The organism is Streptomyces sp. NPDC006879 (assembly GCF_042869595.1).
Classification (GTDB): domain Bacteria; phylum Actinomycetota; class Actinomycetes; order Streptomycetales; family Streptomycetaceae; genus Streptomyces.
In genome coordinates this window covers 1-57671 of the sequence record NZ_JBIAGC010000020.1, presented here as the reverse complement: position 1 = coordinate 57671, position 57671 = coordinate 1, and the positions used below count along the sequence as shown (strand labels likewise).

The following is a 57671-nucleotide window of genomic DNA, read 5'->3' as shown; positions in this document are numbered from 1 at the left end:
CTCACCGGCCGCCCCTTCACGGCGAATCTGCCGGGCCATGACTCGGTGTACGACACCGTGCAGATCGGTGTCAGCGTGGGCCGACCCGAGCTCGACGAGCGCATCGCGGTGCGGGTGGACCGGATGTGGGAGGCGGGTCTGGTCGAGGAGGTGCGCGCCTTGGAGGCCCGGGGCCTACGCGAAGGCGTCACCGCGTCCCGCGCCCTCGGCTACCAGCAGGTGCTGGCCGCGCTCGCCGGTGACTGCACCGAGGAGGAGGCCCGCGCCGAGACTGTGCGCGCCACCAAGCGTTTCGCGCGTCGACAGGAGTCCTGGTTCCGACGCGACCCGCGTGTCCACTGGTTGAGTGGCGCCGCCTCAGAGCGGGCGGAACTCCGGCAGCTCGCCCGGTCGTTGGTCGAACGAGCGGTCACAGCCTGATCACGTGATGGCATCGGGACGCTCCGGGCGCACATGCTTGGCCCCGGGTCGTGCCATCATCAAGCTTCAATCGACATCAGCTTTCAGCTTCGACGTTCGCCGATCGACGAAGGAAGTCCGACTGGGGGAGGGCGCGTGGCGATGGATGCCGGCCCTCGTGACTCCGGGCGGGACGCACCGGAGACGACTTCCGGCGCACTGGGCGAATCCGCCCCCCGCTCCGGCTCCGAGACGGTCCCCACTGCTGGGTCCGGCCTGCCCGCCGAACCGGACCGCCTGAGCTCCGACGGGCCGGAGCACGAAGAGCCGGTTCCCGAGTACGAGGTGGAGCTCCGGCCTCGCCGGCGGCTGCGCCTGTGGCAGCTGGCTCCGATCGTCTCGCTCGCTGCGGCCGGTTCGCTGATGTTCGCCTTCCCGCTGGCCTTCGAGTTCGGCGACGGCGGTGCGGTGGTCGCCATGCTTGGCCTGTTGATCAGCTGCTGCGCCGCAGGCTGGGGAATGATGGCCGCCCGTCGGGTCGGGCACACCTGGCCGGGCCTGCCCGCCCGGGGCTCCGGTGGGCGCCCCAACTGGTGGGTGGTGGCCCTGTACGCGGGCATCGTCTTGACCCTCGCCGTGCTCGCCGTATGGCGGGTGGCCCGGCTCCGCTGAACCATGGCAGCCAGCTGACCAGCCGAGAGGCGCTCAGCCCGAACTTCGGCGACTTTGTACGATGGCTCGGTGACCGATACCACGCAGATCGCCTACCTCAAGGGCCACGGGACCGAGAACGACTTCGTCATCCTCCCCGACCCGGACAATGCGCTGGACCTGCCCGCGGAGCTCGTCGCACGACTGTGTGACCGCCGAGCCGGCCTCGGCGGCGACGGAGTCCTGCATGTGGTGAGGTCGGCGGCGCACCCGGAGGCTCGGGCGATGGCCGGCGACGCCCCGTGGTTCATGGACTACCGCAACAGCGACGGCTCGATCGCGGAGATGTGCGGCAACGGAGTACGTGTCTTCACGCGCTACCTCCAGCACGCCGGTTGGGTGTCGGCCGGAGAGCTCGCGGTGGCGACCCGTGGTGGGATCAAGCGTGTTCACCTGTCCAAGGACGGCGATGTCACCGTCTCGATGGGCCGCGCCAAGCTGCCCGCCGGTGAGGTCGCAGTCGCCGTGGGCGGGCGCAACTGGTCCGCGCGCAACGTCAACATGGGCAATCCGCACGCCGTGGTCTTCGTCGAGGACCTCGCGGAGGCCGGGGACCTCTTCGAGGCCCCTGCGGTGTCGCCGGCGGCTGCCTATCCCGAAGGCGTGAACGTCGAGTTCGTGGCCGATCGCGGTCCGCGGCACGTGGCGATGAGGGTCTACGAACGTGGTTCCGGTGAGACCCGGTCCTGCGGCACCGGTGCCTGCGCGGTCGCCGTTGCAGCCGCCCGCAGGGACGGAACGGACCCGGCGGTCACCGGCGAACCGGCCAGCTTCACCGTCGACGTACCCGGGGGCACCCTGGTGATCACCGAGCTGCCGGACGGCTCGATCGAGATGACCGGGCCCGCCGTGATCGTCGCCCAGGGGACCTTCGACCCCGACTGGCTCAGCCACTGATCAAAGGCTCCTCAAGAGCTGGTCATCGGTTGACCAAGGAGACTGGCCGCCCAGCTGGGGCTAAACCATTGAAAATTGGAAAATTCTTCCGATCTGAGCATCGCTCGAATGGGTGATCCGGTTCACGCTCAGCGAGAGCGGGACTGCGGCACGTGGTGGGCTCGGTAGCATCAAGCACCGGCCCGGCGGGTCACACCAGGCCCGCACACCGCCGGTCGACGCCGGAGGTGCCCATGAGTGCAGAGGCCACGAACCCCGACGCCTGTCCCGAGCAACGCCCGGCCCCCACCCCGGGCCGCCGTCGCGGGCGCACGCGCCTCGATCTGCGCCGGCTCGGGCGGGCTGCCCTGCTCGGCCCGGCGAGCCGCGACCGGCTGCCCGACGCGATCGGCCACGTCGTCGACGCGCATCGCGCCCACCACCCCGAGGCCGATCCCGGCGTCCTGCACCGCGCCTACGTGCTGGCCGAGTCCTCGCACCGCGGGCAGATGCGCAAGAGCGGGGAGCCCTACATCACCCATCCCCTGGCGGTCACCCTCATCCTCGCGCAACTCGGCGCCGAAACCACGACGCTGACGGCCTCGCTGCTGCACGACACCGTCGAGGACACCGAAGTGACCCTCGATCAGGTGCGGACGGAGTTCGGTGAGGAGGTCTGCTTCCTGGTCGACGGCGTCACCAAACTCGAAAAGGTCGACTACGGCGCCGCCGCGGAACCTGAGACCTTCCGCAAGATGCTCGTCGCCACCGGAAACGACGTCCGGGTGATGTCCATCAAGCTCGCCGACCGGCTCCACAACATGCGCACCCTCGGCGTGATGCGTCCGGAGAAGCAGGCTCGGATCGCCCGCGTCACCCGGGACGTGCTCATCCCGCTCGCCGAGAGGCTCGGCGTCCAAGCTCTCAAGACCGAGTTGGAGGACCTCGTCTTTCAGATCCTCCACCCCGAGGAGTGCGCGCGCATCCGCTCCCTGATCGCCACCCACACGGCGGACGGAGCCGATCCGTTGCCCACCATCGCCGAGGCGTTCCGCGCCGCGCTCAAGGAGGCGGGCATCCCCGCGGACGTCCAGGTACGCCCCCGGCACACCGTCTCCGTGCACCGCATCTCCCACAAACGCGGGACCTTGCGCGGACCCGACTTCGGCAGGCTGCTGGTCCTGGTGGGCGAGGACGCCGACTGCTACGGGGCGTTGGGGGAGTTGCACACCTGCTTCACCCCCGTCATCTCCGAGTTCAAGGACTTCATCGCGGTTCCCAAGTTCAACCTGTACCAATCACTGCACACAGCGGTCGCCACACCCGCCGGTGAGGTCGCCGAAGTCCTCATCCGTACGCGCCAGATGCACCGCGTGGCGGAGGCGGGCGTTATCGCTCTCGGCAACCCCTATCCGGCCGTCCCGGAGCCTGCCGAGCCCTCCGGGGCCGCCGAGGAGCGGGCCGACCCGACCCGCCCCGGCTGGCTCTCACGGCTCCTCGACTGGCAGCAGTCCGCCCCGGACCCCGACACCTTCTGGAGCTCCCTGCGCGAGGAACTCGCCCAGGACCGGGAGATCACCGTGTTCTGCTCCGACGGCGGAGCGCCCCGTGCCGTCAGCCTGCCCGCGGGGGCGAGCTGTGTGGACGCCGTCTACGCCCAGTACGGGGAGGCCGCCCACGCGTGCATCGGCGCGCGGATCAACGGCCGCCTCGCAGCTCTCGGCACCCTGCTGGTCGACGGTGACACCGTGCATCCGCTGCTCGCCCAGGACGCCTCTGCGGGGCCATCCCCGGAGTGGCTCGACCACGCGCGCACACCTGCCGCGCGGATCGCCATCAGCGGTTGGCTCCGGGCGCACCCCGGCGGCAGCCAGGTGCAGCCGGTCGCCCCGCGCGCCCCCCTCGCGGTCACCTCTGCCCGTGGGACCGGGGTGAACGCGGTCGCCGAACTACCCGACGCCACCGTGCGACTCGCCGGCTGCTGTACACCCGTCCCACCCGACAGGGTCACCGGATTCGTCGTACGAGGGGGCGTGGTGACCGTGCACCGGGTTCAGTGCGCGGCCGTGGAGCAGATGAGTTCCGTCGGTCGGACCCCGGTCACCGTGCACTGGCGGGCGACCGCGGACTGTCGGGTCACTCTGGTCGCCGAGTCCTTCGGTCGTCCCCATCTGCTCGCCGATCTCACCGAGGCGATCTCCCGGCAAGGGGCGGACATCGTGGCCGCCACCGTCGACCCACCCACCGCACAGCGAGTCCGCCACACATACACCCTCCAGCTGCCCGACGCGACCGGGTTGCCCGCCCTGATGCGGGCGATGCGCGAGGTGGCGGGGGTCTACGACGTGAGCCGGGCCCAGCAGCCAGCAACCGCCTGAGCCGCCGCGGCCCGGGGGCGTTCGGGGCCCCGACCCTTTCGGGTGGGGCTCGTGCGCGCCGCACCCGCCTCCTCCCCGGTCGCTGGTAGCGGTACACCATGCAGCTCACCTCCCGTCGCCTGCGCGCCGCCCTGCTCGCTGCGACTTCGCTCACCCTGGTCGCCGCCGTCCTCCCGCCGCCCGCCCCTCTCGGCATCGGCGACCCCCTCTTCCCCGCGCTCGGCAACCCGGGCTACGACGTGCTCGCCTACGACCTCTCGTTCACCTATCGCGGCAACAACCAAGAACCCCTCGACGCGGTGACGAAGATCGATGCCCGCGCTCTGGCTTCCCTGGAGCGCGTCAACCTCGACTTCACCCACGGCGAAGTCTCGTCCGTCGAGGTCAACGGGCTTCCCGCCGAGTTCGCCACGGCGGGCGAAGACCTCGTACTCACCCCCGCCCGAGCGGTCACCACCGGGTCTGCACTGCACATCACCGTCCGTCACACCAGTGATCCGCGAGGTCGGGCCGATGGCGGCTGGGTGCCCACCGAGGACGGGCTGGCCATGGCCAACCAGGCCGATGCCGCGCACCGCGTCTTCCCCTGCAACGACCACCCGGCGGACAAGGCCTACTTCACGATCAGCGTGACCGCTCCCGAGGAGCTGACCGCCGTCGCGGGCGGTCTGCCCGTCTCCCGGAGTCGATCCGGCACCTCCACCACGTGGACGTACCGGACCGCGCACCCGATGGCCACCGAACTCGCCCAGGTCTCCATCGGCCGTTCGACCGTGCTCCACCGGCAGGGGCCGCACGGTCTGCCGATCCGTGACGTGGTGCCCACCACGGAGCGGGGCCGCCTGGAACCCTGGCTCGCCAAGACCCCCACCCATCTGGAGTGGATGGAAGAGAGAGTGGGGCGCTATCCCTTCGAGAACTACGGGATCCTCGTCGCCCAGGCCACGACGGGCTTCGAGCTGGAGACACAGACCCTCTCACTCTTCGAGCACCGGCTGTTCACCGAGCCCGGCTATCCCGCCTGGTACGTGGAAGCGGTCATGGTCCATGAGCTCGCCCACCACTGGTTCGGCAACAGCGTCACCCCGCGCACCTGGTCGGACCTCTGGCTCAACGAAGGACACGCCACCTGGTACGAGGCGCTGTACGCGGACGGACTTGGAAAGTACTCGCTGGAGCGCCGCATGCGGGAGGCCTATCAGCGCTCTGACCAGTGGCGGGCCGCGGGTGGGCCGCCAGCGGCCCCCAAGGCCGCCGCACCGGGCCAGAAGATCGGCCTGTTCCGCCCCATCGTGTACGACGGCAGCGCCCTGGTGCTCTACGCGCTGCGCCAGGAAATGGGCAGCGCCGCCTTCGAACGGCTGGAGCGGCGCTGGGTGAGCGAGTTCCAGCACGGCACCGCCGGTACGGCGGACTTCATCCGCCTAGCCTCCCAGGAAGCGGGACGTGACCTCGCCGGCTTCCTCAAGGACTGGCTCTACGGCAGCACCACCCCGTCGATGCCCGGTCACCCGCAGTGGCGGTCCACCGAGCCGGCATCGTGAAACCCGCGTGACGGCCCCAGCTGGCCCGTGTCACTATCGACAGGTCGGTGACCACGCCGGGTGTACCCGAGGGGCCCGCGGGAACGTTCCACAGGAACCACTCCGCGGGAATCATCGGATCCCGTCACGCGTTGTCACCGACGTCAGGAGATTCCCAATCGACGTAAGGACCCAATGACCTCCTCTTCATCTTCTTCCCAGGAAGCGCTGGACGCGCAGAGCTTTACCGAGAGCCTTCGGGCCGATGCCCTGATGGAAGAGGACGTCGCCTGGAGCCACGCGATCGACGGAGAGCGGGACGGCGAACAGTTCGACCGCTCGGAGCGCGCCGCCCTCAGGCGGGTGGCCGGTCTCTCCACCGAGCTCGAAGACGTCACCGAAGTCGAGTACCGCCAGCTACGTCTGGAGCGCGTGGTTCTGGTCGGGGTCTGGACCTCGGGGACGGTGCAGGATGCGGACAACTCACTCGCCGAGCTCGCGGCGCTCGCCGAGACGGCGGGTGCCCTCGTACTCGACGGGGTGATCCAGCGCCGCGACAAGCCTGACCCGGCCACCTACATCGGCTCGGGCAAGGCGCAGGAGCTGCGCGACATCGTCCTTGAGACCGGGGCCGACACCGTCGTGTGCGACGGCGAGCTCAGCCCCGGACAGCTCATCCACCTCGAAGACGTGGTCAAGGTGAAGGTGGTCGACCGGACCGCCCTCATCCTGGACATCTTCGCCCAACACGCGAAGTCCCGAGAGGGCAAGGCGCAGGTCGCCCTCGCGCAGATGCAGTACATGCTGCCGCGGCTGCGTGGCTGGGGCCAGTCGCTGTCCCGGCAGATGGGTGGCGGCGGCGGTGGCGGCATGGCCACCCGAGGCCCCGGTGAGACCAAGATCGAGACCGACCGTCGTCGGATCCGCGAGAAGATGGCGAAGATGCGCCGGGAGATCGCGGAGATGAAGACCGGGCGGGACCTCAAACGGCAGGAGCGGCGCCGTAACAAGGTGCCCTCGGTCGCCATCGCCGGGTACACCAACGCGGGCAAGTCCTCACTCCTGAACCGTCTGACGGGGGCGGGCGTCCTGGTGGAGAACTCCCTGTTCGCCACCCTCGACCCGACCGTTCGGCGGGCCGAGACCCCCAGCGGGCGGCTCTACACTCTGGCTGACACGGTGGGCTTCGTGCGGCACCTGCCGCACCACCTTGTGGAGGCCTTCCGCTCCACGATGGAGGAGGTCGGTCAGTCCGACCTGATCCTGCACGTGGTCGACGGATCACATCCGGCCCCGGACGAGCAGTTGGCCGCGGTCCGCGAGGTCATCCGAGAGGTCGGAGCGGTGGATGTGCCGGAGATCGTCGTGATCAACAAGGCGGATGCCGCTGACCCCCTCGTGCTGCAACGACTGTTGCGCATCGAGCGACACTCGATCGCGGTGTCGGCCCGGACGGGCATGGGCATCGAAGAGCTGCTCGCACTCATCGACTCCGAACTGCCCCGTCCGCAGGTCGAGATCGAGGTCCTGGTGCCGTACACCCGCGGGGCGCTGGTGTCCAGGGCTCACGCCGAGGGCGAGGTGATCTCCGAGGAGCACACCCCGGAGGGCACGCTGCTGAAGGTGCGGGTGCACGAAGCGCTCGCCGCTGACCTCGCCGCACTGGTACCGGCGACGCACTGACGCCCCGGCCCCGGGCCCGACCTTCACCACGGGAGTGAAGGCATGGGCCCGGGGCGCTCGGTGCGGCCACTGCGGGCGCCAGCCCGGGTTGCGTCCCCCGCCAGCTGGACGGTCCTTGGCGTCAGTGAGGGTTCCTTCGGCTCATCGCCTGGAACACCGACCGGGCTGCCGCATCGAGCCGCGGACCCGCCAGCCAGCTCGCGTCCTCTGGACCTATCGAGGTGTTCGACACCAGGGCGGGGCGGCCATCGCGGCCCTGTGCCACCCAGCCGCCACCGGAGGAGCCACCAGTCATCGTGCATCCGATCCGGTACATCACCGGGTCGGTCGCGTTCAGTGAAAGCCGTCCCGGCCGGTCCGTGCACTGGAAGGCACGCTGGCCGTCGAACGGTTCCGCGGCCGGGTAGCCGATCGCCGTGATCCGCTCGATCGCCGCGGTGGGGAGCGCGTCGAATTCCACCGGCAAGGCCGAGCCGACGACCTCTTCCAACGAAGCGCCGTCGCCCTCCTCCGGCGTGACGTGGAGGACCGCGTAGTCGTACGGCGCCCCACCACCGCCCACCGGAGCCCCCTGAGTCAGCCACTGCGGTGAGGCCGAGGCCCAGTCGCTCCACCACACCCCGTGCGGCGCCACCTGCTCGCGGGATGCTCCCCGCAGCCCGTCAGCGAGCTTGCCCGCATCGTTGTAGGAGGGCACGAAGGCAATGTTCCGGTACCAGCCGCCTTCCTTGCCGGCGTGCACACAGTGGCCCGCCGTCCACACCAGGTTCGACCTGCCGGGTCGGGCGGGGTCCGCAACCACGGTGCCCGAGCACACCATGGAACCCTGCGGCCCGTCGAAGAAGACCTTTCCCGCTTCGGGGGCGCTCGCCCGGTACGGGGCGGGTAGTGGTCTGGCCCGCACCGGAACCGGGGCCGGGTCGCTGGCCGCCCGGCCGGCGAGGAGGTTCGCCTCACTGACGGGCTCGTCCGGCTCGATCGCCCGACGCATCCGGTCCGGGTCCCAGAGGTCCTCGATGATCGGGTTGATGTAGTCCTCGGCCTCGCGTAGCCAGTCCTTCTTGCTCCAGTCCCGCCAGGCGCCGTCCCGCCACTTCTCCCAGTCGAGGCCGTGCTCCTTCAGTTTCTCCCGCAGCTCGTCCGGAATCCTGATTCCGCCCGGTTCACCAACTCCCTGCGCCGGGCGGTCCGACGTGCTGCTGTCGGCGTCGGTGTTGCAGGCCGTGGCCGTCAGGACGAGGGCGGCACTCAGGCCAGTGGCCCCCAGCAGTCGTTGGACGGCGAGGGCTCGGCGTATCGGTCGCATGTCTTCAATCCCCCTGGGACTTCGAGGTGCGGAGGGTGCAACCCCCCACTATGCCGGTGAGGTTCGAGGCGCCACAGTGCCCTCCGGTAGTGCCTCGGCGCATGCCGGGCGCATCCGTCCTCTCGTCTGCCCGCGCACCGGAGCAAGCTCGCGCGCTGGGGCGTGCGCTCCGTTGCTGGTGGCTGACCGGACGCGACCTCGGATGCGTCAACCGCCCCCATGGGAAAGGAACTTCCGCCGTTGGCCGTGCTCTCCTGCCGGCACCGTCGTTGGTACGTCCAGGGGACCCAGGTCCCTTGTACGCGATCTTTGGAACCCTTACCCGGGAGGAGTCAACAGAGTTGGCCTTGAGCGAGCCCGCCGCTTCGCCGGCACCGAGTGCCGGACCTGAAGGCATCCTCCGTCGCCAGACGATGCGGGAATCCGCGGCCCGGACCTACGCACGGTCGTTGCCGATCGTCCCGGTCCGCGCACGGGGCCTGACCATCGAGGGCGCCGACGGCCGCCGCTACCTGGACTGCCTCTCGGGCGCGGGGTCCCTGGCGCTGGGGCACAACCACCCGGTGGTCCTGGAGGCCATCCGCGAGGTCCTCGACTCGGGTGCACCCCTCCACGTGCTGGACCTGGCCACGCCCGTCAAGGACGCCTTCACCACGGAGCTGTTCAAGACGCTGCCGACGGGCCTGGCCGATCAGGCCCGGGTGCAGTTCTGCGGCCCGGCCGGCACCGACGCGGTCGAGGCCGCACTGAAACTCACCCGCATCGCCACCGGACGGGCCGGCGTCCTGGCCTTCAGCGGCGCCTACCACGGTATGTCCGCAGGTTCCCTCGAAGCCTCCGGCGGAGCCCGGGAGAGCCGGGTCACCAGGCTCCCTTACCCACAGGACTACCGCTGCCCCTTCGGGACAGGGGGCGTGCACGGGGCCGAACTCGGTGCGCGCTGGACCGAGAGCCTGCTGGACGATCCCAAGGGCGGGGCCGCTGAGCCCGGTTGCATGATCCTGGAGCCGGTGCAGGGCGAAGGGGGCGTCCATCCAGCTCCTGACAGCTGGTTGCGTCGGATGCGAAAGATCACCGCCGACCGTGGGATCCCCTGATCGCAGATGAGGTCCAGACCGGCGTCGGACGAACCGGTCGCTTCTGGGGGGTCGACCACGCCGGGGTGGTTCCCGACGTGATGGTCCTGTCGAAAGCCATCGGTGGCAGTCTTCCGCTCGCCGTCATCGTCTACCGCGCGGAGCTCGACGCCTGGGGGCCGGGCACGCACGCCGGTACCTTCCGGGGTAACCAGTTGGCCATGGCGGCAGGAGCCGCCACCCTCGCCTTCGTCCGCGAGAACCAACTCGCCGACCGGGTTGCGGCGCTGGGAGCGCAGATGCTCGCCACCCTGCGCGGACTCGCGGCGGAGCACGCCTGCCTCGGGGACGTCCGGGGGCGTGGCCTGATGATCGGCCTGGAGATCGTGGACCCCGAAGCCCCCGCGCGATCGCGGCCGGACGACCTCCCCGAACCGCATTCCCGCGCAAACCGGGCCGGCTGGACGGCACCCGCGCCCGCGGACCCCCTCATGGCGGTGGCTGTGCAACAGGAATGCCTCCGACGGGGCCTCATCGTCGAACTCGGCGGGCGCCACTCCAGCGTGATCCGGTTGTTGCCGCCCCTGACCCTCACGGACGAGCAGGCCGCAGCCGTCCTCGACCGGCTCGCCGACGCCCTCACAGCAGCCGGCGACAACCGGCGTCGCTAGCCCGAAAACCGCCCCTAAGGAACCGCCGGTGAACTCCAGCCCTGGACCCGATCCCGCCGATGGCGCCCGACACCACAGCCCACAGGAAGAAGCGGCCACCGTGCCGCGGCAGGGCACCGCTGGTAGCCGTAGCCGTCCTGCCGCGGACCTCCGCCTCCGCCGGGACCTGCGGCCGGACCCGCTCGACGACCCTGATCCCGAAAGGGCTGCCGAAGCCGCCGGGGTGGAGAACCTGCTGCGGTGCTGGGTGCGCGAACGGAACCTGCCCCGACCGGCCGGACCCGTGCTCGACATCCCGCTACCCGCTTCCGCTTCCCTGCTGCGCGTTCCGGTGCGCTACTGGTCCCCCTGTGGCTGGCACCGCTTCGAGGCCCCGCGACTGGACGGCGCCTCCTGCCGAAGCCCTTCCCTCGATGCCGTGACCCTGGCCGCCCTGCTGGTGCGGGAGGGCGGATCGAGCAGCGGATCCGCCCTCGTGGGTCGGGTCGCCGACTCGGTGCGCCGGACCACGGAGTTCCTCGCGTTCAGGCGTGGCGAGGTCGAGCCCCGGCCCGGTGCCGACCCCTTCCTCCAGGCGGAGCAGTCCCTCCTGCTCGGCCACCCGCTCCAGCCCGACCCCAAGAGCCGGGAGGGGATCTCGGAGGCTGAATCCCGACTCTTCTCACCCGAGCTGTCCGGCTCCTTCCCGCTGCACTGGCTCGCAGTGGACCGTTCACTGCTCGCCACCGACTCCGCCTGGACCGAAGGCGGCCGTACCCTCCCAGCCGAACAACTCCTCACCCGCCTCGCAGGAGACCTCCGCCTTCCACCCGGTACCGTCCCCCTGCCCGTCCACCCCTGGCAGGACCACGACCTACCGCACCGACCACCCGTCAAGGCGCTCATGGACTCCGGTCTACTGCACCAGCTAGGTCCGCACGGTGAGTCCTGGCACCCCACGTCCTCCGTGCGCACGGTGTACCGCCCAGGCGCCGCCGCGATGCTCAAGCTCTCCCTAGGTGTGCGCATCACCAACTCCCGCCGGGAGAACCTCCGTAAGGAACTCCACCGGGGCGTGGAGGTCCACCGGCTGCTGCGCGCCGGACTCGCCGCGCAGTGGCGGGCCGCGCACCCCGCCTTCGACATCGTGCGGGATCCGGCCTGGGCCGCGGTCGACATCCCTGACGGAGGCCCGGCTCCGGGGCTGGACGTCGTCCTGCGGCACAATCCCTTCGGCCCGAAGGACGACGTCGCCTGCGTCGCCGCCCTCACCTCGCCCCGGCCAAGGCCCGGCGGCAACGGGATGGTCTCCCGGCTCGCCGAGATCGTTTCACGACTCGCGGCGGCGACCAGCCACACCGTCGAGGCCGTCGCCGCCGAGTGGTTCCTGCGCTACCTCGACCAGGTGGTGCTGCCGGTACTCGCCCTCGACGCGTTGGTCGGTGTCGCCCTCGAAGCCCACCAGCAGAACACCCTGGTCCTCCTCGACCGCCAGGGTTGGCCCGTCGGGGGCCGCTTCCGCGACAACCAGGGCTACTACTTCAGGGCTTCCCACCAGGCAACCCTCGAAAGCAGGCTCCCGGGGATCGGGGCGACCAGCGACACCTTCGTACCCGACGCCGTCGTGGACGAGCGTCTTGCCTACTACCTCGGGGTCAACAACCTGCTCGGCCTGATCGGAGCCTTCGGATCGCAGCGTCTCGCCGACGAGCAGATGCTCCTGGCCGCCCTGCGAGGCTTCCTCGCCAAGCACACCCGACTCGGGCCGCTAGCAACCCACCTACTCGACTCGCCGACCCTGCGCTGCAAGGCAAACCTCCTGACCCGACTGCACGGCCTCGACGAGCTTGTCGGTCCCGTGGCCACCCAGTCCATCTACGTGACTATCGCCAACCCCCTCCACGCGTGACCGAAGGACTCCTGTGCCCTCCGTAGAAACGGAAGCCGACCAATGCACCACCTCACAAACGTCTCGACCGCGGGCCGACTGCGAGGACACCCTCGACCTGCGCATTCCCGCCGAGCTGCTGGAGTTGTGCACTCAAGGACCCCCGACAGCGCTCGGGGACGGTCTGGGACACCCAGCACCGGGCCGACTCCCACAGCCGGACGGGGCCGGCCTGCTGGACCGCCCGGCGAGTTGGGGCCCGACCACGACACCGGCAGGGCGCTTCCAGCTGGTCCCGCTCCGCCCGGGCAAGGACCTGGGACGGCTGGTCCGATGGATGAACGACCCAGCAGTGGCCGCCTTCTGGGAGCTCTCCGGGCCGGAATCCGTGACGGCGGCGCACGTCCGTGCGCAGCTCGACGGGGACGGCCGTAGCTTTCCCTGCCTGGGTACTCTGGACGGCCGGCCGATGAGCTACTGGGAGATCTACCGGGCCGACCTCGACCCGATCTCCCGGTTCTACCCGGCGCGCCCCCACGACACGGGCATCCATCTGCTCATCGGAGAAGCCGCAGATCGGGGTCGGGGCGTCGGCACCATCCTGTTGCGGACGGTCGCCGATCTGATCCTTGACCACCGGCCCCGCTGCAACCGCGTCATCGCGGAACCGGACATCCGCAACACCTCTTCCGTCTCCGCCTTCCTGGGCTCCGGATTCCGTCTCGCCGGGGAAGTGGAACTCCCCAACAAGCGCTGTGCGTTGTTGATTCGAGAACGCGCACTGCGCAACCTGCTCTGAGACCGGGCACACCCCGCCCGCTTCCGGCAGGCGTGAGGCGAACAAACCACTGCTCCCTCCACGTATGCCACAGCCGTCGCGTTCCCCCGCAGGAGTCCTCGTGCCGAACTCGTCCATCAGCTCTGACTCCCCACCGCAGATCCCAGCAGAACTGAACCGCAGTACCTGGGACCGTGCCGCTCGCAAACTGCTCGCAAAGATGATCGGCGAGTTCGCCTACGAAGGGGTCATCTCGCCCCGCCCCGCCGCCGAGCCCGGCCACTGGACCCTGGTCCTCGACGACGGCACGCTCCTGGGCTTCGCCGCCGCACGCGGTTCCTACGACTCCTGGCGGGTCCTTCCCGACTCCCTGAGCACGGGGGACCCCTTCGCCTTCCTGGTAGCTGCCCGCCGGCTCCTCGACCTCGACGGTGCCACCCTGGGCCACCTCATCCGGGAACTGAACCACACCCTGGCGGCCGACACCCGCCTGGAGCGCACCGCCCTCACGGCCGACCTGCTGGCCGAGCTCGGCTACGCCGAACTCGAAGGCCATCAGACCGGGCACCCGTGGATCGTGCCCAACAAGGGCCGCCTCGGATTCTCCGCCTCCGACACCGCGGCCTGGGCGCCGGAGGCGCGGACGCAGGTCCGATTGCCCTGGCTGGCAGCCCGTACCTCTATCGCCGAGTACCGGGGCGTTGGCGCGCTGGCTGATCCCCGCCGGCTCTACTCGCGGGAGCTCGACCCCGCCACCCGGGACCTGTTCGACCGACACCTGCGCGATCTGGACCTCGACCCCGGTGGCTACCACTACCTCCCCGTTCATCCCTGGCAGTGGGACCAGGTGGTCCTCCCGCTGTTCGCCGGCTCGCTCGCTTCCCGGGAGCTGGTTCCACTCCCAGCCGATCAGGACCTGAGACTGCCGCAACAGTCCGTCCGCACCTTCCTGAACACCTCACGCCCCGAGCGCCACACGGTGAAGCTGCCCCTATCGGTGTTGAACACCCTCGTGTGGCGAGGCCTGCCCACGGAACGGACCCTCGCCGCGCCCGCCGTCACCGCTTGGGTGCACGCCGTACGGGACGGCGACCCCTTCCTCCGTGAGACGTGCCGGGTGATCCTGCTCGGCGAGGTGGCCTCCGTCACGGTGGCCCACCCCGTCTACGACCGGCTGCCCGAGGTTCCCTACCAGTACCGCGAGTTGCTCGGTGCGATCTGGCGGGAACCGCTGCTCGACCAGCTCGGACCGGGCGAGCGGGCCCGTACCCTCGCCTGCCTCCTGCAGGTGGACCGTCGAGGGCGAGCCCTGGCCGAGGAGCTCGTCACCCGTTCGGGTCTGACCGGCGTTGCCTGGCTGCGCCGCCTCTTCGCAGCGCTGCTGCCACCTCTGCTGCACTTCCTCTACCGCTACGGCACGGTCTTCTCGCCGCACGGGGAGAACACCATCGTCGTCTTCGACGAACACGACACGCCGGCCCGACTTGCGGTCAAGGACTTCGTCGACGACATCAACATCAGCTCCGAGCCTCTGCCTGAACACGAATCCGTACCGGAGGAGGTCCGAGCGGTTCTGCTCACTGAGCCGCCGGCGTTCTTGACGCAGTTCATCCACTCGGGGCTCTTCGTCGGGGTGTTCCGCTACCTCGCCCCGCTCTTCGAGGACCGCCTCGGCGTTCCGGAAAGGGACTTCTGGGCGATGGTTCGGGCGGAGATCATCCACTATCAGTCCGGATTCCCCGAGCTGAAGGACCGCTTCGAGCTCTTCGACCTGCTGGCACCTCGCATCGAACGCCTCTGCCTCAACCGCAACCGCCTGCACGCGGACGGCTACCGTGACCAGCCTCGACGCCCGCACGCTGCCGTGCGCGGCACGGTGCCCAACCCCCTCCACCAGCCGTGAGCGGATCACCTGGGATCCCTCCGTTCTGGAACCGTGCTGTCAGTCCGGCCCCGTAGGCTGGGACCGCTATGACGAAGCCCTCCCTCCCCGACCTCCTGCACGCTGCCGTAGCCGCCGTCGGCGGTACGGAGCGCCCCGGCCAGGTGGCCATGGCCGAAGCCGTCGCCGAAGCCGTGGACGACAACTCCCACCTACTCGTCCAGGCCGGCACCGGTACCGGCAAGTCCCTGGGCTATCTTGTGCCCGCACTCGCCCACGGCGAGAGAGTGGTGGTGGCCACCGCCACCCTCGCCCTCCAGCGTCAGCTGGTGGAACGGGACCTGCCACGGACCGTGGACGCCCTCCATCCGCAGCTGCGCCGCCGGCCCCAGTTCGCCATGTTGAAGGGAAGGTCGAACTACCTGTGCCTGCACCGGCTGCACGAAGGTGTGCCACAGGACGAGGAGGAAGGGCTGTTCGACGCCTTCGAAGCCGCCGCTCCGAGCAGCAAGCTCGGAGCGGACCTGCTGCGCCTGCGTGACTGGTCGGACGAGACCGAGACGGGGGACCGAGACGATCTGACGCCCGGTGTCTCAGACCGTGCCTGGTCGCAGATCTCGGTGTCCTCCAGGGAGTGCCTCGGAGCCACCAAGTGTGCCTACGGCGTGGAGTGTTTCGCGGAGGCGGCCCGAGAGCGAGCCAAGCTCGCCGACGTGGTGGTCACCAATCACGCCCTGCTCGCCATCGATGCCATCGAAGGCGCTCCCGTCCTGCCCCAGCATGAGGTGCTGATCGTCGACGAGGCCCATGAACTGGTCTCCCGGGTCACCGGCGTGGCCACCGGTGAGCTCACACCGGGGCAGGTGAACCGGGCCATGCGCCGGTCGGCCAAACTGGTCGATGAGAAGACCGCGGATGCTCTGCAGACCGCGTCAGAGGGCTTCGAAAGGGTCATGGAGCTCGCTCTGCCCGGCAGGCTCCAGGAGATTCCGGAGGACCTCGGATACGTCCTGACCGCACTGCGCGACGCCGCCCGCAGTGTGATTTCCGCGATCGGCAACACCCGTGACAAGTCCGTCCAGGACGAGGACGCGGTCCGTAAGCAGGCCCTGGCCGCGGTGGAGAACGTGCACGACGTGGCCGAGCGGATCGTCCAGGGGTCGGAGTACGACGTCGTCTGGTTCGAGCGCCACGACCGTTTCGGAGCCTCGCTGCGGGTGGCCCCGCTCTCGGTGTCCGGGCTGCTCAGGGAGAAGCTCTTCTCCGAGCGCTCGGTCATTCTCACCTCAGCGACCTTGAAGCTGGGAGGCGATTTCAACGGGGTGGGCGCCTCGCTGGGCCTCGCGCCCGAGGGCAGCGTCGGTGAGGATCTTCCGGTCTGGCGGGGGCTGGACGTGGGCTCCCCCTTCGACTACCCCAAGCAGGGAATCCTTTACGTCGCCAAGCACCTGGCCACTCCTGGACGGGACGCGGCTCGCGAGGACATGCTGGACGAGCTGGCCGAGCTCATCGGGGCCGCAGGTGGTCGCACCCTCGGACTGTTCTCCTCCATGAGGGCTGCCCAAGCGGCGGCGGAGGAGATGCGGGGTCGACTCGACGTACCCGTACTCCTCCAAGGAGAAGAGACCCTCGGGGAGCTGATCAAGAACTTCGCAGCCGACGCCGGCACGTGCCTGTTCGGCACGTTGTCCCTCTGGCAGGGCGTCGACGTGCCCGGCCCCAACTGTCAGTTGGTGGTCATGGACCGCATCCCCTTCCCGCGCCCTGATGATCCCCTGATGAGCGCCCGCCAGAAGTCCGTGGAGGAGCACGGCGGGAACGGATTCATGGCGGTCGCCGCTACCCACGCTGCTCTGCTGATGGCGCAGGGGGCTGGTCGCCTGGTGCGTGCCTCGGGGGACAGGGGAGTGGTGGCTGTGCTGGACCCGAGGCTGGCCACGGCCCGCTACGGCAGCTTCTTGAAGGCCTCGCTACCGGCTTTCTGGTACACCACCGATGGTGGTCAGGTGCGCCGATCCTTGGCAGCCATCGATACGGCGGCCAAGGCGGAGGCCAGGTAGAACTATGGGCTGTCCCGGCCGTTCCGGTAGCCCACAACGACCGCACGCCTGCGGAGAAGAGACAGGGCGAGCCCCGGAATCGGCGCAGTGATTCCGGGGCCCGGTCAGGGAGCGACGAGGGTCAGACTCGCCGCAGCACGGCAACGACCTTGCCGAGGATGGTTGCCTCGTCGCCAGGGATCGGCTGGTAAGCGGCGTTGTGTGGGAGGAGCCAAACATGCCCGTCTTCACGCTTGAAGCGCTTGACGGTGGCTTCGCCATCCAGCATGGCGGCCACGATGTCGCCGTTCTCGGCAACCGGCTGTCGGCGGACCGTAACCCAGTCGCCGTCACAGATGGCCGCTTCGATCATCGAGTCGCCGACGACCTTCAGGACGAAGAGCTCTCCGTCTCCCACGAGCTGGCGCGGAAGAGGAAAGACGTCCTCCACCGACTCCTCGGCGAGGATGGGGCCACCAGCCGCGATCCGTCCCACGAGTGGTACGTAGGAGGCGGCCGGCTTGCCGGTCGTGTCGGTGTGCTGCGTGCTCGGCTGGTCGGACCCGCGCACCTCGTAGGCTCGGGGTCGGTGCGGGTCTCGACGCAGGAAGCCCTTACGCTCCAGTGCCATCAACTGGTGTGCCACCGACGAGGTGCTGGACAGGCCCACCGCCTGACCGATTTCCCGCATCGACGGCGGGTATCCCCGGCGCTGGACCGAGTCTCGGATCACCTCGATCACGCGGCGTTGCCGGTCGGTCAGGCCGGAGCTGTCCGCTCGGATTCCGGGAGGTCGACCGGGCAGGGAGCGAGCGGGTCGGCTGGGCTCGTCCCCCTCCGGGGGCATGGCTGCGTCGTTCATGGCCTGCACCGGGTCGAGTCGGCTCTGGGATCGGTTCTGGGCGGTGATGGTGGCACTGTCTGCTGCGGTGGTCACGTCGGCGGCCCCTCTCGGAAGTTCTCCCTAGCTAGGCAACGGTAGTTGCTTTCGAAAGGTTGCGCCAAACACACGTTCGAGTGAAAAATCGCTGTTCACCGGACGTATATGCCACGTGAGGTGTATGGCTCACTGTTGCGGTGCGTGAGCAGGCAGTCGCATTTCGGGCTTATCGGGTCGCCTGCGGTAGCCTCCCCATCGAGCCGGTCGGGGCGTCGGCTCCGAGCCCAGTGTGACACCAGGTGGTCCGGGGGTGTGGGACCAGGCCCCCGGGGAGTCGTGGCTCGCGCTCGGAGGTCTGTGGGGCTGGCGACACGCCCGGTCGACAAACGCATTCCGGCCCTAGATCTAGTGGTTGGTTTGGGTTCATGGCCCACAGATTGTGTCGGGGGGGCCTGGAGGGCCTATGCTGGGACTGCTTCGAGAGGCTCCCCGCGGGAGTTGGTCCGAGGCGGTTCAGTCGTGCGGAGAGGGAGAGTCGGGAACCATGCACTGCCCTTTCTGCCGGCACCCCGACAGCCGGGTCGTTGACAGTCGCACCACCGATGACGGCACGTCCATCCGTCGTCGCCGGCAGTGTCCGGACTGTTCTCGGCGCTTCACCACGGTGGAGACGGCGTCACTGATGGTGATCAAGCGCAGCGGAGTCACGGAGCCCTTCAGTCGCACCAAGGTCATCTCCGGCGTGCGCAAGGCGTGCCAGGGGCGGCCGGTCACCGAGGATGCGCTCGCTCAGCTCGGTCAGCGGGTCGAGGAGGCGGTGCGTGCCACCGGAAGTGCCGAGCTGACCACTCATGACGTGGGCCTGGCCATACTGGGCCCCCTCCAAGAGCTCGACCTCGTGGCGTACCTGCGCTTCGCGTCGGTGTACCGGGCGTTCGACTCGCTCGAAGACTTCGAGGCCGCCATCGCGGAGCTCCGCGATGGAGGGCCCCCCGCCCTTAGTGAGGGCGAGACCGGCGGGGCGGGTTGTGTTCCCGTTCCGGCCGGCGCCGCGGACTGATCGGCCCGCCGTAGGGCGTCCGATCGACCGGCTGGCACGAAAGACCTGTCCGCGGCGCATCGCGCCGAGGGCGACCAGACAAACCACGGTGCCTCGGAATTTCCATGGCACTTTAGGGCGTTTTTGCCCGCATATGGGAGGCGGCAATGACAGAGACGGCGAGCGGTTCGGCACGCGGTTCCCGCGCCAAGGGAGCCAAGGCGAACAAGGGCCTGCGTATCGAGCGCATCCACACCACCCCCGGCGTGCACCCGTATGACGAGGTGGAGTGGGCGCTTCGCGACGTCGTCATGACCAACTGGCGCGACGGCTCGGTCAACTTCGAGCAGCGTGGCGTCGAGTTCCCGGACTTCTGGTCCGTGAACGCGGTCAACATCGTCACCAGCAAGTACTTCCGTGGCGCGGTCGGCACCGCCCAGCGTGAGACCGGTCTGAAGCAGCTCATCGACCGGATCGTGAAGACCTACACGAAGGCCGGCGAGGAGAACGGGTACTTCGCCTCGCCCGCCGACGCCGAGATCTTCGAGCACGAACTCGCGTACGCCCTCCTGCACCAGATCTTCAGCTTCAACTCCCCGGTCTGGTTCAACGTCGGCACGCCCCAGCCCCAGCAGGTTTCCGCCTGCTTCATCCTTGCCGTCGACGACTCGATGGAGTCGATCCTCGACTGGTACAAGGAAGAGGGGATGATCTTCAAGGGCGGATCCGGTGCCGGCCTCAACCTCTCCCGCATCCGTTCCTCCAAGGAACTGCTCTCATCCGGCGGAAACGCCTCCGGTCCGGTCTCCTTCATGAGGGGTGCCGACGCCTCCGCCGGAACGATCAAGTCGGGTGGCGCCACCCGCCGGGCGGCCAAGATGGTCGTCCTGGACGTGGACCACCCCGACGTCGAGGACTTCATCGCCACCAAGGTCAAGGAGGAGGAGAAGATCCGTGCCCTGCGGGACGCGGGCTTCGACATGGACCTCGGTGGTGACGACATCACCTCTGTCCAGTACCAGAACGCCAACAACTCAGTCCGCGTGAACGATGAGTTCATGACGGCGGTCGAGAACGGCACCGAGTTCGGTCTGCGCGCCCGGATGAACGGCGAAGTGATCGAGAAGGTCGACGCCAAGGCCCTCTTCCGCAAGCTGGCCGAGGCGGCCTGGGCCTGCGCCGACCCCGGTATCCAGTACGACGGTGTGATCAACCACTGGCACACCTGCCCCGAGTCGGGCCGCATCACCGCGTCCAACCCGTGCAGCGAGTACATGCACCTGGACAACACCTCGTGCAACCTCGCCTCGCTGAACCTGATGAAGTTCCTCAAGGACGACGGCAAGGGTAAGCAGTCCTTCGAGGTCGAACGCTTCTCCCAGGTGGTCGAGCTCGTCATCACGGCGATGGACATCTCCATCTGCTTCGCCGACTTCCCCACCCAGAAGATCGGGGAAAACACCCGCGCCTTCCGTCAGCTGGGTATCGGATACGCCAACCTCGGCGCCCTGCTCATGGCCACCGGCCACGCCTACGACTCGGACGGCGGTCGCACCCTCGCCGCATCGATCACCTCACTGATGACCGGCACGGCGTACAAGCGCTCCGCCGAGCTCGCCGCCGTGGTCGGCCCCTACGCCGGCTACGCCCGCAACGCCGAACCGCACCAGCGAGTGATGCGCCAGCACGCGGATGCCAACGCCATTGCCCCCCGCTCCGACGACCTGGACACTCCGGTGTGGGCCGCGGCCACCGAGGCCTGGCAGGACGTGCTCCGGCTGGGTGAGAAGAACGGCTTCCGCAACGCCCAGGCCTCCGTCCTGGCGCCGACCGGCACCATCGGCCTGGCGATGTCCTGTGACACCACCGGCGTCGAGCCCGACCTCGCCCTGGTCAAGTTCAAGAAGCTCGTCGGCGGCGGCTCGATGCAGATCGTCAACGGCACCGTTCCGCAGGCCCTGCGCCGCCTGGGCTACCAGGAGGAGCAGATCGAGGCGATCGTCGCCCACATCGCCGAGCACGGCAATGTCGTCGACGCCCCCGGACTGAAGACCGAGCACTACGAGGTCTTCGACTGCGCGATGGGCGAGCGCGCCATCTCCCCGATGGGCCACGTCCGCATGATGGCCGCGATCCAGCCGTGGATCTCCGGGGCGATCTCCAAGACGGTCAACATGCCGGAGTCGGCGACCGTCGAAGAGGTCGAGGAGATCTACTTCGAGGCTTGGAAGCTCGGCGTCAAGGCCCTCGCGATCTACCGCGACAACTGCAAGGTCGGTCAGCCGCTCTCCGCCAAGAAGAAGGAAGAGGAGAAGGCCGAGGTCACCGCGAAGACCGAGGGCACCATCCGGGCCGCGGTCGAGAAGGTCGTGGAGTACCGCCCCGTTCGCAAGCGTCTACCCAAGGGCCGCCCCGGTATCACCACGTCCTTCACCGTCGGTGGCGCCGAGGGTTACATGACCGCCAACTCCTACCCCGACGACGGCCTTGGCGAGGTGTTCCTGAAGATGTCCAAGCAGGGCTCGACCCTCGCGGGCATGATGGACGCCTTCTCCATTGCGGTCTCGGTCGGTCTGCAGTACGGAGTGCCCCTGGAGACGTACGTCTCGAAGTTCACCAACATGCGCTTCGAGCCCGCGGGCATGACGGACGACCCCGACGTGCGGATGGCCCAGTCGATCGTCGACTACATCTTCCGTCGCCTGGCGCTGGACTTCCTGCCCTTCGAGACCCGCTCCGCCCTCGGGATCCACTCCGCCGAGGAGCGCCAACGCCACCTGGAGACCGGTTCGTACGAGCCGTCGCTCGCCGATGAGGACATCGACGTCGAGGCCCTGGCCCAGTCGGCCCCGCGCCAGCAGGAACTGAAGGCCGTCGCCCCGGTGGCGAACGAGACCGGAGCTAAGCCGGCCAGCACGCCGCACACCAGCGCGGAACTCGTCGAGATGCAGCTCGGCATCAGCGCTGACGCACCGCTGTGCTTCTCCTGCGGCACGAAGATGCAGCGGGCCGGTTCCTGCTACATCTGCGAGGGCTGCGGTTCGACCAGCGGTTGTAGCTGAAACTGGGCGAGAGCCCGCGTCTGAGGCGACGTTGAATATCCGCGGCTGACGACGCCAGGCTCCTCGTGGGAGAGGGTGTCGGCCATGTGCCGGCACCCTCTTCGGCTTCTTCGACCCGCGGAGGGTCAGGTAGCGGCCCCCGGCCGTAGCGGCAGACGGGCCGGACACGAGGGTCGACGTACGCCGGCGCCAGGCGACTTGCAATCGAGGGGCGCGGGGCTCAAACGGTGTCGCCTTCGCGCACGACCGCGAGCGGTTCCGGTTCGCCCGGTCCCTCGACTGCCCGTGCTTTCGCGGCGAGGCGAGTGTTTCCCGCCGACCGCAGCAGTAGTGCCACGAGGACCGTGGCGAGCAGTGCCGTGCAGGAGCCGGCCAGGAGCGTGTCCTGCATGCCGGCGACGAAGGCGGTCCGAGCCCGATCCAGAGTGGGGCCGCCCATGGAAGCGGCCACCGCGATGGAGGAGCGTGCCGCTTCCTCCAGTTGCTCGGGCAACCCCGGCAGTTGGAGGTTGCTGCGGTAGGAGGCGGTCAGGATGCTGCCGAGAACAGCGATTCCCAGCGCCCCGCCCAGCTCGCGAGCCAGGTCGTTCATCGCCGACCCCACGTTCTGGAGAGCCGGGGGCAGCGCGTCGGTGATCATCGTGGTGGCTGGTGTCATCGCCATGCCCATGCCGGCGCCCAGCGGCAACAGGGCCAGGGCCATCCATCCGTACGAGCTGTCCTCGCCGAGCCGGGAGAGCAGCGCCATTCCCGCAGTGACCAGCGCGAGTCCGCACACCCAGGGTCGAGCGATGCCGAACCGTGCGGTAAGCCGCGGGCTGAGTCGGGCCGAGGGCACCATGGCGGCGGCCATCGGGAGCACGCTGAGTGCTGCGGTCAGGGCACTGTCGCCCCTGACCAGTTGTAGGTACTGCATCACAACGAAGATGAAGCCGAAGAAGCCGAAGAACTGGAGGGTGATGGACAGGGTGCCCGCTGCGAACTCGCGGTTCTTGAACAGTCGCGGATCCAGCAGCGGGTGTCGTCGCTTCAGTTCCCAGCGCACGAAGCCGGCCAGTACGGCCAGACCGACCGCGATGCCGGCGATGGTGCCGCCACCGGCCCAACCGTGCACGGGCGCTTCGATGACGCTATAGACGAGGACACCGAGCCCGGCTACGACCAGCAGGGCTCCAATGCCGTCGAGCCGTGGACGGTCCGGTTCGGCCGATTCCGGTACATAGCGCAGGACACCACTCAAGGAGGCCGCTGCGAGGAGCAGGTTGAGCAGGAACACCGAGCGCCAGGACCATGCCTGGAGGAGCGAACCGGAGGCCACGAGCCCGACCACGGCGCTCGCCCCGGCGACGGCGGCCCAGGCGCTGACGCCCCGGGCGCGCTGGGCGGGCGGGAACGTGCTGGTGATGGTGGACAGGGTGGCGGGCATCACGAGGGCCGCACCCACTCCCAGGACGGCCCGCAGTGCGATGAGGGCGGCCGGGGAACTGGTGAACAGTGCGGCGACGGAACCGGCGCCGAAGACGGTGAGCCCGAGGAGGAGGGCGTTGCGTCTTCCGTAGCGGTCGCCGAGAGCGCCTGCGGGTAGCAGGAGCGCGGCGAACACCAGGCTGTAGGAGTCGATGATCCAGGAGAGTTGGGTCTGGGTGGCGTGCGTTTCGCGGGCGACGGAGGGCAGGGCCACGTTCAGCGAGGACATGGCGGCCACCACGGTTGCCAGCGCCAGGCAGGTGACGGCGAGGACGAGATGGTGGCGAACCGCGGGGGTGTCCGGAGCGGGTGAGCTGCTGGCGCGGGGTGTCTGGTTGGGGGGCATGGCCTCGGCCTTCCGGGGGTGCTGTGCAAGGGCACCCCAAGGTTCGGCTTGACGCGGGTAGCATTTCAACGATGATGAATAAATCGGCGCCCCGCGGCCGGCGGCCGGGCAACCCCGACACCCGCACGGCCATCCTGGAAACCGCCCGCCGCCGCTTCCTCTCCGAGGGCTACCATGCGGTCACGCTGCGCTCGGTCGCTGCGGAAGCCGGCGTCGACCTCGCCCTGATCAGTTACTTCTTCGGATCCAAGAAGGGCTTGTTCGGGGCCGCCCTCGCGCTGACCGTCAACCCGGCTGAAGTCGTCGTCACGGTGCTGGAAGGTGACCCGGCCAGCTTTCCGCAGCGTGCCCTACGCGTGATGATCTCGGTGTGGGACGACCCCGAATCGGGCCCCGCCCTCCTCGCGATGATGCGCAACGCCACCCAGGACGACACCTTTGCCGCACTGGTCAAGGAGGTTCTCGAACGAGAGATCGTCGAGCGCATCGCCGCGCACCTGCGGGGTGCGAACGCCCGGAGACGCGCGGCGGCCTTCACCGCGCAGATGGCGGGCCTCATCACCACGCGCTACCTGCTGCGCCTGGAACCCGTGGCTTCCATGTCCCCTGATGAAATCGTCCGCCACTTCGCGCCCCCGATGCGGGTTGCGCTTCAGGACCCCCCGCCGAGACCGCACCTTGCCCGCTGACGGCACGGCCGCGGCGCATCGCCCGGCGCGTGCGCGGTATGCCCGGGCCTCTTCCGTTGTGCGGAAGGCCGACGGGAGACCAGGCGGGCCCGTACGATGGCGCGGTGCTGGTCAAGTGGATTCGCTGCAAGGTGGTCGACCGTCGGGGGTTCGAGCGCGGGCAGCGGAAATGGGCGGGACTGCCGGGGGAGCCGGGCTTTCGGGGGCAGGGCGGTGGATGGAGCCGTGGGCGTCAGGGGGTCGCGCACACCTTCTCCTTCTGGGAGTCCCGTGCCTTCTACGACTCCTTCATGGCCCGCTCCCACGACCGGCTGGCTGCCGCCCAGAGCGGCACCTACCAGGACGCCCAGGCCAAGCTCTTCGACCACCGATTCGACGTCAAGACGGGCTTCGAACCCCGCTTCGCGGACGCCGATGTCGTCCGCATAGCGCACTGTCGTGTTCACGCCGAACGGGTGGAACACTTCGCGCTGATGCAGGAGAAGGTGTGGAACCCGGCGATGGCAGGTTCCCCCGGCATGCTGCGAGGCCTGTTCGCCCAGGCCGTGGAGAACGAGTTCCTGGTGCTGTCAATGTGGCAGTCCACCGCGGAGTACGGGAAGTACCGGGCCGAGCGGGTGGAGCGGCTGTCGCTGCGCGCGCAGACCGAAACCGACGTGGCCGCCCTGGCCGGCGACGTGGTCGACCTCGAACCCTCCTGGACGGTGTGAGGCTAACGCGAGACGGTACCCGCCCCGAGGGTGCTAGCCGCCGGGTCAGCGCGTGGACACGTGCTCGAAACGGCGCGAATCGAAATAGGCTCGTTCCATGGCACGACCGCGGCGCATCGTCCTTGTCCGGCACGGCGAATCTGAGGGAAACGCGGATGACACCGTGTACGAGAGGGAGCCGGACCACGCACTGCGGCTGACCCCCCGAGGGCGCGAGCAGGCGCAGCGGGCCGGCGCCCAATTGCGCGAGCTCTTCGGGGAGGAACGCATCAGCGCGTACGTCTCTCCCTATCGGCGCACCCTGGAAACCCTGCGCGAACTGAGGCTGGACGCCTCTCGGATGCGGGTCAGGGAGGAGCCGAGACTGCGCGAGCAAGACTGGGGGAACTGGCAGGACCGCGAGGACATCCGGCTGCAGAAGAGCTACCGGGACGCCTACGGACACTTCTTCTACCGCTTCGCCCAGGGAGAGTCGGGGGCCGACGTCTACGACCGGGTGGGTTCCTTCCTGGAGAGCCTCTACCGCAGCTTCGAGGCCCCTGACCACCCACCGAACGTGCTGCTGGTGACCCACGGGCTGACCATGCGGCTGTTCTGTATGCGGTGGTTCCACTGGTCCGTAGCGGAGTTCGAGGCACTGTCCAACCCGGACAATGCGGAGACGCGAACGCTCGTGCTGGGTCTTGACGGTCGGTACTCCATGGACCGGCCGTTCGAGCACTGGCGCACACCTGAGCCTTATGACATCACCGGCTAGAGTGGCAGGGCGATGACCGCTGAATCCTCCTCCGAACAGCGCTTCGAGCGTGCACTGTCGAGCCTTCGTGGGCTGGCCGTGGGCGACGCGCTGGGTTCCCAGTTCTTCATCCCGGTGAACTATCCGCTGCTCAAGCGGCGTGTGCCACCGCCCGGCCCATGGGCGTGGACCGACGACACCGAGATGGCCTGCTCCGTCCTCGCCGTCCTCGTCGCCCATGGGCGGATCGATCAGGACGCCCTGGCTTCCTCGTTCGCTGATCGCCACAACGTCGATCGTGGATACGGTCCGGCGGTCAACCGGATGTTGCGGCTGATCCGCGAGGGCGGCGATTGGCGGGAACTCGCCGCCGAGATGTTCAACGGTCAGGGTTCCTGGGGCAATGGCGCGGCCATGCGCATCGCCCCGCTCGGAGCCTGGTACGCGGACGACCCCGAGCAGGCCACCCACCAAGCGGAGATCTCCTCGTACACCACCCACCAGCACCGGGAGGCCGTGGTCGGAGCCATGGCGGTAGCCGCCGCAGCGGCTCTGGCCGCCGCCCCGGGGGGGCCTCCCTCGGCCACGGAACTCCTCGACGGCGTCATCGACCTCGTGCCGCGCAGCGCGGTGGGGGCGGGGCTGCGTCGGGCCCGCGACATGCTCGACTACGGCGACGCGGGGACCGTCGCGGCCGTCCTCGGCTGCGGCCGGCGCACCAGTGCGCACGACACCGTGCCCTTCGCGCTGTGGTCGGCGGCCCGCAGCCTGGGTGATTTCGAGGGCGCCTTCTGGACCACCGCGACGGTGGGCGGTGATATGGACACCACCTGTGCGATCGTCGGCGGAGTCCTGGGAGGGCATGTGCGTGGACAGCCGCCATTGGCATGGTCGACGGGCACCGAGGCGCTACCCGGTTGGGTGCCCGTCGCTGCTGGTTGAAGACGGTTCGGCGAGGTCTGGGCACGCGGTGCGTGGGCACCTGAGAATTCACCTTTGCCGGCGGCGGTGGACTCCTCGCGGCGGGGTTGTTCACGAGTGCGACAGGGGGCGTGTGAGGCGCCCGTCCCGCGGGGCTTTGTCCGGACTCCGGGCTGTGCGGGAGCGAACGCGTGGACCGATGGTGCCGGGATGAGGGAATCCGATCCCGCCGAGGCCCTGACCAGCGGACAAGAGACAGGCGGCCCGGGGTGTCGCAGGTGGCCCCGGGCGGCGTAGTGTTGCTGACGCCATGCCCTACGAAGCACCCACCCATACCGTCGAGCGCTCCCTCCGCGCCACCACCGGGGCCAAGACCATCGCCGGGGTCGACGAAGTCGGACGAGGGGCCTGGGCCGGTCCCGTCACCGTGTGTGCGGCCGTCACCGGTCTCCGCCGGCCACCCGAGGGACTCACCGACTCGAAGCTACTCACCGTCAAGCGCCGCGACGAACTCGCCGAGGTCCTCGAATCCTGGGTCACGGCCTACGCCCTCGGACATTCCTCTCCGGAGGAGATCGACGAGCTCGGCATGACGGCAGCGCTGCGGCTGGCCGCGATGCGGGCTCTGGAGGCCCTTCCAGTCCGCCCGGACGCGGTGATCCTGGACGGGAAGCACGACTATCTCGGGTCGCCCTGGCGGGTCCGTACCGTGATCAAGGGCGACCGGTCCTGCGTGGCGGTAGCCGCCGCCTCGGTGATCGCGAAGGTGCGGCGGGACCGCATGATGGCTGAACTGGGCACTGCACACGAAGACTTCGCCTTTGCCGCCAACGCCGGCTACCCGTCGCCGGTGCACCGGGCCGCCCTGGAGGTACGGGGCCCCACCCCGCTCCACCGACTGTCCTGGTCGTACCTGGACGCGCTGCCCCAGTGGCGGCACCTCAAGAAGACCCGCCGGAGCGAGGAAGCAATTGAGCTGGAAATCGGGGGTCAACTCGGCTTCGATTTCTAATCGCACTGTTGCACCCACTCGCTGTTACGAACCGTACCGGCGTTTGATACACATCCCGTTATGCCTCTCATCACCGAGGAGTCTCAGATTCACGAGAGTGCCCAGGGTCCCCGCGTCGCTCCGGCCGCCAGCCGGACCGCGCCGACCCCCCGTCCCGTACCTGGTCCGCGTCCCGTAGCCGTGCCCCGGCCCGGACGTCCCGGCCCCACCCCCAGGCCCGCACCACCCGTGCAGCGCGCGCCGCACGAGCCCGCGGGGTCCGGAGCCACCCAGTCGCCTACTTCGGCCGCTCCCATGGCGGCACCCCAGATTCAGCTGATCCCGGCAACGGCCGAGGGTGCTCTGGATGCCGCCGAGGAAGCAGTTGACCTGCTGCTCGAATCCGGGCGCGCACCCGGAGACGTGCTGGTGCTCACTTCGGGTGATCCTCACCCGTGGGCAGCTCACGAACTGACCTTCGGCGAGTCCGCCTACTGGGCGCAACACGATGCCCGAGACGACGTCTTCTACGCGGATGCCGGTCTCGCCGGGCGTGCTTCGGCCCGTCCCGTCGTGGTCTTCGCCGCCAATGGCGCGGATGCGGCAACAGCTGCGCGCGAACTGCCGAAAGCGCTGGGGTGCGCCCAGACGCTGCTCATCGTGTGTGGCGACCCGCAGCAGATCAATTCGGTTCTGGGCGCAGGCGTCTGACGAAACCTCATCCGGTTCTCCGTTGGTTGAGGTTTGAGACGTCGCGTCGGCTCGCCGGCGTACCGCGGCCCTTCAGCGGGCCGCGGTACGGCGGAGTGCCTCAGCCGAGCCGCCTCCGGTCCGGGGCGTCAGCGAGACGGCGTCCGGGGCCTGTGCCTCGGCCAGTCCGACCGGGCGGCCGCCCGCATGTGGTTGACGGCCACCACGTCCCTCGCCCAGGACTCGCCAACCTCCGTCCGTCAAGGTGATGTAGGCGCCACATCTCAGTCCGTGCAAGGTGCAGGCATCGCGCAGTCCCCACATCCAGGCGCCATCCTCTACCGTCCAGCGTTCGTCGCCGTCACGGCAGTAGAGCAGCACGGCGGTCCGTACCGGTGTGCGGCGACGCAGGTCGTGCGGGATCACTCGGCGCAGGGCGGAGAGCAGCGAATTGCGGTAGTCCCAACCGTCAGCCGAAGCAATCCGCGGAACGAACGAAGCGCTGGCCACCAGCCGTTCGTCCGGATCTAGTACCGCGATCACCGCCGTCATCGGTTTGGGGCTGTGCCGGGAGTGCAAGCCGCTGACGACCTCGCGGGGGTTGATAAGCAGGGGAATCTCAGCCGCGGCCCATTCGGCCGGTTCCAACAGCCGCCCGTGGTGCCTGTCCGTATCCGTGTTGCGTATCGATGCGGCTGCGGACGGTGAGAATCCGAAGGTCACGGTCCTCCCTTCGGTACACGCCCGTGCGAGGGGCGGAAGGTGGCGAGGGCACAGCGCGATACGGCCCTCTCAATGAGCGCCGGCGAGCCGTACGGGAGCCCTCCAATTCTGACCCGGGCCCTTACGGCGCGGCAACGAGCAATTGGTGACACCGACCGGAATCAGTCGGTATGGCACTCATTTCCTTGCCTCATGGGCTCACCAACCACGCATCCGGGCTACTCCCTACCTCAAGGACCAGCAGAAACGGGCTCGGGCACCCGCCGCGGCGGGAGCCGTGCCTTGCGATGCGCGCGGCGGGTGCTTGCGCTAGAGCTGCGCAACCCCTTCCATCGAGTGCCTTTTGGTGAAATCCGACCCAATCCTCCAGATGTGTCCTGCGGTCGTGACCCGCTTGTGAGCCAGCTGTCACTTTGGGTGAGTTGGGCGATTGTCTGCGGGATCCGGTTGCATGGGGGGCATGGACAACCTGGAGCTCCGCACTGAAGCCGATGCCATCCTCGCTGAGCTCGTTGGCGCCCCGGGGGGATCGGCGCGGCTGCGGGAGGACCAGTGGCAGGCCGTGGCCGCCCTGGTGCAGGAGCGCCGGCGGGCGCTGGTGGTGCAGCGCACCGGCTGGGGCAAGTCGGCGGTGTACTTCGTTGCCACGGCTCTGCTGCGGCGGCGTGGCGCAGGTCCCACGGTGATCGTCTCGCCGCTGCTGGCGTTGATGCGCAACCAGGTCGAGTCGGCGGCACGGGCGGGTATCCGGGCACGCACGATCAACTCGGCCAACCCGGAAGAGTGGGACACCATCCAAGAGGAGGTCGAGCGCGGGGAAACCGACGTGCTCCTCGTCAGCCCGGAGCGTCTGAACTCGGTGGACTTCCGTGATCAGATGTTGCCCAAACTCGCTGCTACCACCGGTCTGCTGGTGGTCGATGAGGCGCACTGCATCTCCGACTGGGGTCATGACTTCCGCCCCGACTACCGACGACTGCGGGCGATGCTTGCAGAGCTGGCGCCGGGCGTGCCGGTGCTGGCCACCACCGCCACCGCCAACGCCCGGGTCACGGCCGACGTGGCCGAACAACTGGGGACCGGGGGCGGGGACTCTCTGGTGCTGCGCGGGCCACTGGACCGGGACAGCCTGCGGTTGGGCGTGTTGCAGCTGCCCGACGCGGCGCATCGACTTGCCTGGCTGGGAGAGCGGCTGGGAGACCTTCCTGGATCGGGGATCATCTACACCCTGACGGTCGCGGCAGCAGAGGAGGTCGCCGCTTTCCTGCGACAGCGCGGGTATCCGGTTGCCTCCTACACGGGGAAGACGGAGAACGCCGACCGGTTGCAGGCGGAAGAGGACCTGCTGGCGAACCGAGTGAAGGCTTTGGTGGCGACCTCTGCGTTGGGGATGGGGTTCGACAAGCCGGATCTGGGCTTCGTGGTGCACCTTGGGTCGCCTTCCTCCCCGATCGCCTACTACCAGCAGGTGGGACGTGCGGGACGCGGGGTGGACCACGCGGACGTGCTGTTGTTGCCGGGCCGCGAGGACGAAGCGATCTGGGCGTACTTCGCTTCTGTGGGATTCCCGCCGGAGGAACAGGTGCGACGCACGCTCACCGTTCTGGCGGATGCCGGCCGCCCCTTGTCCTTGCCTGCCCTGGAGCCGCTGGTGGACCTTCGGCGTTCGAGGCTGGAAACCATGCTGAAGGTCCTGGACGTGGACGGGGCGGTAAAGCGGGTGAAGGGAGGCTGGGCCGCCACCGGTGAGCGGTGGACCTACGACGCGGAGCGTTACGCATGGGTCGCCAGGCAGCGAGAGGCGGAGCAGCAGGCGATGAGGGACTACGTGGCGACCAGCGGGTGCCGGATGGAGTTCCTGCAGCGACAGCTCGACGACGAGAAGGCGGCCCCGTGCGGTCGTTGCGACTCCTGCGCCGGCGCCTGGATGGACCCTGCGGTATCGCCTGCGGCGCTCTCGGGTGCGGTGGGGGAACTGGACCGTCCGGGGGTCGAGGTGGAGCCTCGCCGGATGTGGCCGACCGGGATGCCGGCCGTCGGGGTCGACCTCAGGGGGCGGATCCCCGAGGGCCAACAAGCCGCCACGGGGCGTGCGCTGGGTAGGCTCTCGGACATCGGTTGGGGCAACCGCCTGCGTCCGTTGCTCTCTGACCAGGCCGTGGACGGGCCGCTTCCGGACGATGTGCTGGCAGCAGCCGTGACGGTGGTGGCTGACTGGGCACGTTCGCCCGGGGGCTGGGCCGCCGGCGGTCCCGGTGCGATGGCCCGACCGGTTGGGGTGGTCGCCATGCCCTCCGCCACACGCCCACAGCTGGTCGGCTCCCTGGCTACGGGGTTGGCCCGGGTCGGCAGGCTGCCGCTGCTGGGGAGCCTGGCCTACGCTGCCGAGGCTGGCGGACATCCGGCGCACCGCAGCAACTCTGCCCAGAGGCTGCGTGCCCTGGCGGCTTCGTTCGTGGTACCCGACGACCTGGCGGCTGCTCTGGCCGGTACTCCGGGCCCGGTGCTGCTTGTCGATGACTACACCGAATCCGGCTGGACCCTGGCCGTAGGCGCCCGGCTCCTGCGCCAGGCCGGTGCCGAGCGAGTCCTCCCGCTCGTCCTCGCCCTGGCTGGGTAGACCGAGCCTGCCGGGAGGATCGAGGACTCCTTCGCAGGAGGTCCGTAAGTCCGTATGAGGGTGGTTCTCAGCGGGGGAGTTGGGGACCACGGGTCGAAAGCGGCCATGCCGCTCCCGCTGAGTTGTTCGCGGCGTTGTTGGGACTGCCCTTGGAGGAGAAGAGGTTCGCCCGCCAGGGAGGCCAACACCTAGCGCAGCGGTCCGAAGACCTTGTCGAACCTGGTGTGTGAGCGGGCGGAGCAGTACCCGGAACAGGTGCAAGATGCGGCTGGTGTCCGAGCAGACCCCGCCGATAGCGCCACTGAGCAACAGCGCGCACGGTCCACGCCCCGGGTGAGTGAACACGCTGGCGCGACGGGCCCGCTGAATGGGTCGCGCCTTGCGCCCTCGCGTGGAGGCGCGAAACTCCGTGCGATGCCGTTGCAGGGCACAGCTGTTGTCGGTGTGGAGCGTCGAGAGCCCGTTGGTGTCCGCAGTGCGGGAATCAGTGTTGTGCATGTCTCCATGCAACCCGATGACTCCGCCCTCGTGTCAACGGCCCACCCAGCCCTGTGGATAACGTTATCCACAGGGCTGGCGCTATCGGTCGCTGACGAGAGACCTTCGGGACATGACCACACACAGCGGAGCCACTGGCTCATTCGGCGCACAGATCACCCTGCGGAACTCGGCTGAGCTTGCTGATGCCTTGCCCTACGTCCTGGGATTCCATCCCAGCGACTCGCTCGTCCTGGTCGCCGTGCACGGCGACCGCGGACGCTTCGGTGGCCGACTTCGGTTGGGCATCCCGGCCTCGCCGAAGGACTGGGAGTACACCGCGAGTCAGGTAGCGGAATGCCTGGTCACGGGCAGCATGGACCACCAAGGCCGACCGGATGGAATCATTCTCTACCTCTGCAAGGACCCGGGCCCCCAGGAGGACGGATCAGCAGTGATGGAGCGGCTTCGCCCGCTTGCACAGCAAGTCCGTTTGGCCTGCGGTGCGTTAGACGTTCCCGTCATGGAGGCCCTGTGCATCTCTGACGGACGGTTCTGGTCCTACTGTTGCCCCGACAGGCGGTGTTGCCCGGTGCAGGGGACTCCCTTGGCGATGCCTGGTACCACGGCGATGGCCGCAGCCGCTGCCTACGCCGGGCTGCGCGTGCGGGGCACACTCAGGGACATGGAGGCGCGCCTCTCACCCCTGACCGGCCGCGCCGCCGAGGTACAGGAGGCGGCACTCGACCGTGCGTCGCTCGCTCTCGTTCCCAAGATCCTGGACGGAACCACACGTGAGCAGGTGGGAGCCGAGACCATTGCCCTTGCGGAGGGCGCCATCCGCCGCTTCGAGCAGGCACCACCGAGTACCGCTGGCCTGGCCGCCGACGAATGGGACGATGCACTGCTGGGCGTGGAGGAGAGCGCGACCCTTGTGGTGGGCTTGCAGGACCGGGAGGTCCGCGACATCGCTGCGGAGTGGATGGAGGGGGACGAGGCTGCTTCGGCCCTGCGTCTGTGGCGGGCGCTCGCCCGCCGTTGTGTTGGTGCCTACTCGGAGCATGCCGCAGCCCCGCTGACACTGGCCGGCTGGGTGGCCTGGTCCACCGAGGACGAACCTGAGGCCCGGGTAGCACTTGGGCTAGCCCTTCAGCTGGATCCCGACTACCGCTTCGCCCGACTGCTCAGCCAGGCGTGCAATCAGGGCCTTGATCCGGAAGGGCTTCGAGGTTGCTTGCGTGACGAGCGCGCCAGGCGTCTGAAAGCGAAGCAGTACGCCGCCGAACCAACTCCGGCACGGCCTGTACCAAGTGCCTCCCGCCCGGCGGCCGAGCAGGCCCCGGGGCAGCATCGCCCCGCGGTTGCCGCTCGGACCGCGGGCAAGCCCCGCAGGCGTCCACACCCCACTCGAGGGTCGAAGCCCAAGCCGAAGGCAGCGCCCCCGCCGCACAACGGCCGTGTTACTCGTGTGCCCCGTCAGCGGACTGCGGATTCCCCTCGGCGTGAGTCATGAACGGCTGGCAGTCCTTGCGGCGCACCGTGACCTGGCTGCGTGCGAGGGCGTTCACATGGGTGGCTCCGGCGTATGTGCAGGGTCATCGTTCTCCGGCACCGTCAGCAGCCCACAGAAGGCGACGCATGCATCTCCTCTCCTCGGCTCGAAGGGTTTCGACGGGCGCACCGCCCGCCACGGGCTCCGGCAGCACCGGCCGGCCGCCAGAGGCTTCTGGGCAGAACAACGCGCCCGCGGTGGAGCTGCCAGCGGCGCATGACGCGATCGTCTGCGTAGCCATGCCGGGCCTGGTGGTCTCCCCGCCCCAAGGCCAGCTGACGGGCCGAGGCCTGGAAGGGGTCTACCACTGCGGACGGCGATTGCTGGCTCGCTGCTGGTTGCGAGTGGCGGGGCGTGAGCCGATCAGTGTTCAGGGCCGCAAGCTAGGCCCGTCGGAGGCCACCTTCACCGCCACGTTGCGCATGGGTGTGGGACCTGACCCTGACATCAGCGTGGAACGGGTCCGCGGCGCAGACGGCACCGAAAGCATCACCTTGCGCAGTTTTGCCCCCCACCCTTTGCGACTGCCCGTCGAGATCTTCCTCGCCACAGATCTGGCGGATCTGGCGGACCTCGCCGCGGGCAGGTCCGGACCGGATGTCACCGCCACTGTGCACGCCGCGGGCCTGCGCTGGAGTACCGCCACTGCGCATGCGGTGACCACCGCGGATCCGCCGCCGGACGACGTGCTGGCTCCGGCCGGGCTGTTGCGCTGGGAGCTGCGCCTGGCTCCCGGCCAGGCGTGCTCCATCGAACTGCGCACCGGACCGGGTCGTAGGGGCGCACACCTATCGGTTGCCCCGCCAGCCAGTGAGCCAGCGCGTGCAGAAGGCGATGACGCACGGATCGGAACCCTGCTGAGGACGGGAGTTGGCGATCTGCGGGCCCTCATGATGCGAGATGTCACTCAGCCCTCCGATGCGTACCTCGTTGCGGGCGCACCCTGGCGCTGCGGCCTTGCGCCGGCCGATTCGCTCTGGGCCGCCAGGATGACACTCCCCCTGGGCACCGCACTGGCCGCATCCACCTTGCGCACTCTTGCTCGCACTCAGTCGACTTCGAAGGGCGAGGGGTTCGGGCTGATTCCGGGCCCTATGCGAGCCGCAGGTCTTTCGTTGCCTCCTGGTAGTACGGGGGTTGAGGCCACTTTGGCCTTCCCGACCGTACTCGCCGAGGCCCGGCGCTGGGGTTTGCCGGAGCGGGATCTCGCGGACCTGCTCCCCGCTGCGGAGCGGTGTTTGACTTGGTTGCGTAGAGCAGCGCGCGATGGCCTGCTGTGGGATCCCTCAAGCGGTCCGGCACGCTGCGAGACGCAGGCGCATGCCCATCGGGCGGCGGTACTCGGAGCCGACCTGCTGGCTGAATGCGGCCGTCCGGGCTCGGCCGAGTTGCGGGAACGGGCGGCGGGGATGCGGGAGCGGTTCCGTGCGGCCTTCTGGGTGGACTCCCGCTCGGGCTCTCGCCCCGCGGTGGCTCTCGCTCCCGACGGCCGTCCGCTGGGCTACCTCGGAGCCGCTCTCGCACACCTGCTTGACACCGGGCTCTTGGGGGGCGGCCGGTACGCTCCCGGACTTCTCGACAAGGTCTCTACTGAGCAGGTGGGCCGGCTCCTGGGAAGCCCCTCCATGGACTCGGGCTGGGGTCTGCGCAGCGTGAGCTCCCAGGAGATCGGCTACAACCCCTTCGGTCATCGCGCGGGTGCGGTGCGGGTGTATGAGACGGCGGTCGCCGTGACGGGCTTGGCCGCGGCGGGCCTCGAGAAGGAAGCAGGCTCCCTTCTGAAGGGGTTGCTAGATGCAGCCGAGTACTTCGAGTATCGACTGCCAGAGATGTACGCGGCGGCACAGCGTACGGCGGGCAGTGCGCCCCTGCCGCACCCGGCAGCGTGCCGTCCCGCTGCGATCGCAGCGGGGCTTCCCGTCCAGTTGCTGGTCGTGTTGGCCGGTCTTCGCCCGGATGCCCCTGCTGGGACAGTGCGCTTGGATCCGATGAGCAGTGCTCCGCTCGGTGAGCTGAGGGTGTCCGGCCTGCGGGTGGCGAGCGAGCCGTTCGCAGCACGGGTGAGCAGACTGGGCATGGGAATGGTGGAGGAGGCTTCTTCCTCACTTCAGCTCGGTGTCTGAGCGGGCGCGGCTTGTGTCGCCAGAGATCCCCAAGAGGAGTGTTTATCGTCAGGAAGACGACTATGATCGCTGCATGCCCTACGACCCGTCGGCCTTTCCGCCTTTTGCAGTCACTGTCGACCTGGTCGTGCTCACCGTGCGGCGGCATGCGCTCTGCGCGCTCGTGGTGCGCCGTGGTGAGCCACCGTTCCAGCACAGATGGGCCCTGCCTGGGGGATTCGTCCGAGGGGATGAGGACTTGGGCGCGGCAGCCGCCCGGGAGCTTGCGGAGGAGACCGGCCTGTGCGCACACGACCCCGCCGCACCTTTGGCAGGCAACGGTGCGCATCTGGAGCAGCTCGCCACCTACGGTGACCCCAGGCGTGACCCACGTATGCGGGTGGTCAGTGTTGCGTACTTGGTGCTCGCACCCGACCTGCCTGCCCCGAGGGCCGGCGGGGATGCCAACAGCGTGCGGTGGTCGCCGGTGGAGCAGCTGTTGGACGCCGCCGGTGGTCCTGCAAACGAGGTGGACCCCCTTGTGCCGCTGGCGTTCGATCATGCCCAGATCCTCGCGGAGGGTGTGGAGCGCGCTCGTTCCAAGATTGAATATTCCTCACTCGCCACTGCGTTCTGCCCGCCGGAGTTCACCGTCGGCGAGCTGCGGCGCGTGTACGAGGCGGTCTGGGGCGTGGCGCTGGACCCGCGCAACTTCCACCGCAAGGTGACCGGCACCCCCGGGTTCCTGGTCCCCACGGGTGGAACGACCACCCGGCAGGGCGGTCGGCCGGCCCAGCTCTTCCGTGCCGGCGGGGCGACGCTCCTCAATCCGCCCATGCTGCGACCGGAAGTCTAGAGGGGGACCTGTCCGACTCGGCCGCGTTCACCATTAAATCGGATATATCGCGTTATCTTACCGAGGTGCCCTTACCGCCGCTGAGCGGTCTCACCTCCCAGCGAGAGAAGCGATGCTCCAGGCCATCGGACTCACCAGTGCCCCCCGCCGGGACCGTCCGCCCATGGTGGACGACCTCACCCTTGAGGCCCGTCCGGGGACGGTGACAGCATTACTAGGCGCCCGCGGCGCCGGTAAGACCACCGTCCTTCGGATGATGCTCGAACTCGAGCCAGGCCGTGGCGTCACGTATTTCAGGGGGCGTCAGCTGCATCGTGTGGCCCACCCCGGGCGGGAAGTCGGTGTCCTGCTCGGGGACGTGCCTGGACATCCTTCCCGTACCGCGCGTGGGCAACTACGCATGCTGTGTGCGGCCGGCGCGCTGCCGGTTTCCCGAGCTGATGAGATGCTCGAGTTGGTGGGTCTTGCCGGGCTGCGCGACCAGTCGTTGGCTTCGCTCTCGCTCGGGATGGACCGCCGGCTCGGCCTTGCCGCAGCACTGTTGGCAGACCCCTGCACGCTGCTCTTGGACGAGCCGGCTGCCGGGCTCTCTCCGCGTGAACAGCGCTGGATGCATGGCTTGCTGCGGGCTCATGCGGCACGTGGGGGCACCGTCTTGTTCACCACTGACGACTCAAGGGAAGCCGCTCGTACCGCTGATCATGTCGTCAGTATCGCCGCGGGCCGTCTCGTCGCCGACCAGACGGCAGAGGAGTTCGCCAGAACCCGGCTCCGTTCCCGGGTTGAGGTGCGAACCCCGCATGCCGTTCGCCTGGCTGAGCAGCTCTCACGGGAGGCGCGCGCCGCACGCAGGTCCGTCGAGGTCGTCAGGGAGGGCGGCAACCGCCTGGCCGTGTACGGCGCGAGTTGCGGAGAGATCGGTGAATCGGCTTACCGCAGTGGCATTCTCATCCATCAGCTCAGTGAAGAAACAAGTGAGTTGAGTCTCCCGGCTGCGCTCACCCCGGCCCCTTGTGCCAAGCCCGGGGTCGGCCTGCTGTCGCCCCTGCGGATCGGGGTCACCCGCGCGGCGCGAGCGGCGCGGGCGAGCTCGGTGGCACCGCCGGGCTCACAGGCGCCGTCGGCCGCCCCGCAGGCGGCCTCGTTCGATCTTGCCGGGCCGAGCCGTCTGACGGCGCAGGATCTGCGGGCCGCCCCAGCTCCCAAGGACGTGCTGCCCGGTTCGTCCGAGGTGCGACCGGCTCCGGGCGCGGGTGCTTGTCATGCACCTCTTCTGGCCATGCGCAGGATCGGAGGCCCTCTGCGCCCGTACCGCTACGAGCTACGGCGGGTTTTGGGGACGCCAACGGCGGTGGTCCTCAGTGGCGCAGCCGTCGCGCTGTCCGTGCTTGTCACCCTCCTGCTCTCTCGAACCGGACAAGTGGACCACGGCCGTCTGTTGACTGCGTGGCCCGAGATCCTGCCACTCCCACCCGCGGCCCTGGCTGCCGGGCTGTTGGGGGCACTCTCCTTCGGAGAGGAGTACCGATACCCGGCTCTCGCGGCCGACCGGGGCACCGTGCCGCGCCGCCTCGGCCTGCTCGTGGCCAAGCTCCTCGTCTCCGCTGGGTTCGCGGTGGCCCTTGGAGCCCTCACCGTGGCGGCGGATCTGGGCGTGCTACGCCTGCTTTACGGCGGGTCGGCCGGGCTGCCCGGTGACTGGGCTTCCGGGGGTGCCGGTTGGTTGGGGTTGGTCATCGGCTGCGCGTGGGCCGGCGTGCTCGCCTCTGGAGTGTTCCGCTCCACTGCCGCAGGCCTGGCTGCCGTGCTGGCCGTGCCGGTGGCCGTGGTTCCGCTCGTGCAGCGGATCGCTCTTGTGCCCGCACCTCATCCGGTAGCGGGACTCCCGGCCCGGCTGCGCCAACTGCTGCGCGTGCAGTGGCCCCCCGAGGCCGACCACCTGGTGTTGAGCGCCCTGCGCGTGCTGGTCCAACCAGTCGGCGTGGCCTTGGCGTTGTCCCTCGCTGTTCTGATGGCCGCCTATGCCTGGACGAGTCTGCGCAGTAGGGCACGGTCCTGGCGCCCGCTGGCCGCCGTCGTGGGGAGACGACCGTAACTCCCTATAAAGTGCCGGGTTCTTTACGATAAATCGTCAATTGAGCGAGTGCAGCCGATCACCCTTTCGTGTGCTTTTCACCAAAGCCCTCAAGGGTGACGGGGGCGACGCCGACAAAGGAGTCGTGAGTACCCTTGCGCACACCATGATGACCGCCGCCCGCCAAGCAGATGCTGGACTTGCCGGTTCGGGCGAACTCGACCGCTACCCCTACGCGGAGGCTCCCCCGGCTGACCGTGTGGGAGCCTCACACTGGGACGGCCCAGATGCGGAGCTGGGCCGCGTGGGGCGCCGCGCCGCGGGCAGCCGCGGGCGTGGGCTGCACGGCCAACTCGTCCAACAGCTCGGCCAGATGATCGTCTCGGGTGATCTCGGTGCGGACCGCCCTTTGGTCCCCGAGGAGATCGGTCAGCGCTTCGAGGTCTCCCGGACCGTCGTCCGCGAATCGTTGCGGGTCCTTGAGGCCAAGGGCCTCGTGAGCGCCCGCCCCAACGTCGGAACCCGGGTCCGCCCCGTCAGTGACTGGAACCTGCTGGACCCCGACATCATCGAGTGGCGGGCCTTCGGCCCCCAGCGTGAGGACCAGCGTCGAGAGCTCAACGAGCTCCGCTGGACCATCGAGCCGCTCGCCGCCCGGTTGGCCGCCGGCCATGGCCGACAGGACATCCAGCAGCGCCTGACCGACATGGTCGAGATCATGACGCATTCCCTCACTCAGGGGGACGCGCTGACCTTTGCGCGAGCCGACACCGAGTTCCACGCGCTGCTGATCCAGGCCGCCGGCAACCGCATGCTGGAGCACCTCTCCGGCATCGTCTCCGCCGCGCTCCAGGTCTCCGGGACGCCGATCACCAGCTGTGACCGGCCGTCCGAATCGGTGATCTCCCATCACGCGCGGATCAACGAGGCGCTGGTCTCCGCCGACCCGGTCGGTGCTGAGAGTGCCATGCGCCAGTTGCTGACCGTCCACCCCGAGGTGGAGCGCGTGGTGCCCGCACCGCGCGAGCACTGAGGTCGGCCTCGCCATGGAGAGCCCGGGTGCGGCACGCCGGAGCGCGGGCTGCAGGACGCCGCCGGACCTTCCAGGCCCGGCGGCGCAAGGGGTTGGTGCCCTCAAACGGAGGACTGCATGACTGTATGACCCCTTTCGGGGTAAACGGGGTGTGACTCGGGCCACGCGGATTGTGCGTAACGTCAGCGGAGGTCACGCGATGACTTAAGAGGTGATGGCTGAGGAGGGAAGGCAGCTGCCGTTCACGGCTCTGTACAGCTCCGAGGCTCAGCCCACGCCGTCGGCCACTCCCCAGTCGTCGGTCGTCGGCTCCGCTCTAGCACCAGGACGGGGCCGGAAGCCGTTCCCATCGTTCCGAGAGGTTGTTCGTGTCGGCCAGCACATCCCGTACGCTCCCGCCGGAGATCGCCGATTCCGAGTCTGTGATGGCGCTTATCGAGCGGGGCAAGGCTGAGGGGCAGATTGCCGGCGATGACGTGCGTCGGGCCTTCGAGGCTGACCAGATTCCGCCAACCCAGTGGAAGAATGTTCTGCGCAGCCTCAACCAGATCCTCGAGGAAGAGGGTGTGACGCTGATGGTCAGTGCCGCGGAGTCGCCGAAGCGCACCCGCAAGAGCGTCGCTGCGAAGAGCCCCGTCAAGCGGACCGCCACCAAGACCGTCGCGGCGAAGACGGCAGCCACCGGCACGGTGGCAGCTGACACGGCCGCGGCCGAGGACGCGGCGATCCCGACCGACGAGACCGAGCCCGAGGCCGCGCCGGCGAAGAAGGCGACGGCCAAGAAGGCCGCGGCGAAGAAGACGGCGCCGGCGAAGAAGACAGCCGCGAAGAAGACAGCGGCGAAGAAGACGGCAGGCAAGAAGGACTCCGAAGGGTCGGCCGAGGAGGAGACCGTTCCGCAGGAGGGGCCCGGGGCGAAGGCCGGCGAGGAGGAAGAGGAGAGTGGTGAAGCCAAGGGTTTCGTGCTTTCCGACGATGACGAAGATGACGCCCCCGCCCAACAGGTGGCGGTGGCCGGCGCCACCGCTGACCCGGTCAAGGACTACCTGAAACAGATCGGTAAGGTGCCGCTGCTCAACGCCGAGCAGGAGGTTGAGCTCGCCAAGCGGATCGAGGCCGGTCTGTTCGCCGAAGACAAACTGGCGAACGCCGACAAGCTGGCGCCGAAACTCAAGCGCGAGCTGGAGATCATCGCCGAGGACGGCCGTCGGGCGAAGAACCACCTGCTGGAGGCGAACCTCCGCCTGGTGGTGTCGCTGGCCAAGCGCTACACGGGCCGCGGCATGCTCTTCCTGGACCTGATCCAGGAAGGGAACCTGGGGCTGATCCGCGCGGTGGAGAAGTTCGACTACACCAAGGGCTACAAGTTCTCCACCTACGCGACCTGGTGGATCCGGCAGGCCATCACCCGTGCCATGGCCGATCAGGCGCGCACCATCCGCATCCCGGTGCACATGGTCGAGGTCATCAACAAGCTGGCCCGCGTGCAGCGTCAGATGCTTCAGGACCTGGGGCGCGAGCCCACCCCGGAGGAACTGGCCAAGGAACTCGACATGACCCCGGAGAAGGTCATCGAGGTCCAGAAGTACGGGCGTGAGCCGATCTCCCTGCACACCCCGCTGGGTGAGGACGGCGACAGCGAGTTCGGCGACCTCATCGAGGACTCCGAGGCGGTCGTCCCCGCCGACGCGGTGAGCTTCACCCTGTTGCAGGAACAGTTGCACTCGGTGCTCGACACGCTCAGCGAGCGCGAGGCCGGCGTGGTCTCCATGCGTTTCGGCCTCACGGATGGCCAGCCCAAGACCCTGGACGAGATCGGCAAGGTCTACGGGGTGACCCGTGAGCGGATCCGGCAGATCGAGTCCAAGACCATGTCGAAGCTGCGCCACCCCTCCCGCTCCCAGGTCCTGCGCGACTACCTCGACTAGGCCGCCCCGGCTTCGGGCTGCAGCGAGGCGCGGCCCAGTAGCCACGGTCACGATCAGGGCTCGGAGACTCCGCGACGGGGGGATCCGGGCCCTGATCGTGCAGGTGCGCGACGCGCCGGGGCGAACCACTCTGGGTGGAGAGATGGACACCCAGAGTCAGGAGGCCGTATGCGTCGTCCTTTTGTCCGCGCAGTGACCAGGGCCCTGGTCACGCTGATGGGAGTTGGACTTTTTCCGCTGGCTTCGGGCGCACCCGCAGCAGCCGACGGCGTGGTGATCGGTGGTTCCCCGGTTCGGGTGGCGGACAGCCCGTGGGTGGTGGCGCTGTCGAGTCGTGACCGGTTCGGCGGTATCCGGGCGGGCCAATTCTGCGGGGGAGTGGTGATCGGCCCCAGGAAGGTGCTCACGGCCGCGCACTGCCTGGCGCGGGAAGTGCTGGGTCCGCTGTCGTTGGTGCGCGACTTCCGTGTGATCGCGGGGCGGGAGGTCCTGCGGAGCGGAGACGGTCGAGAGATCGCGGTGAGTGGCGCCTGGGTGCATCCCGGCTACGAGCCCGTGACCAACTCCGCAGACCTGGCCGTACTGACGCTCGCCGAGGCGTTGCCGGACCACTACGTGTTGCCCGTGGCCGAGCTCGACGACCCTGCGTATGCCCCGGGCACGGTCGCGGAGGTGTACGGCTGGGGAGATGTCAGTGGGCTGGGTGACTACGCGGATGAGATGCGGTCCGCGCGCGTCACGGTCCTTCCCGATGAGGAGTGCTCTCGGGCCTATCCGGGAGATATCGATGGGCGATACGTCCCAGCCACGATGTTGTGCGCCGGTGACCCGGTGCACGGGCATGACGCCTGTCAGGGGGACAGTGGAGGGCCGCTGGTGGCTCAGGGGCGACTGATCGGGGTGGTGTCCTGGGGGCGTGGCTGTGGCCGTGCGGACAGCCCTGGCGTCTACACCAGGGTCGCTCCCTTGCTGGAATGGGTGGAGCGGGTCGGCTAGGGGCTGGAGCGCGCGCATACGCGCGCTGGTAGCCGATCGCGGTCGACCGGACACAAGGTGTGCTTACGAGTGCGGGCGGCAGTCCTGGGTCTCAGGACTGCCGCCCGTCGGTCGGTCAGGGACCGGCCGAGGCTCGTCAAGGATGCGAGGGTCAGCGTTCCTCGGTGTCGGCGTTGGCCGGAACGGCCGTCAGCCGCTCAGTCTCATCCTGTATCTCCGCGGCGATCTTCTTGAGTTCCGGCTCGAACTTGCGTCCATGGTGGGCGCAGAAGAGCAGTTCACCGCCGCTCATCAGGACGACACGCAGGTAAGCCTGGGCGCCACAACGGTCGCATCGGTCTGCGGCCGTCAGGGGGGTCGCGGGGGTCAGAACAGTAGTCACGTCGCCTCTTCTCTAGCTCGACGAGCTGTCGTACCAGGGTCAACATCCAACCAGCCCGAAAACGTTCCCGCTCTCGGCTTTTCTTCGAAACTTCCTTCCGAAGCTGGTCAGCTGCTGCCGGGTTGGCGGCGAATGGGCCGTATTGCGTCGCTTTACGGTTTCGCGTTGTTTGGCAGAGCTCGGTCCTCCCGGCTCGGTTGCCGGTTGTTCATGAGGACGTGCCCGGAGCCTAAATGGTTCATGCCTCGAAGGGAACGTGATGTTTGCTTCACCCCATCGAGGGATCGAACATCCATGCGACTCTGGACTAGGCTACAGAAGCGATGAGGGTGGCGTTTCACCCGCTCTACCAGGCCTCGGTACCCTCTTGGCGACGAACGATCCAGCACCGGCCCGCCAGGGTCGGAAAAAGAAATTCAGCGAGGAGCGAACTGCGTGACCGCCGATACGTCCGTGCCTTCCACCGCGCTGCGTACTGGAGCAGACCGGGACGGTTCCAACTACACCGCGCGGCACCTGCTCGTCCTCGAAGGGCTTGAGGCGGTCCGCAAGCGACCCGGTATGTACATCGGGTCCACCGACAGCCGTGGTCTGGCCCACTGCCTCTGGGAGATCATCGACAACTCGGTCGATGAGGCCCTGGGCGGCTACTGCGACCACATCGAGGTCGTCCTGCACGAGGACGGCTCGGTCGAGGTGTCCGACAACGGTCGTGGCATCCCGGTGGATGTCGAGCCGAAAACCGGACTTTCCGGCGTTGAGGTCGTCATGACCAAGCTGCATGCCGGCGGCAAGTTCGGCGGCGGGTCATACGCTGCATCCGGTGGTCTGCACGGTGTGGGCGCCTCCGTGGTGAACGCGCTCTCCGCCCGCCTCGACGTGGAGGTGGACCGCAACGGCGCCACCCACTCCATCAGCTTCCGTCGCGGAGTGCCCGGCATCTTCACCGAGTCCGGCCCGGACAGCCCCTTCGACCCGGGGAACGGGCTGCGCAAGGGCAAGCGGGTTCCCAAGGCCCGTACCGGCACCAGGGTGCGGTACTGGGCGGACCGGCAGATCTTCCTCAAGGACGCACGGCTGGTCCTGGAATCGCTCTACCAGCGGGTCCGGCAGACCGCCTTCCTGGTGCCAGGGCTGACGATCGTGGTGCGTGACGAGCGTGGCATCGATGGTGCGGGCAAGACGGAGGAGACCTTCCGTTTCGATGGCGGAATCAGCGAGTTCTGCGAGTACCTCGCGCAGGACAAGGCCGTCTGTGACGTCCTGCGCCTGTCCGGGCAGGGCAGCTTCAAGGAGACGGTGCCCGTCCTTGACGATCGCGGCCACATGACGGCCACCGAGGTGACCCGCGAGCTCGGCGTCGACATCGCCCTGCGCTGGGGCACCGGCTACGACACGAACCTGCGCTCCTTCGTGAACATCATCGCCACTCCCAAGGGCGGTACGCACGTCACCGGCTTCGAACGTTCCGTGACCAAGACGGTGAACGAGGCACTTCGCGCGACCAAGCTGTTGCGCGTGGCCGAGGACGACGTGGTCAAGGACGACGCGATGGAAGGGCTCACCGCGGTCGTCACCGTGCGTCTGGCCGAGCCGCAGTTCGAGGGGCAGACCAAGGAGGTCCTCGGCACCTCGGCGGCCACCCGGATCGTCGCAGCCGTGGTCGCCCGGGAGCTCAAGGCGTTCCTGACCTCCACCAAGCGTGACCACAAACAGCAGGCCCGCGCCGTGTTGGAGAAGGTCGTCGCGGCAGCCCGCACCAGGATCGCGGCCCGTCAGCACAAGGAGGCGCAGCGTCGCAAGACGGCTCTGGAGACCTCCTCGCTGCCGGCGAAGCTGGCCGACTGCCGCAGCGACGACGTGGACCGCAGTGAGCTCTTCATCGTCGAGGGCGACTCGGCGTTGGGTACGGCGAAGCTCGCGCGGAACTCGGAGTTCCAGGCGTTGCTACCAATTCGGGGCAAGATCCTCAACGTCCAGAAGTCCTCGGTTTCGGACATGCTCAAGAACGCCGAGTGCGGTGCGATCATCCAGGTCATAGGAGCTGGATCGGGTCGTACCTTCGATATCGACGCAGCTCGGTACGGCAAGATCGTCCTGTTGGTGGACGCCGATGTCGACGGCGCCCACATCCGCTGCCTGCTGCTGACGCTCTTCCAGCGGTACATGCGGCCGATGGTCGAGGCGGGCCGGGTCTTCGCCGCGGTCCCGCCGCTGCACCGCATCGAGCTGGTCCAGCCCAAGAGGGGCCAGGACAAGTACGTGTACACCTACTCGGACAGCGAGCTGCGCCAGACGCTCCTTGAGTACCAGCGCAAGGGGGTCCGCTACAAGGACTCCATCCAGCGCTACAAGGGCCTGGGCGAGATGGACGCGGATCAGCTCGCGGAGACCACCATGGACCCCCGCCACCGAACCCTGCGGCGCATCAACATCGGGGATCTCGAAGCGTCGGAGCAGGTTTTCGACTTGCTGATGGGCAACGAGGTGGCGCCCCGCAAGGAGTTCATCACCAGTTCCGCGGCGACTTTGGACCGGTCGCGCATCGACGCCTGACGGTCCGGCCGGGTGCGCGACGCTCATCGGACGCCTGGAGCGGCCTTCAAGGCGTCCATGACTCGACTCTTCACTCCATCACCTGATGGAGTGAAGAGCTCCCGGACGCCAGTCCTGGACTGTCTCCTTCCGCACATCCTTGGGGCACGCGGCCAATGCGGCAGCGGACAAGGAGAGTTCGGTGGACAAGCACGACGGGCGGGATGCCGGAACGATCCGGCTCGACGACCCCTGGTATGACGCGCTCGCCGCCGGTTGGGGGGAGGGAGGAACATCCGATCTCCTCCCCCCGATCGACGGAGCGCCGCTGCCCGATGCCGGGGAGAGCACCGGCAGGGCGGCCGACATCTACCTCGAAGTGCACCGCAGCGCGGCTTTCCAGGAGGTCCGTAGCCGCTACCGACGCTTCGTGGTCCCGGCGTCGCTGGCCTTCTTCGCCTGGTACGTGGCCTATGTGGTCGCTGCCACAGCCGCACCCGGTCTGATGGCGCGTCCGGTGATCGGCGTGGTGAACGTCGCGTTGTTGGCAGGGCTCGGCCAGTTCCTCTCAACCTTCGTGTTGACCTGGGCGTACGCCCATCATGCGAGGGTCCGTCGGGACCGTGCGGCCCTGGACCTGCGATGGACCGTCTTCGAGCAGCAGGGGCGGAGCCGCGTTGGTCGACCCGCTGGGGAGGTGGGCCGGTGACCGGGGCGGCGGGTATGTGGAGACCGATGGCGATGTCAGCGCTGAACATCGATCATCAGACGCTCACCCTGGTGCTGTTCAGCTCGTTCATCGCCATCACCTTGGGCATCACCACCTGGGTCAGTCGCAACAGACACGGCTCCGCAGAGGAGTTCTATGCCGGGGGCCGGCTCTTCTCACCCCTGGAGAACGGTTTCGCCATCGCGGGCGACTACATGTCCGCGGCATCCTTCCTTGGCATCTCCGGCCTGATCGCGCTCTTCGGCTACGACGGCTTGCTCTACTCGGTCGGCTTCCTTGTCGCCTGGTTGGTGGTCCTGCTGCTGGTAGCGGAACTGGTGCGCAACTGCGGCCGGTTCACCCTCGCCGACGTGGTCGCCTCCCGTATGAGCCAGCGCCCGGTGCGCATCGCTGTGGGCTCCTCCTCCGTGGTCGTGTCGGTGCTGTACCTCGTCGCCCAGATGGTCGGGGCGGGGAGCCTGGTGGCGCTGCTGCTCGGCACGACCAGTGAGGCAGCCCAGTCCTGGACCGTGATCGGTGTCGGCGCGCTGATGGTGGTCTACGTGTCATTCGGCGGGATGAGGGCCACCACCTGGATCCAGATCGTCAAGGCCGTGCTGCTCATGGGCGGAGCCATCGCCCTCACCGCCCTCGTCCTGGTCCGCTTCCACGGCGACTTCAACGGACTCCTTCATTCGGCCGCGGAACGCAGCGGCCACGGTGAGAAGTTCCTGAGCCCAGGACTCAAGTATGGCGGCAACTGGACGGCCCGTTTCGACTTCATCAGCCTCGGGCTGGCGTTGGTGCTCGGTACGGCAGGACTACCGCACATCCTGTCCCGCTTCTACACGGTGCCCACGGCCCGGGCGGCGCGTCGCTCCGTGGTCTGGTCGATCGCTCTGATCGGCGGCTTCTACCTGATGACCATCGTCCTCGGCTTCGGCGCCGCAGCCGTCGTAGGCCCCGAGACGGTACGAGCCTCCAACACGGCGGGAAACACGGCGGTGCCGTTGCTGGCTCTGGAGCTCGGTGGTGGAGCCGGCACCAACGGCGGAACGGTCCTCTTCGCCTTCACCGGGGCGATCGCCTTCGCCACGATCCTCGCAGTGGTAGCCGGGATCACCCTCGCCTCGTCCGCGTCGGTCGCCCATGACCTCTACGCTTCCTTGAAGCGCCGGCATGCCAAACAGCGCAGTGAGGTGACGGTGGCGCGTACCGCGGCCGTGGGCATCGGAGCGGTGGCGATCGGGCTCGGCCTGCTGGCCCGGGACCTGAACGTGGCCTTCCTGGTGGGGTTGGCCTTCGCCGTGGCGGCCTCGGCGAACCTCCCCGTCCTGCTGTACTCGCTGTTCTGGCGCGGGTTCACCACTCGCGGTGCGATCTGGTCCGTCTACGGCGGTCTGGTTCCGGCCGTGTTGCTGGTGGTCTTCTCGCCGGTGGTATCCGGTAGTCCCGAAGCGCTCTTCCCCGGAGTGGACTTCCATCTCTTCCCGCTGCAGAACCCCGGCCTGGTTTCCATCCCGGCCGGCTTCCTGGCGGGTTGGATCGGCACGATCACTTCTGCTGAGCCACCGGACGAGGCCAAGCACGCCGAGACGGAGGTACGAGCACTCACGGGTGCGGGCGCGGTCTGATTCCTCCGCGCCCGGGGTCGTGGGGAGGTCCCCTCATATCGTCCGGGGAGCGAGCCGACTACGATCGGCCGGTGTGAACAGGAAGCCCATTCCCGTCGTCTTGCTCTCCGGTTTTCTCGGGTCGGGCAAGACGACGCTGCTCAACCATGTGCTCCGCAGGAGCCGGGGCACCCGGATCGGGGTGGTCGTCAACGACTTCGGTGCGATCGAGATCGACGCGATGACCGTCGCGGGACAGGTCGACTCGATGGTTTCCCTCGGAAACGGTTGTCTGTGCTGCGCGGTTGACGCAAGCGAGTTGGACGCCTACCTCGACAAGCTCGCCGAGCCGGCGCACGGGATCGACGTCATCGTCATCGAGGCGAGCGGGCTGGCGGAGCCTCAGGAGCTGGTACGCATGCTCCTGGCCAGTGAGAATCCTGCCATTGCCTACGGCGGGCTGGTGCAGGTCGTGGACGCAGCTGAGTTCGAGGCCACGCGTGGGCGGCACCCGGAGACCGACCGGCACCTGTCCGTCGCCGACCTGGTGGTCCTCAACAAGACCGACCGGGTGGGAGAGAAGGAGACCGGGCGCATCGAGGAGGTCCTGGAGGGTCTGGCGCCGGGCGTCGCGGTGATCCGAGCCGTGCACGGGCGGATCGCTCCGGAGCTCCTCTTCGACCCCGTGGCCCGAGAGGACACCGGCCAGCGCCAGCTCTCCTTCGAGGACCTCCTTTCGGCGGACGAGGAAGGCCACTGCCTACACGTCCACGAGCAGTACCAGAGTCTCGTCTTCGAAGCCTCCGGTGCGCTCAGCCCGAGACGTCTGATCGACTTCCTGGACGCCCGCCCGGCCGGCTTGTACCGGATCAAGGGCTTCGTGTACTTCGGGGTGCCCGGGTATGTGGAGAAGTACGCCGTGCACGCGGTGGGGCGCTCCCTCCGGTTCGAGCCCACCGCATGGAAGAAGAGCGAGGCCCGGGGGAGCGGACTCGTCCTCATCGGCTCTGGCATCGACGCCGAGGCAGTGCTCGCCGGGCTTGAGGGCTGCCGTGAGGGAACTCCGCAGGACGGCCATCCGGACAGCAAGTGGGGCGTCCTGCGCTACGTGCCCAAGGAGAGCCAACCGGGCGGATCGGACCTGCTCTGAGCGGCGGGCCCAAGGACGCCTCTGAAGGCCCTGGGGCAGAACTCCCGAAGCCCCGCCTGGCTCGCGGTGCCGCGTCCCGCCCCTTCGCCGGGGCGCCCGAGTACGTCCAGTAGTCGGGCGCCGTTCGCTCCTGCGGTGCGGGCCGCCGGGTGCCGCATGCCCTGCCTGGTGGGCAGCCGCACCCTTGGACGTGGGGACCTAGAGTCCCGGACCGGCGACCACGGCGATCGGTTGGGCCAGCGGCGCACCCGAACCGTCGCGACGAGGATCCACCTCCGGCAGCTCCACCGGGGCACCGCTCGCTGTCGCGCCCCTGGCAGGAGAGGCCCCGGCCCACGCCAGCACCAGGGCGTCCTCGCCCTTCAAGAAGCGCTGGCAGCGCACGCCGCCGGTGGCTCGACCCTTGCGTGGATACTGGTCGAACGGGGTCAGCTTGGCCGTGGTGGCCGAGTCGTCCAAGGTGCCGTGGGCACCTGCCACGGTGAACACCATCGCTTCGGCGGCCGGATCGACCGCTGAGAAGTGGATCACCTTGGCGTTCATCGCCAGCTTGATGCCCGCCATGCCGCCGGCCGGGCGGCCCTGGGGGCGGACCTGTGCCGCCTGGTACCTGAGCAGCTGGGCGTCATCGGTGATGAAGACGAGATCCTCCTCGCCCGTACGCAGTTCGACCGCGCCGATGATCCGGTCGCCCTCCTTGAGGGAGATGACCTCCAGCTCCTCCTTGTTTCCCGGGTAGTCCGGAACAACCCGCTTGACCACGCCCTGTTCGGTGCCGAGCGCGAGCCCCTGCGAAGTCTCGTCGAGCGAGGTGAGGCAGATCAACTGCTCGTCCACCTCCAGGGAGAGGAACTCGGACACCTGAGCGCCACCCGCGAGGTTGGGGCCGTGAGCGGTGTCCGGCAGCTGCGGTAGGTCGATCACCGGGAGTCGCAGCAACCGGCCGGTGGAGGTCACCGCACCGACGTCCGCCCGTGCGGTGGCCAGCACCGCGGAAACGATCAGGTCGTGCTTGGCCCGGCGGCCCTCTGCCGCGGGGAGCGGTGCACCCGTGGCGGTGCGCGCCAGCAGCCCCGTGGAGGAGAGCAGGACCCGGCAGGGGTCATCCGCCACCTCCAACGGGACGGCAGTCACCGCCGTGCCTGCGGACTCCAGCAGCACGGTCCGGCGCTCGGTGCCGAACTTCTTCGCCACCGCGGCCAGCTCCGCCGAGACCAGCTTGCGCAGCTCGGAGTCCGAGTCCAGGATTCCGGTCAGCTCGTCGATCTCACCGGTGAGCCGGTCGCGCTCGGACTCAAGCTCGATCCGGTCGAACTTGGTAAGTCGGCGCAGCGGGGTGTCGAGGATGTACTGGGTCTGGACCTCGCTGAGCGAGAAGTGTGAGATCAACCGCTCCTTGGCCTGTGCGGAGTTCTCGCTGGAGCGGATCAGCCGGATGACCTCGTCGATGTCGAGGAGCGCCACCAGCAGCCCCTCGACGAGGTGCAGGCGGTCACGGCGCTTGGTACGGCGGAACTCACTGCGCCGGCGGACCACCTCGAAGCGGTGGTCCAGGTAGACCTCCAGAAGTTCCTTGAGCCCCAGGGTGAGCGGCTGGCCGTCCACCAGGGCGACGTTGTTGATGCCGAAGGACTCCTCCATCGGCGTCAGCTTGTACAGCTGTGCCAGGACGGCCTCGGGGTGGAAACCGTTCTTGATCTCGATGACCAGGCGCAGACCGTGTGCCCGGTCGGTGAGGTCCTTGACGTCCGCGATGCCCTGGAGCTTCTTGGACCCCACGAGATCCTTGATCTTCGCGATGACCTTCTCCGGGCCGACCGTGAAGGGGAGTTCGGTGACGATCAGGCCCTTGCGGCGCGGTGTCACGTCCTCCACCGTCGCCGTGGCCCGGATGCGGAACGTGCCGCGCCCCGACTCGTACGCGTCCTTGATCCCCGAAAGCCCCACGATCCGGCCGCCAGTGGGCAGATCGGGACCGGGAACGAAGCGCATCAGCGCCTCCAGGTCCGCGTTCGGGTACCGGATCAGGTGGCGCGCCGCCGCGATCACTTCGCCCAGGTTGTGCGGCGGCATGTTGGTGGCCATACCGACGGCGATGCCCGAGGCGCCGTTGACCAGGAGGTTCGGGTACGCGGCGGGTAGCGCGACCGGCTCCTTCTCCTGGCCGTCGTAGTTCGGGGCGAAGTCGACGGTGTCCTCGTCGATCGACTCCGTCATCAGCGAGGTCGCGTCGGCCATCCGGCACTCGGTGTAGCGCATGGCGGCCGGTGGGTCGTCGTTTCCGAGCGAACCGAAGTTGCCGTGGCCGTCCACCAGCGGCAGTCGCATCGAGAAGGGCTGCGCCATCCGAACGAGGGCGTCATAGATCGACGCGTCCCCGTGCGGGTGGAGCTTGCCCATCACCTCGCCCACGACGCGCGCGCACTTGACGTAGCCGCGGTCGGGGCGCAGGCCCATCTCGTTCATCTGGTAGACGATGCGCCGGTGTACGGGCTTCATTCCGTCCCGGGCGTCCGGCAGGGCCCGGGAGTAGATCACTGAGTACGCGTACTCAAGGAAGGAGCCCTGCATCTCGTCGACGACGTCAATGTCGAGGATCCTCTCCTCGAAATCCTCCGGCGGCGGGGTCTTCGTGCTGCGGCGGGCCATCGCTGCTGCGGCTCCTCGTGATCTGAGGTCGGGCGGTCCGACGCGGTCCATTGTGGACCGCCCCACCGACAGCTTTGACCCCGACCCGGGTGAGCCGGGAACTTCCCCGGCTGCCTGCGCGCTTGCATACAGTGGCAGGACTTCTCCCGAACGCGATCGAAGGGACCACATGCCCATGGGTCACACGGCCACCGCCGAGGCCGGCTCCGGCGGCCTGACAGCGACAGAGCACCGGCTGGCCAACGGCCTGCGCGTGGTGCTCTCCGAGGACCATCTGACCCCGGTGGCCGCGGTCTGCCTCTGGTACGACGTCGGTTCCCGTCACGAGGTCAAGGGCCGCACCGGTCTGGCTCACCTCTTCGAGCACCTGATGTTCCAGGGTTCGGCGAGCGTCCCCGGTAACGGCCACTTCGAGCTCGTCCAGGGCGCCGGTGGTTCGCTCAACGGCACGACGAGCTTCGAGCGCACCAACTACTTCGAGACCATGCCGACGCACCAGTTGGAGCTCGCGCTCTGGCTGGAGGCGGACCGGATGGGCTCGTTGCTGACCGCCCTGGACGACGAGTCCATGGAGAACCAGCGCGACGTGGTCAAGAACGAGCGCCGCCAGCGCTACGACAACGTCCCCTACGGCACGGCCTTCGAGCGGCTGACCGCGCTGGTGTACCCCGAGGGCCACCCCTACCACCACACGCCGATCGGTTCGATGGCCGATCTCGATGCTGCTTCCCTGGAAGACGCCCGGAACTTCTTCCGGACCTACTACGCCCCCAACAACGCCGTGCTCTCCATCGTCGGCGACATCGACCCCGAGCAGACACTTGCCTGGGTCGAGCAGTACTTCGGCTCGATTCCGGCGCACGGGGGTAAGCAGCCCCCGAGGGATGGCGCACTGCCCGAGGTGATCGGGAAGCAACTGCGCGAGGAGATCGTGGAGGAGGTGCCGGCCCGGGCGCTGATGGCGGCCTACCGCCTGCCGCACGACGGCACTCGGGAGTGTGACGCCGCCGACCTCGCGTTGACGGTCCTGGGGAGCGGGGAGTCCTCCAGGCTGCACAACCGGTTGGTGCGTCGCGACCAGACGGCCGTCGCCGCCGGGTTCGGCCTGCTGCGACTGGCCGGGGCGCCCTCCCTCGGGTGGCTGGACGTCAAGACCTCGGCGGGTGTGGAGGTGCCGGAGATCGAGGCCGCGGTCGACGAAGAGCTGGCGCGGTTCGCGGCGGAGGGCCCGACCGCCGAGGAGATGGAGCGCGCTCAGGCACAGCTGGAGCGCGAATGGCTGGACCGCCTGGGCACGGTGGCCGGTCGGGCCGACGAGCTGTGCCGCTTCGCGGTGCTCTTCGGCGATCCGCAGCTGGCGTTCACCGCGGTACAGCGAGTCCTGGACGTCACCGCCGAGGAGGTCCAGGCGGTGGCCGCGGCGCGGCTGCGCCCGGACAACCGTGGGGTGCTCGTGTACGAGCCGCGCCCGGCGGAGGAGACCGAAGTAGCAGCACAGGCCGAGGGGGCCGACCAGTGAGCGAGCGCGCGATGACCCCGACTGACGAGTCCACCCGGATGACGCAGATGACCTTTCATCCGCAGCCGCGTGCGGGCGAGGCCAAACCGTGGGCGTTTCCCGCCCCTGAGCGGTCCGTCCTGGACAACGGGCTGACCGTGCTGCGCTGCCATCGCCCCGGTCAACAGGTGGTGGCCGTGGAGATCAACCTCGACGCACCGTTGGACGCCGAACCCGAGGGCCTGGACGGGGTGGCCACGATCATGGCGCGGGCCCTGTCGGAGGGTACCGACAAGCACTCCGCCGAGGAGTTCGCAGCCGAGCTGGAGCGCTGCGGGGCCACACTCGACGCGCATGCGGACCACCCCGGTATGCGGGTGTCCCTCGAAGTGCCGGCCTCCCGGCTCTCCAAGGCGATGGGGCTGCTCGCGGAAGCCCTGCGGGCACCGGCCTTCGCGGACGGTGAGGTGGACCGCCTGGTGCGCAACCGCCTGGATGAGATCCCGCACGAGCTGGCCAACCCGGCGCGTCGGGCTGCCAAGGAGCTGTCCCGGCAGCTCTTCCCGGCCACCTCCCGGGTGTCCCGGCCGCGCCAGGGCACCGAGGAGACCGTGGCCCGGATCGATTCGGCGGCCGTGCGTGCCTTCTACGAGGCGCATGTGCGGCCCGCCACGGCGACGGTGGTGGTCGTGGGTGATCTGACGGGTATCGATCTGGAAGCCCTGCTCGCGGAGACTCTCGGTGCCTGGACGGGCGGCAGCGCCGAGCCTCGGACGGCGGAGCCGATGGCCGCGGACGACACCGGGCGGGTGGTCATCGTGGACCGCCCCGGTGCCGTCCAGACGCAGTTGCTGATCGGCCGGACCGGTCCGGACCGGCACGACCGGGTCTGGCCCGCTCAGATCGTGGGCACCTACTGCCTGGGTGGGACGCTCACCTCCCGTCTGGACCGGGTCCTGCGGGAGGAGAAGGGTTACACCTACGGCGTCCGGGCCTTCGGTCAGGTGCTGCGTTCCACCCGGGAGGGCACCGGGGCCTCGTTGCTGGCCATCAGCGGATCCGTTGACACGCCGAACACCGGCCCGGCACTGGCAGATCTCTGGGCCGTGCTGCGCACGCTTGCCTCCGGTGGCCTGACCGATGCCGAGCGGGATGCCGCGGTGCAGAACCTGGTGGGCGTGGCCCCGCTGAAGTTCGAGACGGCCGCGGCCGTCGCGGGCACGTTGGCCGATCAGGTGGAGCAGCACCTCCCGGACGACTACCAGGCGCAGTTGTACCTGCAATTGGCGCGGACGGGCACGGTCGAGGCCACGGCCGCCGCTGTCAGCGCCTTTCCCGTCGACCGGTTGGTGACGGTGCTGGTCGGCGACGCTGCTGAGATCGAGGAGCCGGTACGGGCCCTGGGCCTCGGCGAGGTCACCGTCGTGGCGAACTGACACCCGTACAACTCGGGCGGTCTTCGGGGGTCCTGGCGGTTCATCTGCCAGGACCCCATTCCTTTCGCTCTGTCCGGTTTGGTAGTGGTGGTGACGCCTTAGGGGTGTGGCGTACGCAACAAAATATCGTGTCCGTTTGGTGATCTGGTCGTGATCCGCCTAGCGTCAGTCCCGCTGTTCGTCGGCTGTAAACGCCGCATCCGCGGCACCGGACAGCGATCGCCGAGTCCCCGTCAGGCGTGAGCCTGGGGAGCCGGGGACCCATTCGTCCCTGGGGTGAATCGGCCCGCCTCGACCAGAGGTGGACCGTAGGAGACCTTCCTGCTCCGAACCCGTCAGCTAACCCGGTAGGCGAGAAGGAAGGAAAGGACCACCCTCTTTCATGGCGACTGCCACCGGTAAGCACCGCGGTTCCAGCCGTACCTCCCGCCGAACGGCGAATATCGCGAGCATCGCCACCCTGGCCACCGCCGGTGTCGTGGGCACGCTGGCCGCTCCGGCCCTCGCCGCTTCCGAGGGGCCCCAGCAGGGTGTCAGCGCCGAGGACACCGGCTTGAACGCCGTAGTGGTGGCCGACTCCCTGTCCGGCGAGATCGAGACTCAGGCCGCGGCCCAGGAGCATGCAGCCGAACTCGCCGCCGCCAAGGCCGCGGCCGAGGCGGAGGCCAAGCAGCGGGCGGAGGAGGCCCGCGAGCGCGCTGAGGCCGCCGCCAAGGCCGAACGGGAGGCGAAGGAGCGTGCGGCCCGCGAGGCCGAGCGGCAGCGCCTGTTGACCTTCGTCTCGCCTGTGGCCGGCTCCTATGTCAGCACCTCCTACAAGGCCGGCGGTGCCATGTGGTCCTCTGGTAGCCACACGGGCATCGACTTCCATGCTGCTTCCGGTACCGAGGTCCGCTCGGTGGGGCTCGGCACCGTCGTCGAGGCCGGCTGGGGCGGGGCGTACGGCAATAACGTGGTGATCAAGATGCACGACGGCACCTACACCCAGTACGGGCACCTGCTGTCCATCAAGGTGTCGGTGGGACAGCGCGTCACTCCCGGGGACCAAATAGGACTCTCCGGTTCCACGGGCAACTCCAGCGGCCCGCACCTTCACTTCGAGGCTCGTACCGGAGTTGACTACGGGTCGGACATCGACCCGATCTCCTACCTGCGCTCGCGCGGCGTCCAGCTCTGACGTCCCCGCAACTGTGCGAAGGCCCCGGCGTATTGCCGGGGCCTTCGCCGTTCCAAGAGATGCTCATGGATTCTTGAACCTCATCTGTAATAAAGCCGTGCTGCAATAGAGTCGCGAACAGCAGGCAATAGGGCGGAGGTTCGGATATGCGCGTTCCCGCGCACGCGGTGTGCACGGCCATCCGGGACGACATCGTCACGGGTGTCTTCGAGCCCGGGAGCCGGCTCACCGAGGAACTCCTCGCCCGCCGCTACGGGGTGTCGCGCGTGCCGGTCAGGGAGGCGTTGCGCACGCTGGAGTCGGAGGGGTTCGTCACCACGCGTCGCCATGCCGGTGCCTGCGTGTCCGAACCCACTGCGCAGGAGGCGGCGGACGTGTTGGAGACGCGCGTGCTGTTGGAGCCGTTGGGGGCGGCGCGTGCGGCGCAGCGGCGCACCGAGGCCCACCTGAAGGTGCTGCGCGGGCTGGTGCGGCTGGGGCAGGAGAGGGCGCGGCGGGGGGAGGGGGAGGACCTGCGTTCGTTGGGTGGCTGGTTCCACGACACGCTCACGCAGGCCTCGGGGAGTGCGGGGTTGATCTCCTTGCTGACGCAGCTGCGGCACAAGATCACCTGGATGTACACGGTGGAGGCACCTGCCCGGCCGGTGGACTCCTGGGCTGAGCACGGGGCCATCGTGGACGCCGTGGCCCGCGGTGACGCGGCGCGCGCCCGCGCGCTGACCACCCTGCACGCGGAGCGTGCCGCCCGTGCTCACCGACTCCGTCCGGCGGTGCCCGTGAGTTCTTCGCAACATTCTGTAAACATTTCCGGCGTCCGGAATTAACGGCTGCCGTATACGACAGCTGGTGTCTTTTCCCGTAGTTCGTGCGGCTGGTTTTGCCCCGTGTGGAACGGTGAATTCGCCAGAGGTTCCCGGTTCTCCGCGGCATTGAGCCTTTTCCATCTTCACTCTGAGCTGGTCAGATGAAGGGTGAGGATGGCCTGGATGAGGCTGGTGATCCGGGTGGTCGAGCACCGCAGTTTGCGGAGGAGTCGCCAGGACTTGAGGGTGGCGACGGCCTGTTCGACGAGGGCCCGGATCTTCGCGTGGGACCGGTTGACCGCCTGCTGGCCTGCGGAGAGGGTGTCCCACCGTCCCCAGCACGGGGTGCGGACCGTGCCGCCGGCGCCTCGGTATGCCTTGTCGGCCCAGCACGGGATGTCTGCTTCGGTGAGGGCGTCGACGATGCCGTGTTCGCGGGCCGCGCGGACGTCGTGGACGGCGCCGGGCAGGGCCGGTGAGGTCCACAGCAGCCGGCCGAAGGGGTCGGCGATGACCTGGACGTTCATCCCGTGCTTCTTGTGCTTGATGCCCCTATGTTCGTCAAGCCGCGGTCGTGAGGGTTGACGGGTCATCAGGGCGCTGGTGGCATACGATCATGTCGGTGCGTATCAGCGCGT

Annotated in this window: 40 protein-coding genes, 2 pseudogenes and 1 riboswitch (1 of these 43 running past the window's edge); of the genes and pseudogenes, 35 read left to right on the top strand and 7 right to left on the bottom strand. The window is 68.7% G+C overall.

Annotation, left to right across the window (positions count from 1 at the left end):
• The 6 genes from miaA to hflX all read left to right on the top strand — a co-directional run.
• Positions 1-420, top strand: partial view of a tRNA (adenosine(37)-N6)-dimethylallyltransferase MiaA gene (gene miaA / locus ACFYMC_RS17205; protein ID WP_388525334.1) — the final stretch only. Its footprint begins 519 nt before the window's first position; only the last 420 of its 939 coding nucleotides appear in the window; the start codon falls outside the window, past its left edge; it ends in the stop codon at positions 418-420.
• Positions 421-561: 141 nt separating this feature from the next.
• Positions 562-1071, top strand: coding sequence for a hypothetical protein (locus ACFYMC_RS17200; RefSeq protein WP_388525438.1), 510 nt, complete (start codon positions 562-564; stop codon positions 1069-1071).
• Positions 1072-1140: 69 nt separating this feature from the next.
• Complete coding sequence (gene dapF / locus ACFYMC_RS17195) at positions 1141-2007, top strand: diaminopimelate epimerase (protein WP_388525331.1); 867 nt, start codon at positions 1141-1143, stop codon at positions 2005-2007.
• 233 nt (positions 2008-2240) lie between these two features.
• Entirely contained in the window at positions 2241-4364 is a 2124-nt protein-coding gene (locus tag ACFYMC_RS17190) for a RelA/SpoT family protein (RefSeq protein WP_388525329.1), read from the top strand.
• Between the two features lie 98 nt (positions 4365-4462).
• A complete protein-coding gene (locus ACFYMC_RS17185) occupies positions 4463-5908 on the top strand; it encodes a M1 family metallopeptidase (RefSeq protein WP_388525327.1) in 1446 nt (481 codons plus the stop codon).
• Positions 5909-6082: 174 nt separating this feature from the next.
• Positions 6083-7570 carry a GTPase HflX gene (hflX, locus tag ACFYMC_RS17180; protein WP_388525325.1) on the top strand — a complete coding sequence of 496 codons (1488 nt, stop codon included), beginning with the start codon at positions 6083-6085 and terminating at the stop codon, positions 7568-7570.
• Between the two features lie 121 nt (positions 7571-7691).
• Here the strand turns inward: hflX and ACFYMC_RS17175 are convergent, their stop codons facing one another.
• Positions 7692-8876 carry a trypsin-like serine peptidase gene (locus ACFYMC_RS17175; RefSeq protein WP_388525323.1) on the bottom strand — a complete coding sequence of 395 codons (1185 nt, stop codon included), beginning with the start codon at positions 8874-8876 and terminating at the stop codon, positions 7692-7694.
• Between the two features lie 341 nt (positions 8877-9217).
• On the opposite strand from ACFYMC_RS17175, the pseudogene ACFYMC_RS17170 reads away from it, so the two are divergent.
• From ACFYMC_RS17170 to ACFYMC_RS17150, 5 genes and pseudogenes are all read left to right on the top strand, one after another.
• Positions 9218-10623, top strand: a pseudogene (locus tag ACFYMC_RS17170) (diaminobutyrate--2-oxoglutarate transaminase family protein).
• 28 nt (positions 10624-10651) lie between these two features.
• Complete coding sequence (locus tag ACFYMC_RS17165) at positions 10652-12511, top strand: IucA/IucC family protein (protein WP_388525321.1); 1860 nt, start codon at positions 10652-10654, stop codon at positions 12509-12511.
• 13 nt (positions 12512-12524) lie between these two features.
• Positions 12525-13289 carry a GNAT family N-acetyltransferase gene (locus ACFYMC_RS17160; protein WP_388525319.1) on the top strand — a complete coding sequence of 255 codons (765 nt, stop codon included), beginning with the start codon at positions 12525-12527 and terminating at the stop codon, positions 13287-13289.
• Between the two features lie 100 nt (positions 13290-13389).
• Positions 13390-15171 carry an IucA/IucC family protein gene (locus tag ACFYMC_RS17155; protein WP_388525316.1) on the top strand — a complete coding sequence of 594 codons (1782 nt, stop codon included), beginning with the start codon at positions 13390-13392 and terminating at the stop codon, positions 15169-15171.
• Between the two features lie 68 nt (positions 15172-15239).
• A complete protein-coding gene (locus tag ACFYMC_RS17150; protein ID WP_388525314.1) occupies positions 15240-17210 on the top strand; it encodes an ATP-dependent DNA helicase in 1971 nt (656 codons plus the stop codon).
• A gap of 121 nt (positions 17211-17331) precedes the next feature.
• On the opposite strand, the gene lexA is transcribed toward ACFYMC_RS17150, so the two are convergent.
• Positions 17332-18126 (bottom strand): transcriptional repressor LexA, encoded by a 795-nt coding sequence (gene lexA, locus ACFYMC_RS17145; protein WP_388525311.1) that lies wholly within the window; start codon positions 18124-18126, stop codon positions 17332-17334.
• Positions 18127-18613: 487 nt separating this feature from the next.
• Here lexA and nrdR point away from each other — a divergent pair, with 487 nt between their 5' ends.
• Entirely contained in the window at positions 18614-19129 is a 516-nt protein-coding gene (nrdR, locus tag ACFYMC_RS17140; protein ID WP_388525309.1) for a transcriptional regulator NrdR, read from the top strand.
• Between the two features lie 146 nt (positions 19130-19275).
• Complete coding sequence (locus ACFYMC_RS17135; protein WP_388525305.1) at positions 19276-22170, top strand: vitamin B12-dependent ribonucleotide reductase; 2895 nt, start codon at positions 19276-19278, stop codon at positions 22168-22170.
• 220 nt (positions 22171-22390) lie between these two features.
• On the opposite strand, the gene ACFYMC_RS17130 is transcribed toward ACFYMC_RS17135, so the two are convergent.
• Complete coding sequence (locus ACFYMC_RS17130) at positions 22391-23983, bottom strand: MFS transporter (RefSeq protein WP_388525302.1); 1593 nt, start codon at positions 23981-23983, stop codon at positions 22391-22393.
• 71 nt (positions 23984-24054) lie between these two features.
• Between ACFYMC_RS17130 and ACFYMC_RS17125 the strand changes: the two genes are divergently transcribed.
• The 6 genes from ACFYMC_RS17125 to ACFYMC_RS17100 all read left to right on the top strand — a co-directional run bounded on the left by ACFYMC_RS17125 (position 24055) and on the right by ACFYMC_RS17100 (position 28741).
• Entirely contained in the window at positions 24055-24672 is a 618-nt protein-coding gene (locus ACFYMC_RS17125) for a TetR family transcriptional regulator (protein ID WP_388525299.1), read from the top strand.
• A gap of 104 nt (positions 24673-24776) precedes the next feature.
• The gene (locus ACFYMC_RS17120) at positions 24777-25382 is read left to right on the top strand and encodes a YdbC family protein (protein ID WP_388525297.1); all 606 of its coding nucleotides are present in this window, start codon (positions 24777-24779) and stop codon (positions 25380-25382) included.
• A 97-nt stretch (positions 25383-25479) separates the two neighbouring features.
• Positions 25480-26139 carry a histidine phosphatase family protein gene (locus ACFYMC_RS17115; protein ID WP_388525295.1) on the top strand — a complete coding sequence of 220 codons (660 nt, stop codon included), beginning with the start codon at positions 25480-25482 and terminating at the stop codon, positions 26137-26139.
• Positions 26140-26151: 12 nt separating this feature from the next.
• Positions 26152-27060, top strand: coding sequence for an ADP-ribosylglycohydrolase family protein (locus ACFYMC_RS17110; RefSeq protein WP_388525292.1), 909 nt, complete (start codon positions 26152-26154; stop codon positions 27058-27060).
• Between the two features lie 289 nt (positions 27061-27349).
• On the top strand, positions 27350-28051 hold the full coding sequence (locus ACFYMC_RS17105; RefSeq protein WP_388525290.1) for a ribonuclease HII: 702 nt from the start codon (positions 27350-27352) through the stop codon (positions 28049-28051).
• Between the two features lie 60 nt (positions 28052-28111).
• On the top strand, positions 28112-28741 hold the full coding sequence (locus ACFYMC_RS17100; RefSeq protein ID WP_388525288.1) for a hypothetical protein: 630 nt from the start codon (positions 28112-28114) through the stop codon (positions 28739-28741).
• 72 nt (positions 28742-28813) lie between these two features.
• Here the strand turns inward: ACFYMC_RS17100 and ACFYMC_RS17095 are convergent, their stop codons facing one another.
• A complete protein-coding gene (locus ACFYMC_RS17095) occupies positions 28814-29443 on the bottom strand; it encodes a hypothetical protein (protein WP_388525285.1) in 630 nt (209 codons plus the stop codon).
• A 460-nt stretch (positions 29444-29903) separates the two neighbouring features.
• On the opposite strand from ACFYMC_RS17095, the gene ACFYMC_RS17090 reads away from it, so the two are divergent.
• From ACFYMC_RS17090 to ACFYMC_RS17055, 8 genes are all read left to right on the top strand, one after another.
• The gene (locus ACFYMC_RS17090) at positions 29904-32063 is read left to right on the top strand and encodes a RecQ family ATP-dependent DNA helicase (protein ID WP_388525283.1); all 2160 of its coding nucleotides are present in this window, start codon (positions 29904-29906) and stop codon (positions 32061-32063) included.
• 610 nt (positions 32064-32673) lie between these two features.
• Entirely contained in the window at positions 32674-34053 is a 1380-nt protein-coding gene (locus ACFYMC_RS17085; RefSeq protein WP_388525281.1) for a DUF4192 domain-containing protein, read from the top strand.
• Positions 34054-34178: 125 nt separating this feature from the next.
• Positions 34179-36215 (top strand): glycogen debranching N-terminal domain-containing protein, encoded by a 2037-nt coding sequence (locus ACFYMC_RS17080; RefSeq protein WP_388525279.1) that lies wholly within the window; start codon positions 34179-34181, stop codon positions 36213-36215.
• Positions 36216-36288: 73 nt separating this feature from the next.
• Positions 36289-37050, top strand: a complete 762-nt coding sequence (locus tag ACFYMC_RS17075) for an NUDIX domain-containing protein (protein WP_388525276.1) — start codon at positions 36289-36291, stop codon at positions 37048-37050.
• Between the two features lie 112 nt (positions 37051-37162).
• Positions 37163-39145 carry an ATP-binding cassette domain-containing protein gene (locus ACFYMC_RS17070; RefSeq protein WP_388525273.1) on the top strand — a complete coding sequence of 661 codons (1983 nt, stop codon included), beginning with the start codon at positions 37163-37165 and terminating at the stop codon, positions 39143-39145.
• A 124-nt stretch (positions 39146-39269) separates the two neighbouring features.
• Positions 39270-40157, top strand: coding sequence for a FadR/GntR family transcriptional regulator (locus ACFYMC_RS17065; RefSeq protein WP_388525271.1), 888 nt, complete (start codon positions 39270-39272; stop codon positions 40155-40157).
• Positions 40158-40525: 368 nt separating this feature from the next.
• A complete protein-coding gene (locus tag ACFYMC_RS17060) occupies positions 40526-42085 on the top strand; it encodes an RNA polymerase sigma factor (protein ID WP_388525268.1) in 1560 nt (519 codons plus the stop codon).
• Between the two features lie 168 nt (positions 42086-42253).
• The gene (locus ACFYMC_RS17055; protein ID WP_388525265.1) at positions 42254-43081 is read left to right on the top strand and encodes a S1 family peptidase; all 828 of its coding nucleotides are present in this window, start codon (positions 42254-42256) and stop codon (positions 43079-43081) included.
• Between the two features lie 151 nt (positions 43082-43232).
• On the opposite strand, the gene ACFYMC_RS17050 is transcribed toward ACFYMC_RS17055, so the two are convergent.
• Complete coding sequence (locus tag ACFYMC_RS17050) at positions 43233-43463, bottom strand: hypothetical protein (RefSeq protein ID WP_388525262.1); 231 nt, start codon at positions 43461-43463, stop codon at positions 43233-43235.
• 435 nt (positions 43464-43898) lie between these two features.
• On the opposite strand from ACFYMC_RS17050, the gene ACFYMC_RS17045 reads away from it, so the two are divergent.
• From ACFYMC_RS17045 to ACFYMC_RS17030, 4 genes are all read left to right on the top strand, one after another.
• A complete protein-coding gene (locus ACFYMC_RS17045) occupies positions 43899-46019 on the top strand; it encodes a type IIA DNA topoisomerase subunit B (protein ID WP_388525260.1) in 2121 nt (706 codons plus the stop codon).
• A gap of 181 nt (positions 46020-46200) precedes the next feature.
• Entirely contained in the window at positions 46201-46707 is a 507-nt protein-coding gene (locus ACFYMC_RS17040; protein ID WP_388525257.1) for a DUF485 domain-containing protein, read from the top strand.
• Positions 46708-46748: 41 nt separating this feature from the next.
• A complete protein-coding gene (locus ACFYMC_RS17035; RefSeq protein ID WP_388525436.1) occupies positions 46749-48341 on the top strand; it encodes a cation acetate symporter in 1593 nt (530 codons plus the stop codon).
• 73 nt (positions 48342-48414) lie between these two features.
• Positions 48415-49470, top strand: coding sequence for a CobW family GTP-binding protein (locus ACFYMC_RS17030; protein ID WP_388525255.1), 1056 nt, complete (start codon positions 48415-48417; stop codon positions 49468-49470).
• A gap of 198 nt (positions 49471-49668) precedes the next feature.
• On the opposite strand, the gene ACFYMC_RS17025 is transcribed toward ACFYMC_RS17030, so the two are convergent.
• On the bottom strand, positions 49669-52119 hold the full coding sequence (locus ACFYMC_RS17025; RefSeq protein WP_388525253.1) for a DNA topoisomerase (ATP-hydrolyzing) subunit A: 2451 nt from the start codon (positions 52117-52119) through the stop codon (positions 49669-49671).
• A gap of 175 nt (positions 52120-52294) precedes the next feature.
• Here ACFYMC_RS17025 and ACFYMC_RS17020 point away from each other — a divergent pair, with 175 nt between their 5' ends.
• The 4 genes from ACFYMC_RS17020 (at position 52295) to ACFYMC_RS17005 (ending at position 57054) form a co-directional block, all read left to right on the top strand.
• Positions 52295-53638: a M16 family metallopeptidase gene (locus ACFYMC_RS17020; protein WP_388525251.1), complete on the top strand. Its 1344-nt coding sequence runs from the start codon at positions 52295-52297 to the stop codon at positions 53636-53638.
• A gap of 47 nt (positions 53639-53685) precedes the next feature.
• Positions 53686-55053 carry a M16 family metallopeptidase gene (locus ACFYMC_RS17015; protein ID WP_388525433.1) on the top strand — a complete coding sequence of 456 codons (1368 nt, stop codon included), beginning with the start codon at positions 53686-53688 and terminating at the stop codon, positions 55051-55053.
• A gap of 210 nt (positions 55054-55263) precedes the next feature.
• Positions 55264-55422: riboswitch (cyclic di-AMP (ydaO/yuaA leader) on the top strand.
• Positions 55423-55435: 13 nt separating this feature from the next.
• Positions 55436-56230, top strand: a complete 795-nt coding sequence (locus tag ACFYMC_RS17010) for a M23 family metallopeptidase (RefSeq protein ID WP_388525249.1) — start codon at positions 55436-55438, stop codon at positions 56228-56230.
• A gap of 146 nt (positions 56231-56376) precedes the next feature.
• Entirely contained in the window at positions 56377-57054 is a 678-nt protein-coding gene (locus ACFYMC_RS17005) for a GntR family transcriptional regulator (protein WP_388525246.1), read from the top strand.
• A gap of 122 nt (positions 57055-57176) precedes the next feature.
• On the opposite strand, the pseudogene ACFYMC_RS17000 reads toward ACFYMC_RS17005, so the two are convergent.
• Positions 57177-57578 (bottom strand): annotated as a pseudogene (locus ACFYMC_RS17000) (transposase family protein); the annotation flags it as partial.
• Positions 57579-57671: the final 93 nt, after the last annotated feature.

Excerpts from the sequence above, each read along its gene's own strand:
- ACFYMC_RS17200 (WP_388525438.1), top strand. The coding sequence starts at position 562 with ATGGATGCCGGCCCTCGTGACTCCGGGCGGGACGCACCGGAGACGACT.
- ACFYMC_RS17190 (WP_388525329.1), top strand. The coding sequence starts at position 2,241 with ATGAGTGCAGAGGCCACGAACCCCGACGCCTGTCCCGAGCAACGCCCG.
- ACFYMC_RS17185 (WP_388525327.1), top strand. The coding sequence starts at position 4,463 with ATGCAGCTCACCTCCCGTCGCCTGCGCGCCGCCCTGCTCGCTGCGACT.
- hflX (WP_388525325.1), top strand. The coding sequence starts at position 6,083 with ATGACCTCCTCTTCATCTTCTTCCCAGGAAGCGCTGGACGCGCAGAGC.
- ACFYMC_RS17175 (WP_388525323.1), bottom strand. The coding sequence starts at position 8,876 with ATGCGACCGATACGCCGAGCCCTCGCCGTCCAACGACTGCTGGGGGCC.
- ACFYMC_RS17150 (WP_388525314.1), top strand. The coding sequence starts at position 15,240 with ATGACGAAGCCCTCCCTCCCCGACCTCCTGCACGCTGCCGTAGCCGCC.
- nrdR (WP_388525309.1), top strand. The coding sequence starts at position 18,614 with ATGCACTGCCCTTTCTGCCGGCACCCCGACAGCCGGGTCGTTGACAGT.
- ACFYMC_RS17135 (WP_388525305.1), top strand. The coding sequence starts at position 19,276 with ATGACAGAGACGGCGAGCGGTTCGGCACGCGGTTCCCGCGCCAAGGGA.
- ACFYMC_RS17130 (WP_388525302.1), bottom strand. The coding sequence starts at position 23,983 with ATGCCCCCCAACCAGACACCCCGCGCCAGCAGCTCACCCGCTCCGGAC.
- ACFYMC_RS17125 (WP_388525299.1), top strand. The coding sequence starts at position 24,055 with ATGATGAATAAATCGGCGCCCCGCGGCCGGCGGCCGGGCAACCCCGAC.
- ACFYMC_RS17115 (WP_388525295.1), top strand. The coding sequence starts at position 25,480 with ATGGCACGACCGCGGCGCATCGTCCTTGTCCGGCACGGCGAATCTGAG.
- ACFYMC_RS17110 (WP_388525292.1), top strand. The coding sequence starts at position 26,152 with ATGACCGCTGAATCCTCCTCCGAACAGCGCTTCGAGCGTGCACTGTCG.
- ACFYMC_RS17105 (WP_388525290.1), top strand. The coding sequence starts at position 27,350 with ATGCCCTACGAAGCACCCACCCATACCGTCGAGCGCTCCCTCCGCGCC.
- ACFYMC_RS17100 (WP_388525288.1), top strand. The coding sequence starts at position 28,112 with ATGCCTCTCATCACCGAGGAGTCTCAGATTCACGAGAGTGCCCAGGGT.
- ACFYMC_RS17090 (WP_388525283.1), top strand. The coding sequence starts at position 29,904 with ATGGACAACCTGGAGCTCCGCACTGAAGCCGATGCCATCCTCGCTGAG.
- ACFYMC_RS17085 (WP_388525281.1), top strand. The coding sequence starts at position 32,674 with ATGACCACACACAGCGGAGCCACTGGCTCATTCGGCGCACAGATCACC.
- ACFYMC_RS17080 (WP_388525279.1), top strand. The coding sequence starts at position 34,179 with ATGCATCTCCTCTCCTCGGCTCGAAGGGTTTCGACGGGCGCACCGCCC.
- ACFYMC_RS17075 (WP_388525276.1), top strand. The coding sequence starts at position 36,289 with ATGCCCTACGACCCGTCGGCCTTTCCGCCTTTTGCAGTCACTGTCGAC.
- ACFYMC_RS17070 (WP_388525273.1), top strand. The coding sequence starts at position 37,163 with ATGCTCCAGGCCATCGGACTCACCAGTGCCCCCCGCCGGGACCGTCCG.
- ACFYMC_RS17055 (WP_388525265.1), top strand. The coding sequence starts at position 42,254 with ATGCGTCGTCCTTTTGTCCGCGCAGTGACCAGGGCCCTGGTCACGCTG.
- ACFYMC_RS17025 (WP_388525253.1), bottom strand. The coding sequence starts at position 52,119 with ATGGCCCGCCGCAGCACGAAGACCCCGCCGCCGGAGGATTTCGAGGAG.
- ACFYMC_RS17020 (WP_388525251.1), top strand. The coding sequence starts at position 52,295 with ATGGGTCACACGGCCACCGCCGAGGCCGGCTCCGGCGGCCTGACAGCG.
- ACFYMC_RS17015 (WP_388525433.1), top strand. The coding sequence starts at position 53,686 with ATGACCTTTCATCCGCAGCCGCGTGCGGGCGAGGCCAAACCGTGGGCG.
- ACFYMC_RS17010 (WP_388525249.1), top strand. The coding sequence starts at position 55,436 with ATGGCGACTGCCACCGGTAAGCACCGCGGTTCCAGCCGTACCTCCCGC.
- ACFYMC_RS17005 (WP_388525246.1), top strand. The coding sequence starts at position 56,377 with ATGCGCGTTCCCGCGCACGCGGTGTGCACGGCCATCCGGGACGACATC.